General features: G+C 57.5%; 53 protein-coding genes and 5 pseudogenes (2 of these 58 cut by a window edge). 13 read left to right on the top strand and 45 right to left on the bottom strand.

The window, feature by feature from the left end; all coding sequences use genetic code 11:
* The 14 genes and pseudogenes from AC1RO0_RS23985 to traI form a co-directional block, all read right to left on the bottom strand.
* On the bottom strand, positions 1-132 hold the 5' end (the start) of the coding sequence (locus AC1RO0_RS23985) for a LysR family transcriptional regulator (protein WP_047639381.1). Its footprint begins 762 nt before the window's first position; the window shows 132 of its 894 coding nt (coding positions 1-132); the start codon lies at positions 130-132; its stop codon lies off the left edge, out of view.
* Positions 133-374: 242 nt separating this feature from the next.
* Positions 375-689, bottom strand: a pseudogene (locus AC1RO0_RS23980) (transposase); the annotation flags it as partial.
* 276 nt (positions 690-965) lie between these two features.
* Positions 966-2,273, bottom strand: a complete 1,308-nt coding sequence (gene trbI / locus AC1RO0_RS23975; protein WP_047639382.1) for an IncP-type conjugal transfer protein TrbI — start codon at positions 2,271-2,273, stop codon at positions 966-968.
* A gap of 11 nt (positions 2,274-2,284) precedes the next feature.
* Positions 2,285-2,737 (bottom strand): conjugal transfer protein TrbH, encoded by a 453-nt coding sequence (trbH, locus tag AC1RO0_RS23970; RefSeq protein ID WP_047639383.1) that lies wholly within the window; start codon positions 2,735-2,737, stop codon positions 2,285-2,287.
* Positions 2,737-3,582: a P-type conjugative transfer protein TrbG gene (trbG, locus tag AC1RO0_RS23965; protein ID WP_047639480.1), complete on the bottom strand. Its 846-nt coding sequence runs from the start codon at positions 3,580-3,582 to the stop codon at positions 2,737-2,739. Before trbG ends, trbH begins: the two co-directional genes overlap by 1 nt.
* A gap of 17 nt (positions 3,583-3,599) precedes the next feature.
* Entirely contained in the window at positions 3,600-4,265 is a 666-nt protein-coding gene (locus tag AC1RO0_RS23960) for a conjugal transfer protein TrbF (protein WP_047639384.1), read from the bottom strand.
* A gap of 30 nt (positions 4,266-4,295) precedes the next feature.
* Positions 4,296-5,492, bottom strand: coding sequence for a P-type conjugative transfer protein TrbL (trbL, locus tag AC1RO0_RS23955; RefSeq protein ID WP_047639385.1), 1,197 nt, complete (start codon positions 5,490-5,492; stop codon positions 4,296-4,298).
* Entirely contained in the window at positions 5,486-5,686 is a 201-nt protein-coding gene (locus tag AC1RO0_RS23950) for a DUF2749 domain-containing protein (RefSeq protein ID WP_498595110.1), read from the bottom strand. The genes trbL and AC1RO0_RS23950 overlap by 7 nt, the downstream gene beginning before the upstream one ends.
* A 23-nt stretch (positions 5,687-5,709) precedes the next feature.
* Complete coding sequence (gene trbJ / locus AC1RO0_RS23945; protein ID WP_047639386.1) at positions 5,710-6,525, bottom strand: P-type conjugative transfer protein TrbJ; 816 nt, start codon at positions 6,523-6,525, stop codon at positions 5,710-5,712.
* Positions 6,512-8,953, bottom strand: coding sequence for a conjugal transfer protein TrbE (locus tag AC1RO0_RS23940; RefSeq protein ID WP_498595097.1), 2,442 nt, complete (start codon positions 8,951-8,953; stop codon positions 6,512-6,514). The genes trbJ and AC1RO0_RS23940 overlap by 14 nt, the downstream gene beginning before the upstream one ends.
* An 8-nt stretch (positions 8,954-8,961) precedes the next feature.
* Positions 8,962-9,261 carry a conjugal transfer protein TrbD gene (locus AC1RO0_RS23935; RefSeq protein ID WP_047639387.1) on the bottom strand — a complete coding sequence of 100 codons (300 nt, stop codon included), beginning with the start codon at positions 9,259-9,261 and terminating at the stop codon, positions 8,962-8,964.
* Positions 9,254-9,634 carry a TrbC/VirB2 family protein gene (locus AC1RO0_RS23930; protein WP_047639388.1) on the bottom strand — a complete coding sequence of 127 codons (381 nt, stop codon included), beginning with the start codon at positions 9,632-9,634 and terminating at the stop codon, positions 9,254-9,256. The genes AC1RO0_RS23935 and AC1RO0_RS23930 overlap by 8 nt, the downstream gene beginning before the upstream one ends.
* A complete protein-coding gene (gene trbB / locus AC1RO0_RS23925) occupies positions 9,624-10,598 on the bottom strand; it encodes a P-type conjugative transfer ATPase TrbB (protein ID WP_047639389.1) in 975 nt (324 codons plus the stop codon). Before trbB ends, AC1RO0_RS23930 begins: the two co-directional genes overlap by 11 nt.
* A gap of 22 nt (positions 10,599-10,620) precedes the next feature.
* Positions 10,621-11,244, bottom strand: a complete 624-nt coding sequence (gene traI / locus AC1RO0_RS23920; protein ID WP_047639390.1) for an acyl-homoserine-lactone synthase — start codon at positions 11,242-11,244, stop codon at positions 10,621-10,623.
* 393 nt (positions 11,245-11,637) lie between these two features.
* On the opposite strand from traI, the gene repA reads away from it, so the two are divergent.
* The 4 genes from repA (at position 11,638) to AC1RO0_RS23900 (ending at position 16,660) form a co-directional block, all read left to right on the top strand.
* Positions 11,638-12,846 carry a plasmid partitioning protein RepA gene (repA, locus tag AC1RO0_RS23915; RefSeq protein ID WP_047639482.1) on the top strand — a complete coding sequence of 403 codons (1,209 nt, stop codon included), beginning with the start codon at positions 11,638-11,640 and terminating at the stop codon, positions 12,844-12,846.
* Between the two features lie 94 nt (positions 12,847-12,940).
* Positions 12,941-13,948 carry a plasmid partitioning protein RepB gene (gene repB / locus AC1RO0_RS23910; RefSeq protein WP_498595096.1) on the top strand — a complete coding sequence of 336 codons (1,008 nt, stop codon included), beginning with the start codon at positions 12,941-12,943 and terminating at the stop codon, positions 13,946-13,948.
* Between the two features lie 168 nt (positions 13,949-14,116).
* Positions 14,117-15,334: a plasmid replication protein RepC gene (gene repC / locus AC1RO0_RS23905; protein WP_047639483.1), complete on the top strand. Its 1,218-nt coding sequence runs from the start codon at positions 14,117-14,119 to the stop codon at positions 15,332-15,334.
* A 348-nt stretch (positions 15,335-15,682) separates the two neighbouring features.
* Positions 15,683-16,660: a 3'-5' exonuclease gene (locus AC1RO0_RS23900; RefSeq protein ID WP_498595095.1), complete on the top strand. Its 978-nt coding sequence runs from the start codon at positions 15,683-15,685 to the stop codon at positions 16,658-16,660.
* A 1,004-nt stretch (positions 16,661-17,664) separates the two neighbouring features.
* Here AC1RO0_RS23900 and AC1RO0_RS23895 read toward each other — a convergent pair.
* Positions 17,665-18,912: an MFS transporter gene (locus AC1RO0_RS23895; protein WP_498595094.1), complete on the bottom strand. Its 1,248-nt coding sequence runs from the start codon at positions 18,910-18,912 to the stop codon at positions 17,665-17,667.
* A 667-nt stretch (positions 18,913-19,579) separates the two neighbouring features.
* Positions 19,580-21,514, bottom strand: coding sequence for a methyl-accepting chemotaxis protein (locus AC1RO0_RS23890; protein WP_498595093.1), 1,935 nt, complete (start codon positions 21,512-21,514; stop codon positions 19,580-19,582).
* Positions 21,515-22,168: 654 nt separating this feature from the next.
* Between AC1RO0_RS23890 and AC1RO0_RS23885 the strand changes: the two genes are divergently transcribed.
* On the top strand, positions 22,169-22,405 hold the full coding sequence (locus tag AC1RO0_RS23885; RefSeq protein WP_498595092.1) for a hypothetical protein: 237 nt from the start codon (positions 22,169-22,171) through the stop codon (positions 22,403-22,405).
* Positions 22,406-22,539: 134 nt separating this feature from the next.
* Here the strand turns inward: AC1RO0_RS23885 and AC1RO0_RS23880 are convergent.
* Positions 22,540-23,711, bottom strand: a pseudogene (locus AC1RO0_RS23880) (site-specific integrase).
* Between the two features lie 519 nt (positions 23,712-24,230).
* Here AC1RO0_RS23880 and AC1RO0_RS23875 point away from each other — a divergent pair.
* A pseudogene (locus AC1RO0_RS23875) lies at positions 24,231-24,374 on the top strand (helix-turn-helix domain-containing protein); the annotation flags it as partial.
* Between the two features lie 184 nt (positions 24,375-24,558).
* Here AC1RO0_RS23875 and AC1RO0_RS23870 read toward each other — a convergent pair.
* From AC1RO0_RS23870 to AC1RO0_RS23830, 9 genes are all read right to left on the bottom strand, one after another.
* Positions 24,559-25,182, bottom strand: a complete 624-nt coding sequence (locus AC1RO0_RS23870) for a hypothetical protein (RefSeq protein WP_498595091.1) — start codon at positions 25,180-25,182, stop codon at positions 24,559-24,561.
* 4 nt (positions 25,183-25,186) lie between these two features.
* Positions 25,187-25,621, bottom strand: coding sequence for a protein NO VEIN domain-containing protein (locus tag AC1RO0_RS23865; protein WP_498595090.1), 435 nt, complete (start codon positions 25,619-25,621; stop codon positions 25,187-25,189).
* On the bottom strand, positions 25,618-26,169 hold the full coding sequence (locus AC1RO0_RS23860) for a hypothetical protein (RefSeq protein WP_498595089.1): 552 nt from the start codon (positions 26,167-26,169) through the stop codon (positions 25,618-25,620). The genes AC1RO0_RS23865 and AC1RO0_RS23860 overlap by 4 nt, the downstream gene beginning before the upstream one ends.
* Before the next feature lie 138 nt (positions 26,170-26,307).
* A complete protein-coding gene (locus AC1RO0_RS23855) occupies positions 26,308-27,084 on the bottom strand; it encodes a hypothetical protein (protein WP_498595088.1) in 777 nt (258 codons plus the stop codon).
* A 159-nt stretch (positions 27,085-27,243) separates the two neighbouring features.
* On the bottom strand, positions 27,244-27,711 hold the full coding sequence (locus AC1RO0_RS23850; RefSeq protein ID WP_498595087.1) for a TIR domain-containing protein: 468 nt from the start codon (positions 27,709-27,711) through the stop codon (positions 27,244-27,246).
* 1 nt (position 27,712) lies between these two features.
* Positions 27,713-28,303 (bottom strand): 7-cyano-7-deazaguanine synthase, encoded by a 591-nt coding sequence (locus tag AC1RO0_RS23845; RefSeq protein WP_498595086.1) that lies wholly within the window; start codon positions 28,301-28,303, stop codon positions 27,713-27,715.
* The gene (locus AC1RO0_RS23840) at positions 28,300-28,995 is read right to left on the bottom strand and encodes an 8-oxoguanine DNA glycosylase (RefSeq protein WP_498595085.1); all 696 of its coding nucleotides are present in this window, start codon (positions 28,993-28,995) and stop codon (positions 28,300-28,302) included. Before AC1RO0_RS23840 ends, AC1RO0_RS23845 begins: the two co-directional genes overlap by 4 nt.
* A complete protein-coding gene (locus AC1RO0_RS23835; RefSeq protein WP_498595084.1) occupies positions 28,992-30,395 on the bottom strand; it encodes a toll/interleukin-1 receptor domain-containing protein in 1,404 nt (467 codons plus the stop codon). Before AC1RO0_RS23835 ends, AC1RO0_RS23840 begins: the two co-directional genes overlap by 4 nt.
* 70 nt (positions 30,396-30,465) lie before the next feature.
* On the bottom strand, positions 30,466-31,443 hold the full coding sequence (locus AC1RO0_RS23830; protein ID WP_498595083.1) for a carbohydrate kinase family protein: 978 nt from the start codon (positions 31,441-31,443) through the stop codon (positions 30,466-30,468).
* Positions 31,444-31,813: 370 nt separating this feature from the next.
* On the opposite strand from AC1RO0_RS23830, the gene AC1RO0_RS23825 reads away from it, so the two are divergent.
* Both AC1RO0_RS23825 and AC1RO0_RS23820 read left to right on the top strand, forming a co-directional pair.
* Positions 31,814-32,230 carry a TIR domain-containing protein gene (locus AC1RO0_RS23825; RefSeq protein WP_498595082.1) on the top strand — a complete coding sequence of 139 codons (417 nt, stop codon included), beginning with the start codon at positions 31,814-31,816 and terminating at the stop codon, positions 32,228-32,230.
* Between the two features lie 98 nt (positions 32,231-32,328).
* Positions 32,329-33,510: a TRAFs-binding domain-containing protein gene (locus tag AC1RO0_RS23820; protein ID WP_498595081.1), complete on the top strand. Its 1,182-nt coding sequence runs from the start codon at positions 32,329-32,331 to the stop codon at positions 33,508-33,510.
* Here the strand turns inward: AC1RO0_RS23820 and AC1RO0_RS23815 are convergent.
* Both AC1RO0_RS23815 and AC1RO0_RS23810 read right to left on the bottom strand, forming a co-directional pair.
* Entirely contained in the window at positions 33,498-34,355 is an 858-nt protein-coding gene (locus tag AC1RO0_RS23815; RefSeq protein WP_498595080.1) for a DUF4231 domain-containing protein, read from the bottom strand. The two genes, AC1RO0_RS23820 and AC1RO0_RS23815, sit on opposite strands and share 13 nt — an antisense overlap.
* A gap of 142 nt (positions 34,356-34,497) precedes the next feature.
* Positions 34,498-35,103 (bottom strand): hypothetical protein, encoded by a 606-nt coding sequence (locus AC1RO0_RS23810; protein WP_498595079.1) that lies wholly within the window; start codon positions 35,101-35,103, stop codon positions 34,498-34,500.
* Between the two features lie 588 nt (positions 35,104-35,691).
* Here AC1RO0_RS23810 and AC1RO0_RS23805 point away from each other — a divergent pair.
* A complete protein-coding gene (locus AC1RO0_RS23805) occupies positions 35,692-36,660 on the top strand; it encodes a caspase family protein (protein WP_498595078.1) in 969 nt (322 codons plus the stop codon).
* A gap of 323 nt (positions 36,661-36,983) precedes the next feature.
* Here AC1RO0_RS23805 and AC1RO0_RS23800 read toward each other — a convergent pair whose 3' ends face one another.
* Both AC1RO0_RS23800 and AC1RO0_RS23795 read right to left on the bottom strand, forming a co-directional pair.
* Positions 36,984-37,550 (bottom strand): hypothetical protein, encoded by a 567-nt coding sequence (locus AC1RO0_RS23800; RefSeq protein WP_498595077.1) that lies wholly within the window; start codon positions 37,548-37,550, stop codon positions 36,984-36,986.
* Positions 37,543-37,758 (bottom strand): hypothetical protein, encoded by a 216-nt coding sequence (locus AC1RO0_RS23795; protein WP_498595076.1) that lies wholly within the window; start codon positions 37,756-37,758, stop codon positions 37,543-37,545. The genes AC1RO0_RS23800 and AC1RO0_RS23795 overlap by 8 nt, the downstream gene beginning before the upstream one ends.
* A 146-nt stretch (positions 37,759-37,904) precedes the next feature.
* On the opposite strand from AC1RO0_RS23795, the gene AC1RO0_RS23790 reads away from it, so the two are divergent.
* On the top strand, positions 37,905-38,435 hold the full coding sequence (locus tag AC1RO0_RS23790) for a phospholipase D-like domain-containing protein (protein ID WP_498595075.1): 531 nt from the start codon (positions 37,905-37,907) through the stop codon (positions 38,433-38,435).
* 120 nt (positions 38,436-38,555) lie between these two features.
* On the opposite strand, the gene dinB is transcribed toward AC1RO0_RS23790, so the two are convergent.
* The gene (gene dinB, locus AC1RO0_RS23785) at positions 38,556-39,638 is read right to left on the bottom strand and encodes a DNA polymerase IV (RefSeq protein ID WP_498595074.1); all 1,083 of its coding nucleotides are present in this window, start codon (positions 39,636-39,638) and stop codon (positions 38,556-38,558) included.
* 86 nt (positions 39,639-39,724) lie between these two features.
* On the bottom strand, positions 39,725-40,396 hold the full coding sequence (locus AC1RO0_RS23780) for an SOS response-associated peptidase (protein ID WP_498595073.1): 672 nt from the start codon (positions 40,394-40,396) through the stop codon (positions 39,725-39,727).
* Positions 40,397-40,635: 239 nt separating this feature from the next.
* On the opposite strand from AC1RO0_RS23780, the gene AC1RO0_RS23775 reads away from it, so the two are divergent.
* The 3 genes from AC1RO0_RS23775 to AC1RO0_RS23765 are packed head-to-tail and all read left to right on the top strand — an operon-like array spanning position 40,636 to position 46,098.
* Entirely contained in the window at positions 40,636-41,397 is a 762-nt protein-coding gene (locus AC1RO0_RS23775; RefSeq protein ID WP_498595072.1) for an ImuA family protein, read from the top strand.
* Positions 41,312-42,835 (top strand): Y-family DNA polymerase, encoded by a 1,524-nt coding sequence (locus AC1RO0_RS23770; protein WP_498595071.1) that lies wholly within the window; start codon positions 41,312-41,314, stop codon positions 42,833-42,835. Before AC1RO0_RS23775 ends, AC1RO0_RS23770 begins: the two co-directional genes overlap by 86 nt.
* Positions 42,832-46,098, top strand: coding sequence for an error-prone DNA polymerase (locus AC1RO0_RS23765; RefSeq protein ID WP_498595070.1), 3,267 nt, complete (start codon positions 42,832-42,834; stop codon positions 46,096-46,098). Before AC1RO0_RS23770 ends, AC1RO0_RS23765 begins: the two co-directional genes overlap by 4 nt.
* A gap of 447 nt (positions 46,099-46,545) precedes the next feature.
* Here AC1RO0_RS23765 and AC1RO0_RS23760 read toward each other — a convergent pair whose 3' ends face one another.
* From AC1RO0_RS23760 to AC1RO0_RS23700, 13 genes and pseudogenes are all read right to left on the bottom strand, one after another.
* Positions 46,546-46,995: a hypothetical protein gene (locus AC1RO0_RS23760; protein WP_498595069.1), complete on the bottom strand. Its 450-nt coding sequence runs from the start codon at positions 46,993-46,995 to the stop codon at positions 46,546-46,548.
* Between the two features lie 46 nt (positions 46,996-47,041).
* Positions 47,042-48,463, bottom strand: coding sequence for a mannitol dehydrogenase family protein (locus AC1RO0_RS23755; RefSeq protein ID WP_047639406.1), 1,422 nt, complete (start codon positions 48,461-48,463; stop codon positions 47,042-47,044).
* Positions 48,464-48,465: 2 nt separating this feature from the next.
* The gene (gene uxuA, locus AC1RO0_RS23750; RefSeq protein ID WP_047639407.1) at positions 48,466-49,662 is read right to left on the bottom strand and encodes a mannonate dehydratase; all 1,197 of its coding nucleotides are present in this window, start codon (positions 49,660-49,662) and stop codon (positions 48,466-48,468) included.
* A 49-nt stretch (positions 49,663-49,711) separates the two neighbouring features.
* Positions 49,712-50,497: an amino acid ABC transporter ATP-binding protein gene (locus AC1RO0_RS23745; protein ID WP_047639408.1), complete on the bottom strand. Its 786-nt coding sequence runs from the start codon at positions 50,495-50,497 to the stop codon at positions 49,712-49,714.
* Entirely contained in the window at positions 50,494-51,153 is a 660-nt protein-coding gene (locus tag AC1RO0_RS23740; RefSeq protein WP_047639409.1) for an amino acid ABC transporter permease, read from the bottom strand. The genes AC1RO0_RS23745 and AC1RO0_RS23740 overlap by 4 nt, the downstream gene beginning before the upstream one ends.
* On the bottom strand, positions 51,150-51,815 hold the full coding sequence (locus tag AC1RO0_RS23735) for an amino acid ABC transporter permease (RefSeq protein ID WP_047639410.1): 666 nt from the start codon (positions 51,813-51,815) through the stop codon (positions 51,150-51,152). Before AC1RO0_RS23735 ends, AC1RO0_RS23740 begins: the two co-directional genes overlap by 4 nt.
* A gap of 95 nt (positions 51,816-51,910) precedes the next feature.
* Positions 51,911-52,747: a transporter substrate-binding domain-containing protein gene (locus AC1RO0_RS23730; RefSeq protein ID WP_052224258.1), complete on the bottom strand. Its 837-nt coding sequence runs from the start codon at positions 52,745-52,747 to the stop codon at positions 51,911-51,913.
* A gap of 23 nt (positions 52,748-52,770) precedes the next feature.
* Positions 52,771-53,496 (bottom strand): GntR family transcriptional regulator, encoded by a 726-nt coding sequence (locus tag AC1RO0_RS23725; protein WP_498595068.1) that lies wholly within the window; start codon positions 53,494-53,496, stop codon positions 52,771-52,773.
* 91 nt (positions 53,497-53,587) lie between these two features.
* Positions 53,588-53,903, bottom strand: a pseudogene (locus AC1RO0_RS23720) (hypothetical protein); the annotation flags it as partial.
* A gap of 154 nt (positions 53,904-54,057) precedes the next feature.
* Positions 54,058-54,159, bottom strand: a pseudogene (locus tag AC1RO0_RS23715) (IS3 family transposase); the annotation flags it as partial.
* Positions 54,160-54,555: 396 nt separating this feature from the next.
* The gene (locus AC1RO0_RS23710; RefSeq protein ID WP_498595067.1) at positions 54,556-55,359 is read right to left on the bottom strand and encodes a transporter substrate-binding domain-containing protein; all 804 of its coding nucleotides are present in this window, start codon (positions 55,357-55,359) and stop codon (positions 54,556-54,558) included.
* 37 nt (positions 55,360-55,396) lie between these two features.
* Positions 55,397-56,122 carry an amino acid ABC transporter ATP-binding protein gene (locus AC1RO0_RS23705; RefSeq protein ID WP_498595066.1) on the bottom strand — a complete coding sequence of 242 codons (726 nt, stop codon included), beginning with the start codon at positions 56,120-56,122 and terminating at the stop codon, positions 55,397-55,399.
* A gap of 17 nt (positions 56,123-56,139) precedes the next feature.
* Positions 56,140-56,709 carry the 3' portion of an amino acid ABC transporter permease gene (locus tag AC1RO0_RS23700; RefSeq protein WP_498595065.1) on the bottom strand. The gene runs 111 nt beyond the window's last position, so 570 of the gene's 681 nt are visible here — the last part of the coding sequence; its start codon lies beyond the right edge, outside the window — the gene reads right to left on this strand; the stop codon is at positions 56,140-56,142.

The following is a 56,709-nucleotide window of genomic DNA, read 5'->3' as shown; positions in this document are numbered from 1 at the left end:
TTCCTCGAGGGCACGCACTGTCTGACTAAGTGCTGACTGAGAAACCCCAAGCAGCGAGGCAGCCTTCGTGAAGCTGCGTTCACGGGCGACGGTTATGAAGGCGACGAGGTCATTATAGCTTTCCTGCGACATTCATTAGTCCTATTAATAGCTCAATCCGTATTTCCACCTCTAATCAAAAAAAGCCTCGGCTGCTAGATTATGGCGATGACAATGCCTCAGATAACGACTGCATCGGTCGATGACCACACAAACGCGACCCACAGGGAGGACACACATGAAAAACGCCAGATTGGGGGCACTGTCACGTTTACGGCCTAGCTGGCCGCCAACTCATAAACTTTGACGCCAGATTCTCGCGCCGACGAGCTTTACGGCGGGATGTTGGCCAGCGCCTTGCGTTCGGCCACCTTGGCTCGGACGGCGTTACTCTCATAGCCCTTATCGGCAAGCAGGATGTCACCGTCGCCAAGGCCGTCTGTTAGCGCATCGGCTTCAGTGCAATCAGTAATCTCATCGCCGGTCAGGCGGAGCGTGACCGGCCGACCTTCGGCATCGACGAGCGCGTGGATCTTGCTCGCAAGCCTGCCGTGGGAACGCCCCGAGGCTTGTTTGGCAGAAGCGGCGAAATGATCTACCATCCATGGTCCGTGAGTTCGTGGCGCCGGCGTGTCATCATAGCTCCTCATTCGGAAGCCTTGAATCACGCAGTGCGCACAACGCCAAGTAAATTAATCGAGTTTACGGCCTAGCATCGGTGGGCCAAATTCTCCGACTTTGGTGTCATTAGGCGCGCCAGGTCGCGAGCATCGGGACAAAAATATCGGCTCCATTTGTCGGAGCGAACGATCGCGCCTCCGATGCGCTCAAACAAGGACTATTCTATCGTTCCATATTATACCGATGGTGACGTTTGATGCCGAAGGCATGAAATATCGATGGTGATTGTGCATCTCGGGAGTCGGTCAGTTTTGATATGTTCCGGGAAAGACCATATCCTGATCGACAAGAACATTAAACTTGTAGCCTGGCCGGATTTCCAACGTCGGCTGGACGTCAAGGTTTCTGTTGATCGTGCGCTCGGCAACCCGGCCGAACGTTTCGGCGAAGTTGCGACGGGCTGCATCTGACGCGGTGTCCTGCGTCGCGCGCGTCGAACTCTCCGGGACTGCCATATCGATGCCGGTTCCAATGAGAGCGACCAGGATCGCAGAACCGAAAGTTTTGGCGTAGTGGTTGTTCACCTTGTCATTGAAGCCGCCATAACCTTGGGCGTCAGTTCCGGCCATGCCCCCGATTTGGAGTGTGGAGCCGTTCGGAAAGATGATGTCGGTCCAAACCACGAGTACCCTGGACTGACCGAAGGATACTTTGCTGTCGTACCGTCCAAACAGTTTCGTACCCTGCGGGATTAGCAGGCGATGGCCCGTCGCGCTATCAAAGACGTTCTGGCTAATCTGCGCAGTGATGCGGCCGGGAAGATCGGAATTGATACCGGTGATCAGCGTAGCCGGAATGACCGAGCCGCGCTTCAGCTCGTAGAGCGACTGCCGTGGGACGACCCTATTCGGCAGGTAGCCGAGTTCCTTGATGTCCGCGTTGAAGAAGTTCTCCTTGGTGCGCTGGCCATTGGGATCGAGGTTCTGACCGCCGAGCCCGGCTTGTAGAGCTGCCGCATAAAGGTCTGCTCCCGAGCCCGGCTCAGCAGAGTTGGCGGACGGGCTGGTGACCGCTTTATCGGTAGTCGCGTTTGCCTTGGCATCAAGTTTGCCACGATCGATGGCGAGCGGTGCGTCGTAGGCGGCATCGTTGGCTTGAAGACGTGCCATCCGCTCGCGATGGCGTTCACGCAGATATTGCTCTTCCTGCTCTCGCTGTAGACGGGCCTTCCAGACGGCCTCCGGCTCGACGGAAGATTTCACCTCTTGTGGGGTGGGGCGTGGCTCCGTGGTAAATGGATTGGATGTTGCTTCCCTTTTTGTCTCAACGGGCGTCGGCTGAAATGTCGGCGTTTGGACAGGTTCACCTATGATACCGTCGCCAACGCCGCGTTTCAGTTGGTCGGCATAGGTCGAGGCAGGTTTGCCAGATGTTTGGCCAAGGCCAGGCTCGCCCCGGAAATAGAGCCCGCGCGACGTAAGGCCGTAGAAAATGACCGCTAGAAAGGCGATGACGAGAACGATCACGACGATGATTGGCAAACGGTTGATCCGCCGGACCCCGGAATTGCCGCCGTCCTCCGGCACTCCGCCGAGCTTCAGAGATTGAGCCAAGGGTCCCTCCCCTACCCGCGTTGCATGACGGAGAGCGGGCTCGCCGGCGCCGCCCCCGTTGCGCTTGCACTATAGGCACGGCTGATCTCGACGCTCGCCGTCGACAGCCGCGCGAGCATTTGCCCGTCGAACGGCGAGATCATATAGGCAAGTGCGATCGTCTTCGTCTTGTCGTCCGTCTTCTGATCCGTGACGACGGCATAGCCCCAACCCCTGAGCGATGCTTCCAATGCCTCGCCGAAGGGCGAGGCATCCTGCTTCAACGAGATGGTTACCGTTCCAGGTCCGATCTGCTCGGCAAGCCTGCTCACCATGTCGCCGGCGATAGCACTTGCCGCCGGCCCGGCGATTTCCGGCGGCGCGTTGCTCGCGACCAGCGCGTCCGGGCCGACGGCCTGGCAGCCGGCCAGCGCGAGAGCCAGAATGCACGTCGCCGCAAACCAGCGGTATGAAGCCACAGTCATTACCGACCTCCCCGACTGATCTTAATCGTTTGCTGATGCCAGCCGACGCCAGAAACCAGCACGGCCTTATCCACCTGATAGTCGACCACCATCATATTGTTCTTCATGCGATAATTGACGATCCGGTTCTGCCCACCTGAGACGACAAACAGTACAGGTGCGTCCTGCCCAGCAATCGACCGCGGAAACTGGATGTAGGTCTTAGTACCGTCGCTGTAGACGCGCGTTGGCCGCCACCGGGCGCTGCCCGACAGCGAATAGGCGAAGTCTAATTGCTCGGCCGGTACGCCGGCGCCAGGGATGGTACTCGCCTCCAGCCGGGCGTTGATGTCAGCCAGCTTGGCCGAAACATCTTCCGGATATTCGAAGCCGACGCGTGCCATGTACTGCCTCGGGTGCGACTTGAGCTGGATATGGTAGGTTCTTCGCGACGTCGTTACGACCATCGAGGTAACGAGGCCGGCCTCGGCCGGCTTGACGATCAGATGGATCGCCTGCCCGCCGACTGCGCCGGAGGTGGCCGGCTCGACCTTCCATCGAACCATGTCACCAACAAGAACGTCACGGACCACCTCCCCGGCCTGAAGCTCGATGTCGCAGACCTGCAGCGGCGAGCACACGATGGAGGGCTGTACTTCGCCAAACAGAAAGATCACCTTGCCGTCGCTGCCTTTGGTGACGAGACCGCGACTTCCGCGCCATTGGCCGGAGATACCTATTCCTTTCGCTTCATTGGCACTGACGCTTTGTGCCGACACTTGGGCGAGGAAAAGTGGCGATGTGGCGAGCACGAGCGCGGCAGCGATCGGCAGCACGGCCGGAACCGGTCTTGTTCTGATGATCATGTGCGGGGCCATGCCTTTCAAAGTTGGGCTGTCCAGTCAAAATCGCGGAGATAAAGACCGATGGGATTGAGGCGAATGATGCCCTCGTCTTGAGGGGGTGTCAGCGTCACGGTGGCGATGCCACGGAAGCGATGTGGTTGGCCGACTTCGCTGCCCTTGCGGTCGCGCTCGAATTCGGTCCAGTCGATCTGGTAGGACTGGTTCGACAGCGCCACGATATTATTGACCTCAACTGCAACAGTTGCGCCCCTCGCCTTGTCGAAGGGAGAATTCGACCGGAACCAGGCGTTGATCTTCTCGGTCGCCGGATCAGACGTCCTCAGAAGCGCGTAGGTGCGATCGATATATTGTTTCTGGACGACCGCATCCGGGGTGACGCTCCGGAAGTTCGAGACGAAGCTGCCGAGCGTCGCACGCACCACGCGCGGATCCGCGTACTCGATCTGCTGCGGGAAGCCGACATGCGCCAACGTGCCGAGTTTGTCGACCTCGACAATATAAGGAACCAGCTTGACCTGCGTGCTCTGGAAGAGGGCATAGGCGAAGCCGATAACCGCCATCAGCATGCCGACGATGCCGACGACACGCCATGCCGCCGCGGCCTTGACGTAGGAGCCGTAGCGCTCGCTCCACTCCTGGCGGGCGGCGAGATACGGATTGTCCGGACCATCACGCGGAGCCATGCGGACCTCGCTGGTTTATATTACAGATCCTCATTTCCCCGATCCCTTCTTTCCTGGAGAGCCCCTGTGCGCTGAGGCCCGGTTGGCCTCAGCGAGCTTGGCGTTGGCAAGACCAAGTGTTGAGGTTCCATATGTACCGCGGCCGCCCATGGCCTGGTCGCGGGCCGCAGACGCCACCGCGCCGGCGGCGGCAGCACCTCCGCTCGCCATCCCCTTGAGGGCTGCACCCGCCATCGAAGAACCGGTGCTGCGTGCATCCGAATAGGCGGAGGCTCCAGCCTTGGCGCCGCCCCATGCAAGGGTCCCCGTCCCGACCGCCGTGCCGATCGCGAAATTTGCCGCCTGCGATCCATGCCGTATCGTTTCCATTCCGCCTGTCACGGACGCGCCCTGGACGACACCCTGGATGATATTCGGCACATACATGGCAATAACGAACACCACGACTGCGATGCCGGCGATGGCCAGCGCCGTCTGGTACTGTTCGCCCACTGACGGTTCGTTCGCCATGCCGATCAACACCTCGGAGCCGATACGGGCGATCATCACCAGCGCCATCAGCTTAATGCCGACGGAGAACGCGTAGATCAGGTAACGGACGGCGAAATCCTTCGTGAAGCTCGATCCGCCGAGCCCAAGCAAGATCATGCCAGCGAGCAGCCCGACATACATTTCAACGAGCACGGAGACGAAGATCGCGGCGACCAGCGAGAAAGCAATGACACTGACGATCATCGCCAGCGCCGCCGAGAGCGCGAGCGCATTGTCCTGGAACAGGCCGAAGCTGATTTTTTCCGACATTTTCGAGGCGACGGTCAGACCGGCGTTGAAAATATCGGCTGGAGAGGCGGAGCCTCCACCGGCACCGATCTGAAACAGACTATCGACGATGGCCTTCGCCAGCGCCGGGCCACGCTCAAGCACGAAGGCAAAAAAGCCGATGAACATGATCCGGCGGACGAGCTCGGCGAACCAGGCGTCGAGGGAGGCAGCCTGAAGTGCCAGCCAGACCGCGGCAATGCCCACCTCGATGCCTGCAAGGATCCAGAACAGGGAACGGGCGGCCTTGCTGATCGTGTCTTCCCAGCCCTTCGCTGCCGTGACGACCTGGTTCTCCAGCGTGGTCAGCACGCTGCCGTCCTGCGCCAGCGCCGGACTTGCTATGACCACGGCACCAAGCGTCAGCCCGATGGGGAGAAGCAGCGTCACTGATCGATCGACTACCATCGTGGCCTCATCTCCTGCCCGCCCGTCAGGTCGTAATCTTGTCTGCCACGAAAGAACGTCTCGGCGCGCTTGCGAGCTTCATCACCCCCAAGAGGATCCGATTCCGTGCTTCCAGACGCGACATGTCCCAAGCGACCGGATTGACCGAAGAGCCACACACTCCCGCCGGCGCAGGCAGCAACGCCGAGAAGCATGACGATCAGCAGAGGTTTGGAGACTACCATCGCGGCTTCATCTCCTGTCCGCCGGACATCGACGGCGGCCTTGATTTGAAAAATTCCGCACGGCGGGCTTGCGCGAGATCCTTCGCGGCCTGCTCGGACTGATACCAGGTCCCCATCATCGTCATCTGCTGAGAGATGAGACCGCGCAGCTTCTGCATTTGCGCGACCTCCTGCGCAGCGATCTCGTGGCCGACCTGCAGAGCCTTCATCTGGCCGTCGGCGCTTTCCGACATCGACCGGAGGGAGGACATGGTGGATTCCTCGGAGGAGAACTGCTCTGCCGTCAGGTTCGCCGCCTTCAGGGTTCCAGCGATCGTATCCCGGTTGGTGTTCGACCAGTTCTGATAGGTTGACGAGAAGGAAGCTCCGTCCGGCAGGTTCGACTTGAAGTCGGCAAAACTCCGAAATCGTTGCTTCAGGACGTCGTCGATATTGCCCATCGAGAAGGCGACACCCTGCCCTTGGGAAACAACACTCTTGAGCTTGTTCAGATCGCCCTCGACCTGCCCCCAGATGTGGTCCGGCAATTGCGCGGTGTTCTGCAGCATGTTGCTGTAGATGTTGAGCTGGTTCTGGATCTGCTCGGCGAGCTGGCTGATTTGGGTGATCTGGTTGTTGACCTGTTCGGCCGACTTGCCAACGAGGCTGATCAGCTCAGTGTTATTGGCAAGCTGCGTCCACTCGGTCGCCTGTCCGGTCACGCTGCCCGCTTGCACAGGAGACACGGTGCTGGCAAGCAGGAGGGCTGCTGCGAGAGAGGCTAGCCGCAGTGCATCAGACCTCGATAGCGGAAAATTACGCTGCCGCATGGACGATCCCTCTCTGTTCGAGCCAATGGCGAGGCCATTCAGCTCCATATTGCGTTTCAAGAGCGCGGACCTGCGTGAGATCCTCCTTGCCAGATGCGCCGACGAAGGAGAGCGCCACCGGCCCCAGCGTCATGTCGAAGAGCCGCCGCCCCTCGGGCGAAGCGACGTAGTATTCGCGCTTGGGCACGGCAGTCGCGACGATCTCGATTTGCCGTTCATTGAACCCGATGCGTTCGTAGAATTCGCGTGTGCCGGCTTCGCGGGCTGCGCCGTTTGGCAGGCAGATCTTCGTCGGGCAGCTTTCCTTGAGAACGTCCAAAATACCCGAGCGCTCGGCGTCCGAAATTGACTGTGTGGCGAGGACCACAATGCAGTTGGCCTTTCGCAAGACTTTCAGCCATTCACGGATCTTTTCGCGAAACATCGGATGGATGAGCATGAGCCAGGCCTCGTCGAGGATGATCAGGGCCGGCGTGCCGGTCAGGCGCTTCTCGATACAACGAAACAAATAGGTCAGTACGGGCACAAGGTTGCGCTCGCCCATATTCATGAGCTGCTCTATCTCGAAGGTCTGGAAGGAGCCGAGCTGGAGGCCATCTTGCTCCGCGTCAAGCAACTGGCCCATCGGTCCATCGATCGTATAGTGATGAAGCGCGTCTTTGATCTCGCGCATCTGCACGCCGGAGACGAAATCCGAAAGCGATCGGCCTCGCGCCTCCGCCATCAGACCGATCTCGCGGGATATGGCATTGCGGTAGTCAGGCGTCATAGTCACACCCTGCAACGCCACCAGCGTCTCGATCCACTCCGCGGCCCAGGCGCGATCGCTCTCCGTCGACAGGTCGGACAGCGGGCAGAATGAAAGTGGCTCGCGCGCCTCGCCGCCATCGCCTCCGATCTCGTAGTGATCGCCGCAGACCGCCAGCGTCAGAGGCATCATCGATCGGCCCTTATCGAAGGCGAAGATCTGTGCACCCTCATATCGACGAAACTGCGCTGCAATCAGGGACAGCAGCGTGGATTTGCCGGAACCGGTCGGGCCGAAGATCAGGGTATGCCCGACATCATCGACGTGAAGGTTCAGCCGGAAAGGCGTGGAGCCGCTGGCGACCTGCATCAGCGGCGGCGAGCCGGCGGGATAGAAGGGGCAAGGTGCCGTCGGACTGCCGGACCAGACCGAGTTCAGCGGGATCAGGTCGGCGAGATTTCGCGTGTTGATAAGCGGCTCACGGATATTGGCATACCAGTTGCCGGGAAGCGAACCGAGGAATGCGTCTGTCGCATTCAGGGTTTCGATGCGCGCCCCAAATCCTTCCGCCTGAATGAGACGGCGCACGCCCTCGCATTTTTCCTGAAGCCGGATGCTATTTTCATCAAAGAGGATGATCACCGGCGTGTAATAGCCATAGGCCACGAGTTGGGAGGATGCTTCCGCGATGGCGTCCTCCGTCTCTGCCACCATCAGCATCGCATCCTGGTCAACCGACCGGCTTTGCGTCTGGAAGAGCTGGTCGAAGAACGGCCGTACCTTCTGCTGCCATTTCTTTCTCGTGCGTTCGAGCTTCGCTCTCGCCTCTTGCTCATCCAGAAAAATGAAGCGGCTCGACCAGCGATAGGTCAGCGGCATCAGGTCGAGGGAATTGAGAATGCCTGGCCAACTCTCCGCCGGCAGCCCGTCGATCGCGACCACCCCAAGAAAGCGGTTCTCGATCTTTGGGGAGAGGCCATGCTGCAGCTCGGCGGTTACCAGCCAGTCGAGATACATGGGGATATCAGGAAGCCGGATCGGATGGTTCTCGCCGGTGATGCAGAAGCGCACGAACTGGAAGAGTTCGTCATAGCGGGCCGTGCGGAAACCGCCTCGCTCATCGACCTCCTGCGTCACCATCCGGCGGATGGAAATGACGTTGCCGAGATACTGCTCGACTTCGCGGATCGATGTCTCGAAAGTCTTCAGGGCCATGTCGGCATACGAGGCCGAGCGACTTTCGGCGTCCGAATAGATATAGCGGGTTAGCCCGGAACGTCTGCGCTCCGCTGGCCGGTAGGTCAGGATCAGGGCGTGGCGGCTCTCGAAATGTCCGCTTTCCCGCTCGAAATGCGCCCGCCGCTCCGCATCGATCTTTCGCGTGATGGTGTCGGGAAAATGGCAATCCGGTTCAGCCGGATAATCCGTCGTCGGAACCCGCACGGCCTCGACCTGGATCATCCAGCCGGAGCCGAGGCGCGACAGGATCATGTTGATTTGCCGGCTAACCTCGTTTCGCTCGGCATCGGTCGAGCTCTCGGAGTCCGGCCCCGCGAAATACCAGCCGGCCATCAACGAGCCGTCCTTGAGCAGGATTGTGCCATTCGCCACCAGGCCGGCATAGGGAACGAGGTCGGCGAAAGAAGGGCCGGAATGTTGGAAGGAACGCAGAGTGACCATGATTGTCCTCAGTACCGACGCCACGGCGTCGACGTCGCCCGGTAGGCGGACCTGTAATGGATATGGCGGATGTAGACTTTGCGCATCATCGGGTCGGCCCTCGCCATCATCCGGAGTGCTCCGACGACCACCACCCAGATCGCGATCCCGAAGAGCGTCGCGTACCAGGCGAGCACCACGAAGATCAGGATGATCACGGCAAGGCCCGTCAGCAGCACGAGCTCACGATCGGCGCCCATCAGGAGGTTCGGCCGCGACAGCGCGCGGTGTATACGGGTTCGGATGAGGTTTGACCCCGGCTCAGCCATGAGCCCCCTCCCCTTCCGGACGAACGTCACGATCGCGGGCTTCGAGATTGCCGATTGATGCTCCGGTCGCGCCGAACAGAGCGACGATCTGCGTTGCGCCGAGAAGAATGCCGGCGACCAGCACGACATACATCAGTCTGCGCGCGAAATCGTTCAGCTCGCCGCCGAAGATCAGCATGCCGCCGGCCACAGCAACTGCCGCCAAGGCAATGAAGCCGGCTACCGGTCCGGTGATCGATTGCTGGATCTGCTGCAAGGGGCCTTCCCAAGGCAAGCCGCCGCCGCTCGATGCCAGCGCGAGCTCCACCGATGTCAGGGAGAAGCATACGGCCATGGCGACTGCCGCGAGAATTGTGTGACGGTCACGCGACATGGCGGCCCTCCTCCTCGATCTGGGGATAGGTTTCAGTTTCATAATTGTTGCCGATGAACCGCTCGATATGGACCACATCACGCACGCGGCGCCCCCTAGGGGTGCGTTCGATCGAAACGATCAGATCGACAGCATCGCCGATCACCTCGTGCATCGGCTGCTGGCTGACCTCCGCGGTCAGTTGTTCGAGGCGGCGCAGCGCCGACATCGCGGAGTTGGAATGCACCGTCGTCACGCCGCCCGGATGGCCGGTGTTCCACGCCTTCAGGAGCGTCAATGCGGCGCCATCGCGAAGTTCCCCAACGACGATCCGATCCGGACGGAGCCGCATGGTGCTTTTGAGAAGCCTTGCCATATCGACCGTGTCGCTCGTATGCAGTGCCACGGCGTTCTCTGCGATGCACTGAATCTCGGCAGTGTCCTCCAGGATCAGAAGGCGATCGTCGGGAGCTATCTCGACGATTTCGGCGATCACGGCGTTGGCGAGCGTAGTTTTGCCTGAGCCCGTGCCGCCCGATATCACGATATTGAACCGGGAGGATATTGCACTGCGGATCACTGATGCCTGTTTCTCGGTCATCACCTTCGCATCAACATAGTCGTCAAGCGGGATAAGTCGGGAGGCGCGGCGTCGGATCGTGAAAACAGGTCCGGACACGACGGGTGGTAACAGCCCCTCGAACCTGTGCCCGCCGATCGGTAGCTCCCCCGATATGATCGGGCGCTCATCATCGGCTTCCGAACGCAGTGCATGTGCAACGCTGCCGATGACGATCTCAGCGGTTGCGGCATTCATAGTGCCGGCTGGAGCAACGCCGTGACCAAGCCGCTCGATGAACAACCTGCCATCGGGATTGAGCATGATCTCGACCACTGTCGGGTCGTCGAGGGCGACGCAGAGACGGTCGCCAAGCGCGTCCTGCAACTTGCGGATCAGGCGCGGATGAGAGCGAAGTTCAGCCATTGTCTCGATTCTCTTGAACGGCTTAAGCGGCTTTGTGCAGCGGGTTGAAAATGGAGCGGGAGCCGGCTGGGCGGACCCGCTCGAGGCTTGCGCGGTCGGCGGGAAGTGATCCGGCGACTGCGATGGTATTGCCGATCCTCATAGGATCGCCGAGCCGCCTCATCGGCCAGCCGGCTCGCTTCAAGATACGTTCGAAGCGAACGTCGGTTGCGGTGACGATCTCGCTGTAACCATTGATGATCGACCATTCGATGACCCCGGCAAGCATCGTCAGGGTCGCCTCGTGCAGCGCTCCGGCCCCCCTGCCCTCTTGGATTGTCGTATCGACACAGAAACGGGAGCTTTCGACCATTGCTGCGTGGGCCTCGAGCGTGCCCGTGGAAAGAAGCTGCGGAAAAGCTCCTGTCAGCATGGTCACACCGCTCCCCGGAAGAAGGCGAGCGCAGCCGGAGACCTTCGATGACCCGGTGAGCAACAGGATGTAGGTGGCGGGCAGTCGATCGAAGTCGTCGACCTCGCGACCGTCGACCACCTCGACGTCCCATTCCAGGCGTTCCTTGAAAACACTCGCACGAAGCCGATGCATTCCGTCGATGAGATCAGGAAACTGGGCGTGCATATGGGCAGGAATGGCGATTGTCTTCATCAGTTTAGCTCCGATCTTGGTTCGTTCGGACGCCAATGAGCCAGACTCTGCGATAGCCCGCGACTAATGAAAGTATGAGTGCGATTCTCTCATCGATGCGGCACTGAGTCGGAGCCTTCGTTTGTATATGGGCTTTCGCCCTCAGGAATTGCCCGCAAGATGCACTGATAAATGTATGAGCCGGAATCGGGGGCGGGTCGAAGCGGTAGCTCGGTTATGGTATTGTTTTATCGTAGGAAAATTCATTTTCGTCGCGCGTATTCCCTTCGATAGGTCTCGTTGTTAAGACCTTGTTAACCCTATTCCACTTGCTGCGTTCTGAGAATCGTGGCTTATCTTGAGACGGTTATAGCGCGTCTGACGCCAACAAACCGTCTGAAACAAGAGGCCAGTGTGAACGTGATTGACAGGCAAATCGATCGAGCATCGACTTCCGCTCGTATTACGCAGCGCGCAGAGGCGTTGTCTGCGAGACTGAGAGCGGTTGGCGAGCGCGCTTTTCCACCCACTGCCCAAAAATCGCTTCGCTCCTTTACGTCCGGCGAGGTTGCCGAGATTGTGGGAGTATCCGATGGCTACTTGCGCCAGCTCTCGCTTGATGGGCTTGGGCCTTCTCCGGACCTCGGAACCGGTGGTCGGCGTTCTTATACACTTGCGCAGATTAACGAGCTTCGTGCGTATCTTGCAGGCGCGCGGCCGAAGGAGGCCGGTAAGTTCTGGCGCCGTCGGCGCGACGGCGAGAAGCTGCAGATTATAACGGTTGCCAACTTCAAGGGTGGCTCGGCCAAGACGACGACCTCGGTCTATGTCGCCCAAGGTTTGGCGTTGCAAGGCTATCGAGTTTTGGCAATCGACCTCGATCCACAGGCCTCTCTTTCAGCCATGTTCGGCTACCAGCCGGAATTTGACGTGGCGGAAAACACCACGCTCTATGGCGCGATCCGGTATGATGACCAACGGGTCTCGATGAAAGACATTATCCGCCCCACTTATTTCACCGGGATTAGCATCGTGCCGGGCAACCTCGAGCTAATGGAGTTCGAGCATCAGACGCCGCGCTTTATGCTGCAAAATCGCGGGCGACCAGAGGATCTGTTTTTTCGACGTGTCGCCGGCGCGATTAGCCAAATCGAAGACGATTTCGACGTTGTTGTCGTGGACTGCCCTCCCCAGCTCGGCTTTTTGACCATGGGCGCGCTCAACGCTGCAACCGGCATGATAGTGACAGTCCATCCCCAGATGGTCGATGTCGCGTCGATGAGCCAGTTTCTGCTAATGACGTCCGATCTGGTCTCCGTCATCGAGGACGCCGGCGGACGCCTCGACTATGACTTCCTGCGTTTTCTCGTCACCAGGCACGATCCCCGAGATGTGCCCGAGCAGGAAATCGTCGGCTTGCTGCGGGACGTCTTCGCAGGGGACGTGATGGCTGCGGCAGCTTGGAAATCGACCGCGATCGCAAATGCGGGGCTGACGAAGCAATCGCTTTACGAGTTGTCGCGGGGTGTGGTCGGAAGATCGACCTACGAGAGGGCCATGGAATCGATCAACGCAGTGAACCATGAAGTGATCGAGCTGATCAACGAGGTATGGGGCCGATGACGACCGCTGACATGCATAGATTACAATGGCTTGACGTGTTGTCAGCTGACGACTTCGTTGCGCCGGATGGTGCTTTCTGCCGAGGAGGGTAACGATGAGCAAACGTACACAGTCGATCCGCTCCATGTTTGCCGCTGGGAGTGCCGAGCCAACCTCGGAAGACACAAGGCAGCCGGTACAGCGGGTCGCCTCGGGCGCGGTCCGGTCGTTGAAAGATACATTTTCCGAGGTTGAAAGAGACTACGAAGAGCTCAAGAAGCAAGTGGCCGATGGCGCGTTTCCGGTCGATCTTGATCCCGCGCTCATAGACCCCTCCCCCTTTAGCGATCGCTTTCCCGATCAGGATCGTGCGGCTGTCGAAGCGCTCAAGACATCGATAAAGGACCATGGACAGGAGATTCCAATCCTTGTCCGTAAGCATCCATCAGAACCTGGGCGCTATCAGATTGCATATGGCCACCGTCGCGTGCGGGCAGCGTCCGAACTCGGGTCAACCGTCAAGGCATTCGTTCGCGACCTTGATGATAATCGGCTCGTCGTCGCTCAAGGCATCGAGAATTCTGCGCGCGAGGATCTGACATTCATTGAGCGTGCGTCATTTGCGCTCAAGCTCGAAGATGGTGGTTTCCAGCGAGCGCTCATTCAGACGGCGCTATCGGTCGACCGGCAGGAAGTTCATAAGCTGATCAGCGTCGCGCGAGTTGTCCCAAGATGGCTGGTCGATTCGATCGGCCGCGCGCCGAAAGTCGGCCGACCGAGATGGCAGGAATTGGCTGACCTGCTCAAGGTAGGTGGTGCTGAAGACAGGGCCCGCAAAGCAGCCGAGGATTTGTCGTTCATTCACAAGGACACGGATGATCGATTTCTGACAGTGCTTCGGGCGGCAAAAGAAGATGGTGCGAAAGCGTTGGCATCATCGCCCGTTCGACTGGTCGCCACGTCGTCTGAGGGAGTTGAAATTGCAGCACTCGCCATTGCCGGCAAGCACTGCAAGATCGAAATGAACCGAGATCGGGATGAGGCCTTTGCTAAGTTTGTCATGGAGCAACTGCCCGAGCTCTACGCGCACTTCAGGAAGGGAAATCCGTCGTCTGAAGGTTAGGTAGGATAGGAGCAGAGCAAAAGAAAAAAGGCCCCCAAACGTCGCCGTCATGGAAGCCTTTCTCATAGGTCTAAGCAGCCCGAGAATCGCATTTTCATGAATCGCAGTCAAGAGTCTTGGCGCCGTTTTGGTGAGCGGATTTCTTTTGCCTATTGGAAGGTGAAGGAAATGCAGATTGAAAGTGTGACGACGCCCTTCGGGCGGCGGCCGATGACGCTCGCTTTGGTGAGGACACAATTTAGAGCGGCCGACGTCAGGCCGGGCAAATCGGTCGACAAGTGGAAGGTCTACCGTGATGTCTGCGATGCTCGTTCTCTGTTGGGCTTGCGCGATCGGGCGCTCGCGGTGTTGAACGCGCTGCTGTCGTTCTATCCCGAGACGGAGATCAAGGAGGAAGCAAATCTCATCGTGTTTCCGTCCAACGCCCAGCTCATTGCACGGGCAAACGGGATCGCCGGCACGACGCTCCGGGAGAATCTGGTGGTTCTGGTCGAGGCTGGGATCATCCAGCGAAACGACAGTCCCAACGGCAAGCGTTACGCACGCAAGGACTCGGATGGCTCCATCGAGACCGCTTACGGGTTCAGTCTCGCGCCTCTCCTCGCGCGCTCGGAAGAATTTGCGGTCCTGGCTCAGCGTGTTGTTGAAGCCAACCGGCATCTGAAAATAGCTAAGGAGCGGATTACGATTGCCCGTCGAGACGTGCGCAAGCTGATCTCGGCGGCCGCTGAAGACGGCGTACCTGGGCATTGGGGGAAGGTTGAGGACGCTTATATCGCCCTGATGTCACGTCTACAACGAGCCAAGAAGCTGGATGAGTTGACCGAAGTTCTCGAAGAGTTGGAACTGGTCAGGCAAGAGGTCCTCAATTTGTTGGAAAGTCACATCAATCCTGAAGAATCCGACACCAATGCTAGCGGATCCCGTCAGCACATACAGAATTCAAACACCGAATCCATTAATGAACTTGAACCTCGCTCCGAAAAAGAACAGGGGGCAAAATCGAGTGAACACAATGAGCGAAATGCCGAGCCGATAAAGGCGTTTCCGCTTGGTCTGGTGTTGAGGGCCTGCCCAGAGATATCCAGTTACGGTCCGGCAGGGGCAATTGCGAGCTGGCGGGAGTTGATGACCGCCGCGGTCGTGGTGCGGACGATGTTGGGCGTGAGCCCCTCAGCCTACCAGGACGCTTGCGAGGCGATGGGGCCTGAAAACGCTGCAGTTGCGATGGCGGCAATTTTGGAGCGGGCAGGGCACATCACATCGGCTGGGGGATATCTTCGCAATTTGACAACAAGAACGAGCAGAGGTGAATTTTCGCTTGGGCCGATGCTGATGGCGTTGTTGCGAGCCCGGAACGGCGAGGCGGCTCTGGCGGCGGGCTGAGGCAAGGCGTGAATAGCCCTTCGGGAAGCTAGCTGCCTCAGCCTGAGATGCTCGGCGTGCGGCTTGTAGTCAGCTGACTACAAGCTAATGTCTTGAAATAATTGGATGTGTTCACAACGAGGCGATTTCCGAGATGGATGAAGAGCCCCGATGCTCTTACGCAGATCGGCAGTGGCAAGCCGGGAGCGAGCATTCTGACATCTCGCGATGTTCGACTCGACGCTTGCGCGCCTATGTGGGACGTTGAAGGGCGGCGCTTTCGCGACAGTGCAAAAGCTGGTTTGTGTGTTGCCCTGCGTTTAACCGTTTTCTACTCTGCAAACTGATCATCACGATCGGAAAGCTGGCATGGAATCTCAACTCGACATGTTTGCAAAGCCAGTGGTCGATCTTCGTCCGCAACGGCGTGACCCGCCTGCCCGACCGAAGGGTCGGCCGGCCCCGAACTCTCTCACGGACGAAGAGATGGTGAGCAGGTTGGAGAATGGCGGTCAGTACCGCATTCTTCGTAAACTTATGCCAAGAAAGATCACGGTAAGCAGGCGTCCGGAGTTCAAGCAGGTTGGCGTGATCCTCGATACGGAGACGACTGGTCTCAACCACCGCAACGATGAGATCATCGAAATCGGGCTTGTTGTTTTCTCATTTGACGAGCTTGGCAACATTGGAGATATCATCGAAGTTTATGGCGGGCTGCAACAACCAGCTACGCCAATTCCGCCCGAAATCACCAAGCTCACCGGCATTACCGATGAGATGGTTGAGGGTCAGATGATCGACATGCAGCACGTCCGTAGGATGGTTGCGCCGGCGGATCTAGTCATAGCGCACAATGCTGGCTTCGATCGGCCGTTCTGCGAGGCATTTTCAAATATCTTTGCCAACAAGGCTTGGGCCTGCTCGGTTTCGGAGATCGACTGGAGTGCCCGCGGTTTCGAGGGCACCAAGCTTGGCTATCTGATTGGCCAGGCCGGCTATTTTCATGATGGCCATCGCGCCGCCGACGATTGTTTCGCGCTGCTCGAGGTTCTTGATCGCAATGTGGGAGAGGAGGAAACGCCATTCGCGGAGTTGGTCCTTGCGAGCGGACAAACGTGTGTGCGTATTTTTGCCGAGCATAGCCCGTTCGAGATGAAGGATCATCTGAAGGGCAGGGGATATCGTTGGTCCGATGGCAGCGACGGCCGACCGAAGTCCTGGTGGATCGAAATCGATGAGGATGCGCAGCGCGACGAGCTTCACTATCTGCGCTCGGAGATCTACCGCTGGGAGGAGGCCGATCCCCCGATCCAACATCTGACCGCTTTCGACCGTTTCAAAGCTTGAGCAGGATTCAGAATCCCGGATCTGATCGTGGCCAGTGGTTACAGACTGCGCAAAATAGGCCAGACCTATGACCGCACCGTCCGATGGGAATTTGCGCAACAAATGCCTTGCTAGCCGGGCCGGGCGCGCATGAGGAAGGCCCGCTAGATGTGAAGCTTCGTCAGAGTCTTCCTAAAATAGCTGAAGATTGCTGCTGCCAGCCCCTTGCGTTTCTCGAGAACTTCTCAGAGCTTTCTGTCGCGAGAGACAAAGTTTAAATTATGCAAAATCGACACGGGTGAAGCTGTGATCAGCAGTCCTACTACGTCGCGCCAGCGATATCTGTGTCTTGCAACGGGCGTTGAGATGATGAATTTCCGACATCTAGTTACAACCGCTGACCGCACTCTGAAAACATAGAGTCGAAATGCGAAAGATCCATCAGGATTTCGCCTATTGGCCGGTGATCGCTTTGTCGCTGATCTTGGTACGGTCGAGATGGATGGCGCGAGAGGGGAGGCGCAGGGCACGCCCGTCGCGTGCCACCGGACTCTAGGCCGACAGGCAGGCAAGGTCGGAGGACAGCGCCCTGAGTGTATTTTAACCCATGCCCTCGTTGTCCATAGGCAACGGCGTTCCGACGTCCTGGTTGCTCAACAGTTCGGGAAGCTCGTCGCGCTGGTCGACGCGGCAGGACCGCGGCGATCGTGACGAGCTCATCGGCTCGACGGCTGTCATAGATTTCGTTGATTTGGCCACGGGTGCTTCGTACGGGTGGTTTTCGGCGGTCAGTCTTCCTCAATGGTCGCATTCTATCTCATCGCTTTTCAATGAAAGACCATTTCCGGATCGAGCGGATTCTGCTTACATCGGCGGATAGCTTCCCAATATGCCTCCCGATTTCGGACCCGCCAAACTGCTAATTTCACATGTTGGATGTGACTGGCATCGACTGGAAAATTAGCCGTCTAAGGGCGAAATTAACCCTTTAAGGCGGTAAACTGATGCATCCATCCGTCAAAGACTTAGCTACCTGTGTCAGCCGTTTGCGCACGCACTTGGCCTGGTTGCCGGAGAAGGGAAGCCGCAAAAACCATAGACAATGCAATTACGGCGGCACCGACGATGTAAGGTCCACCTGCAGATAGCTGGTACAAAGCCCCGCTCGCGATTGGCCCGAGAATCCTCGCGACCGACTGCTGGGCCTGATTGGCTCCCTGAACACGGCCCTGCTGGTTGCCAGGCACCGAATTGGCAATGACAGCGCTCATTGATGGCTGGTAAAAACCGTCTCCTAGCGTGAAGAGGGCAATCGCCGCGAACAGCATCTCCGATGTTGCTATATGCACGGTCGCTGCGACCATCACTAGCCCCAGCGCGTTAATTGCGAGACCGACGACGGCGGTCAACCCTTCGCCTAGCCGATGCTGCAATTTCGGTGCGAGCACACCCTGGCTAATAATGTCGAGCACGCCCACGGTGCCCAGCAAAAGGCCTATCCCAAAGGGTCCGAATGATAGGATGTCTTTCGCAAACACCGCAATGTTGACCTGAAGCATCGTGCCGGCGAAGTAGAACAGGAAGGAAGTCGCGAAAGCGAGTTTGAGCAATGGCAGGCTCAACGCATGAGTGATGGGGCCAAACGGATTGAGCTGGCGCAGCAACAATGATCCTGTGTCGCTGCATTTGCCGTGGCTTTCCGGCAACGCAACGAAAACCCAGATTAAATTTGAAATTGCCAAGCCGGCTGCCGCGAACGCCGGAGCTGAAAGCGAAATCTGCCCAAGCAGTCCGCCAAATGCTGGTCCCGCCAAAAAGCCGAAGCCACCGGCGGCACGTAGCATACCGAATATCTTTCCGCGGTTTTCCGGTTCCGTTGTGTCGGCGACATAAGCGTAAACGGCTGCTGTGCTGCCCGCTGTCAGTCCATCGATAGCGCGGCTGAAGAACAACATGAGAATCGACCCGGCCAAGCCGAACACGAGGTAGCCGACGGCAGAACCGATGAGCGCTATGGCAAGAATCGGCTTACGCCCCAGTCGATCACTCAAAGCTCCGAGGATTGGCGCGCCGATAAATTGGCATGCGGCATATAGCGTCATGATGGTGCTGACGGACAATGCCACTTGATCTGGCGCCACGAACCGAGCAACCAGAAAAGGCAGGACTGGTATGATCAGGGTGAAGCCCGCGAAATTCAGGAAGACCGACACAGCAAGGATTATCTTCGGAGACCGCCAGATCGGCGGTGTAAACAAGATAGTCTGATCCATTTTCTGCTCCTCAGTTGCCGACCGGAGCAGAATGTCGCAGAGACAACCACACGGACGGATGGAGACGCGATTGCGTCTGTCCGTCGGGGTTTCTCATGCTGTAAACAGTAAGGAAGAGATCTTCCGTTTCCGGAAGTGCCTGGGCCTACCGAGACCGAGCTTGCCTTTTTCGACTTCGGCGGTTTAGCCAATCCGCATTTACTCGTCAATTGGGGAGCTTTGCGGCTGGGTCCGCATTGTTCGCTGATGTGGCAACACTGGTTTGACACGACGGCCTAGCGCGCCCTCAGTGCCAATGTTGCGCCGGTAAATAATCCGTGAGAAAAGGATCCTTTGCAAGCGCATTATAGGACAAAACGCAGAGGGCCAGACAGGGCATTTCTTGGTCGAGGACGCAGCCGATCGATCTTAGATGCAAGAGACGCGTCAGCAGCCCTCCATCGCGGACAAAATCGCAAAATATGCAGTTTCGAAGGGGATTCGGAAAGGCGCTGTGGATTTAGCCAGCCGTTGAGCGCGAGAACGGTGCGGGGAGTGGCGCCGACCCATGGGGCTGGCCTGTGCCAGCCCGCTGGGTCGAATAGAACAGTCAGACGAACTGAGAGGAGAACCGTCTAAAATACCCGGATTTTTGGGACGCTCTCTCCGCCACAACTCCCTACTTCCCTTAGAATTCTTCCCACTCAGCACTTGTCGCGGCAGCACTGCTTGAGCTTCCGAAGGCACCGGCAATCTTGGCGCGCAGCGATCGCGCCGGCGAGGCTGCAGGGGCGGACTGTTGAGTGGCAGATATTGGTCGCTGCTGGCGTTGGCTGCCTTGGAGGGTGAACTGGTCGAGCAGGTTGTTCAACGAAGCCACTTCCTTGGCGAGACTGTGGCTGGCTGCGGTGGATTGTTCGACCATGGCCGCATTCTGCTGGGTTCCTTGGTCGATGCTGTTGACCGCCGTATTGATTTCTTGCAGGCCGGTTGCCTGTTCTCGAGCAGCCTCGACAATTGCCCGTACATTGCGGTCGATCTCCTCCACCTCGCCGACAATCTGCTGAAGCGAACCTCCGGTTTTCGTGACGAGGTCGACACCACTGTGAACCTGCTGGCCGGATGTCGATATCAGCGCTTTGATCTCCTTGGCCGCCTTGGCGGAACGCTGCGCCAGTTCCCGTACTTCCTGCGCAACGACCGCAAAGCCCTTGCCGGCGTCGCCGGCACGCGCCGCTTCGACGCCTGCGTTGAGCGCCAAAAGATTCGTCTGGAATGCAATCTCATCAATGACACTGATGATGTTGCTGATCTCGCCCGACGACTTCGCAATCGCCTCCATGGCGGCGACCGCCTCGCGCATCACGTCGCCCGACTTCTGTGCTCCAACGCGGGCACGGCCGACAAGTGCGCCTGCTTCCTCGGCCCGCCGGGTAGAATCCTTGACGGTGGTGGTGATCTCCTCCAACGCTGCGGCGGTCTCCTCGACCGAAGCTGCCTGCTGTTCGGTGCGCTTGGAAAGGTCGTCGGAGGCTGAGCGGATCTGGTTTGCTCCAGCCGCGATGCCTTGGGCATTATCGCCGACGGCGCACAGCGTATCCTGAAGCTTTGCCATCGAGGAATTGAAGTCCGCCCGGAGCTGATCGAGATGCGCAACGAAAGGTTTGTCGATGCGATAAGTCACATTGCCGTTCGAAAGTTCGGCAAGGCCCGCAGCCAGTCCATCGACGGCAAGCTGGGTATCGGCCGCATCCCTGGCTTTCTGCGCCTCACGTTCGAGCCTGTCCTTCTCCGAGAGACTGCGGCCGGCATCAGCCTCCCGCTCCAGGCGGATGCGCTCGATAGCGCTGTCGCGGAAGACTGAAACGGCGCCGGCCATCTGACCGACCTCATCCTTGCGGTCGATGCCCGACACGGCTTCTTCCGTCTCACCCTTAGCTAGCGATGCCATGCGGGCGCGCAGTCGTTCGATCGGCGACGTGATGCCGCGGGCAGAGACCAGGATGGCAATCAGGATTGCTGCGGCAAAGATGATGCCGAGCGCAATCAAGGTATAGGTAATGGTATCGATGGTTTTCGCGCCAAGCGCGTTGCTTTCGGCATCAATGTTCTTGTTGAAGGCGTCGAGCCAGTTGCGAACCGCCAACACCTCTACATCTATCAGCGGATCTGCTTGCTTCAGCAGGCGGGTGGCTGTCTCATTATCATCAGCGATTCCTGCCTTCACTGCTGGATCGGTCAGGGCAATGATATTGTTGGCTTGGGCCGTGAGCGCATCTATCGCTGTCGCTTCAGCCGGGATGAGCCGCTTGGCAGTCGCGAAGCGCTCAAGGAGGACCGTCTTGTTCTCTTCGTAGTCCTTGGTAAACTTGGCCATCTCCGGGTCTTTTGAGCTGTACACCAGGATTTGATAGGCGCTGTAGCTGAGCGCCGTCACCCGCTGGCTCGCGCGTGACATCTCCACGGCCGCCGTTTCGTCATTCGTTATAAAATCAGAGTAAGTCGCGACGGTGTCTTTGTATTGGCTCGAAACAATGAGGACGCCTGCGATGCCGATCAGACAGATCGGTATGATGATGGAGAGGATTTTGGTTCTGATCTTGGCGTTCTGCAAAAAGGACATGGTTTGGCTCGCGCGTGATGAAGATCAGGCAACGTGCTGCGATTGGGGGTGATCGCACGCGTCAGCGGCTGCCTGCTTCGAGGTCGGGGGGACATTACAGAGAGGGAGCGTCCTGCTCATCGCCGTTGGCGCTGTGTCAATAGAAGATCACATGAGCCTAACAAAACTGTTAAGGTTAAATAGTGACGTCTAAATTCCGTTTAATCCCTGATTATTTAATAATAAAAGCATTCCATTGGGATCACCTGTGGTTTTATACGTATACTATGCTCAACCAGAAAACTATGGCGTCTAGAACACGCAAATACAACTTAAGATATTCTTTCGTGATGAAGAGAAATATTTCGTAAGCTATTGAACTCATTTGTCGAGTGGGTGGATTTCGCGGCCTCGGGTTGATACGGGATCAACTACCAGGCGCGTCACGTGTCTTTACACATCTCCTCCTGTAAGGAAGCCCACGATTGCCCGACTGATGACGCGCGAAGCGCCCCTGGCCTCTGGATGTGAGTCTAACGTGCAACAGCCTTCGGACATCTCGCGGTCTAGTCAATTCGGCGCTGGATCTTCTTGATTCGCCCGAGCTATTCACGGAGTAGCGGAATGATTTGAACGCGCGCGGTCGCCGTCTTCATGTCTGCTATGGGATAGGTCATGACGGCGAAGACTATTGCTGCATGGGCAACACAGAACGGGTTCAATTCGCTCGATTCGGGGAAGTATCGTCGAAGTGACGGTGCGCGCACCATCACCATCGAGATAAAAAAGCTCTCGGTAGTGCTAATCGACGAGAGCGTTGGTTCGCGCCCTCGTGTTGTTTCGAAATTGTTCGAAGATTTATTTTTCGAAAGTCAAAATGGCGGATTCGAGCGGCTTTTGTTTGATCGTTGAACGTTACTATCAAATGCCATGCCTTCCGACCATTCTGATGACGTACCGGTCGTGGAGAAAATTGGGGTGCTCGACCTTCACGAAGGATGCTACATCATCAAATCGGGTTCGCCTTTTGGACGGAGGCAATTGCGTTAAATGATCAGTCGCGCCGCCTGTCCGTTCTTTCGTTCGGCATTGTTGTAGTAGCTAGCCGCCTGCGTCAGCGACTTATGCAGCGATTGCTGCATGGCCTCCTGCAACGGTATACCCCGATTGGCTGCTTCCGTCAGATAGCCGGATCTCAGCCCATGTGCCGAAAATGCCTCCGGGTCCAGACCAGCCTGTTTGCAACGACCCTTCAGGATCAGATTGACCGACTGCGGCGTCAGCGCCCGCCGGTCGACATTGCCCCACTGGTCGATCCGTCGAAATATTGGCCCCGTCTCGATCGAGGCTTCCTCAATCCATCGTTTTAGGGCTTCGACCGGCCGACCGATCAGAATAGCATGGGCCTTGTCTTCATCTGTCGTTGTCTTGGTGCGTCCGAGATTGATGGTCAGACACGGCAGGAGAGGGGAGGTGGTGTTGCGTGGATCGGCGTGCACCGGTTCCTCGTCGACCAGATCCTCAATCCGAAGGTTAGCGATTTCGGAGCGCCGGCGACCGCCTGAGGCAAAGGCAGTCAGTAGCAGCGCCCGGTCGCGAATGTCGACCAGGCGACCGCCGGCACAGGTGGCCAGCAGTTTTACCAAAATATCGCCGGTGACGGCCTTGGCGCTCTTGCTCTGCCTGGGCCGTGCACCGGCCCGCACAGCGAGCCTGACGCAGATTTCAGGGATGGAGCTGTGAAGGAACCTGTCAGACCCCGCCAGCGCGTCAGGATCGACCAGGAGGTCAGGCGCTGGCGCACCGTGTCGGGTGCATGCGGGCCGATGGCACGCAGCAGACCCTTCGAGCGCAAACCCGCCTCGACGGCGACCGGCATCCCGTGATTGGGATCGTCGGCGCGCTCGGCTGGGTCCCAAAGATGGTGGGCAACGAATTTCAGCAGTAGGCTTTCCGGGGCCGGCCATGACAGGGTAGCGCCGATGGCAAGCGCGCACCAGGCCTCGAGATAGCCGAGGTCCGAGGCCAGCGCCCGCAAGGTGTTGTCGCCCATGCCTTGCTGCGCCAAATGCTTGAGGGTGGCGACGTCATCGTCGGTCAGCAGAGTGGCCAACTGGTCGCGGCGATCGAAGGGCAGGATCGCGTCGAGCGCATCAAGCTCTTCGGCGCGGCGATGCTTCGGATCGATAGGCGAGGGGAGGGCTTTTGACTTCGGCATGGCGGTCTCTAGGGCTGTGATTTGCCCCGACTTTATCGTGTCGGTTTTCCTTAATGACCGGATTCTATCCCATTGAACTTCAATGGAAAGCCATTTCCTGATTGAGCGGATTCTGCCTGGATCGGCGGACAGTTTGCCCATATGCCTATCGGCTTTCGGATCCGCCAAACGGCTGATTTCATATGTGGAATGCGATGGGCGCCGCTTGGAGATCCGGCTTTTGAGGGAGAAATTCACCCTCAAAAGCCGGAGAAGTGGTGCATCCGCTGATCCAGGACGGCCGACAGGAGGGGAGGGCTTTTGGCTTTGGCATGGACGGCTCGCGGGCTGTGAATTCCCCGACTTTACAGGTTTTGCGACTCCAAAACCATCACTATCGATACTTGATACTTATCGATGGTTAGACGCACAGCCGAACGCTATATGGAGAACGGAAACTAGAGCTTCTTTCGATTCATTATAGCTAAAGAATAGTGTTAATTCATATGGTTAATGAAATGGAAAAGAGAGAATATCGACCTGATGGCTCGGCCGCTCGTGTCGGCCGGGATGGTGGCGAAAATGCTCGAGGTGACGCCGCAGGCGGCGCGGCGGATTGTTTTGGAGCTGGGCTTGCGTGAGATGACGGGCAGGGGAAGGTTTCGGGCGTGGGGGATATTATGAAGTAAATGTTGCACGCACAGCACTACCCTTGTCCGACGGTTACTCATTTTTCCAAAAAGCAGCCCTAGGCCTCTGAGGAAGCCGTCAGAGGAAAAGGAGTGAATGGCGTATGAGGATGCTGCCACGATAGTGGCATGAACTTCCAAAAGTGTCAGGTGCAACCGGGGGGAGGCCGTCGTCGCTATCACAGGCCACATATAGGGTTCATTTTTAGGAGAAATTTCTTTCGGACATCTACAGACTGCGGGTCGGCCAAGGTTGCCAGGTATCGGTCGAACTCCGCCTCCAATTCTGTGTGGAACAGCGTGCGGTTCACGGTAATCTGATCAAGATCGAAGCGCATCATCGGGCCGCTAACCCAGACAGTCATTTTTTCAGTGGCCCCGCTGTGATGGAGTGCGCATCGTCCTTGGCCATAGAACTCGTCAGCCTTCTTCGTCGCCACCATGCCAACGCCGAGGCAATCGATAAATGGTTGCCAGCCGCCCAGGAACTCTCTGAACAGCCGACCGCTTTGACGGGTGTGGTTGGTCACGCCCTCACGAAAACCCTGAATTGTTTCGAGAACGAGGCAATCCAGGGCGAGGATCGCGAAGCCATATGTCTGCTGCTTGTTAGCTTTATCGACATCGATCAGGGTCTGCGCCGGCTTGATGAAGCGGCCCTGTATCCGATCCCGCAGGACATCGACTGCCTTCAGCCAGTCCTCCTGTTTCGGATTGTCGGGATCCAGTTCAAGGCCGCGCCAGAACGCGACCGTATACTTCGGGCTGATCTGCAGGCTACGGCTCTGTGTCGTGTCGCTCATCGGCTTAGCTTTCGAGAACCGCGATACCTGACCCCAACACGGAGAAGTCGTTGGGCCGGATCTGCTTTCGAACCTCTGGCGGATAGCAATTTCCTCCGCCCTCATAGTTCCTATGGACTGCGCGAGCCTGCTCGTTCGTCAGTACGTAGAACGTCGGTGCCATCGTCCTCAGATCGAGTTCGATGAAGATGAAGAAGTCCGCGTCGCCCTTCTTGTTCATCTCAACAGGCCAACGCGTGATCTCGGTTGGCCGACGCAGGAACTGTCGCGTCTTCACCTCGATCGATTTCGGCTGTCCATCAACGACAACGATGACATCGTGACCAGGTGCGCCTTCCGGACTCATATAGGCCGCTAGTCCGAGTGTGTTGAGCTTTGCCACGGTCAGCAGCTCGCCCAGCGTACCGGATTGTGGGGATGACAGTTTTTCCAGCGTCATTGCTCTTCGTAATCTCCGAGAATTTCAACAAGCGGCCCAAGTCCGGTCGTTTCATCGTCGGCCGGGTGGCGGATCCGGTTTGCGGTCAGATGGACGGCCATGAGTGCCATGGCCGGTGTCTTTCCCTGCACCCTGTAGCGAACGCCATCGAGAGCGAATGTCGCCCGGGCTGGGCCGAATTGGATGATAATCGTCCGATAGATTTGCGGATAGGAGACCATGATGAGTTTCGATATACCCGGCACGGATGTCGTCCACGCATTGTCCTGACCGCTCTCTCGAACCTTGTCGAAGGTCTCAGTCATCGACTGCGGCGGCCACATGTCGAAGGCCATGAGAGACTGGATCTTCCGATCAAGGAAAGTTCCCGGTTCCCCGGTCGCGAGATCGTCCATGATCTCGTGGTACGAGGCTTTGCGTGGTCGTTTGTTCTCCGGCTTTCGCCGTTCTGCTGCCAGCAGCCTACGCTCCTCGCCCGCGGCCTCCGCCTCATTGGCGCTGCGGTGCAGCCCGAATGACCGGAGGATGTTCCCCTTGATTGTCCCCATGCTTTCCCCGACCGCGAAAAATCCCCAAGGACTGGGCTTTCCTATAATTGCGACCTTACATCGCCTTCGCTACAAATCGACATACCGCATCTTCTGAAGCCTGGTTTCCCGCATACATCCTTATTGGAACATAGGAATCTACTCCGCCAGATAGTCATCTATGCGCTTCAAAATGGTATCAAGGCCGAGATAGCGGACGTAACCCCCTCCGCCTCGCTGGATGATGCCATCCAAGAATATCTCGAAGGAATGACCATCAACCGCTAGTCGTGTGACGAAGACAGCTCCACCACTCATGCCGTCCAAAGGCTGTCCGTCCTCAGGATACCTCAACACACCGCAGATATTGCGAGACTCGAGGTCTCCCGACTTACAGATTGGATGGATCCGCATACCGCCATTCTCCATGACCATTCGCTGGAGATGGCTTGGCAAGCCTGAAGCTAAGGCTACATCACCAGTGCGACCAGTGTGGCGACGTTCTACGTGGAAGAATTGCTCTCGCGAGTATGCTGGTAGCATCTCGTACTCGACCATACCGATCACATAGTCACTTTCGTCCTCGTTGGATTCAGGCGAGAAAAGGTATGTGTTGAACGGAATGCTGGTGCTGTCGGTGCCATCGTCCATCAGCACTACCAGATAGTCCATGCGGTTCTTGAAAGCCGTTACTGTCTCGCCCGAGATTGTTGCTATCTGGTGGCGCGTGAAGACGGCAAAATGTCGCGCTCGGTACTGGAAGAGAACAGCGCTACCCTGAAGACCGAACTGAAAGCGGCGAGCAACCGCACCATCTTGCAGCGTGAGCTCAACCCCATTCAGACCGTAGTGTTCGTCACCAGGAGCGGCAAAACAAAGTGGGCGGATACATCGATCAGCGATCGTTGGCTCCTGCGGGTCCGTGAATCTCAGCATAGGAGAATCAATCCTTACGACGGCGAGCGCGGATTTCGTCAATCTGACGATCGATTTCAGCTTCGGCCGCCGCGCAACTCTCCGCGAGATCGTCGCGGAACTGCGAGGTGTCTCCCAGGAAGTCGACGTAGGTAGCGACAGCCAGAAGGGTGATATGGCCTACTTCAGCTCTTTCGGGAGGTCTGCCCACTTTACCAGTTTGATGCCATGATCGGATACCCATTTCGGGGTAATTTTGGGTGCTTTCCCCTGTGGATGCACGCCAACCACTTTTTTGCCCTGACGTATGCTCTCTTGAACTTCCCACTTCACCCAGTCGCTTTGGCGCGTGCTATCCGACACGTAAACCACACACACCGATGACCGTGCGATACGTTCGCCTATTTTCTCTTTTATGTAAGCAGCGCGGTCGCTGTTGTAGGGTTCTCGAACCGAATGATCGTTGAACTCTATATCGCTGTTTTCATTCTTCGCATGGGCTCGGAGAAGGTTCACCTCGTCCATGTCCTCCGTTGCAAAGCTAATGAATACATTCCTTTTGCCGCCTTGCAGCGCCTGCTTCGCCTTCTCCTCAAGGCTACGGATGTCGCCGAGCCGGCTCCAGCTTCCACCGCTACCTCCTCCCACTTCACCTCTCCTCCAGTTTGAATTCGTTGCATGCGATGCAATTGCCACATGGCTCTTCTTCGCCCATGTGGCACGAATAGGTGCCTTGAATTCCCTTTATCTTCGCCAGCGCAATAACCTCGTCCTTATGGAAGGCGGCCAAAGGTGCCAGGACCCTGAGCTCCCGTCCCATTATTCGAGAAATCAGGCTTTCTGCTTCGCGCAGAAAGCCTGATGTTTGGTCCGGAAACAATGCGGTCTCTTCATGCAGGAGGCCGATGGAAACCGCGTCGGCGCCAACCTTATATGCATGTGCAGAGGCGACTAACAGAAAGAGCATGTTGCGACCTGGTGTGAAGGCGTCCTCAACGATCCTTTGGCTGGGATCGGTAAGACCCGAGCGTATCAGCGCCCCGAACCCCGACAGGTCCGCCACTTCGAGATTATCGAGTTCGAGTTTGACCATTGCCCGCTTGCAAGCGGCTAACTCACGCTCAAGCGCGCGCTGTCCGTAGTTTACGAACAGCGGGTGGATGCGCAAACCCTCTTCCTTGGCGAGATGAGCAACTAGCGTGGAGTCGAGGCCTCCAGAAACCAAAGTGACAATGCTCATGAGTACGCTACCTTATGCTCGCCGGCCTTGAACACCCGCATGACAATCCAGATCGCCCAATCCATAAGACCGACAGCCATTCCCAAGTCGCGAGCGTAAGATTTCAGTACCGTCTCTCGGTTCGAATAACCCTTTAAGGTAGACAAATTGCTCGGATGCTCCGCGTTAGAGATGCCGAGTTCATGCATGTAGTCAATAACGTGCCGGTCGAGAACCGCTAGGTCGTACGTCATGCCCGTGTTACGAAGGAACATGCTCGCTTGCTTTGGGCCTACGCCTGATGCATTTGCCACAAGCCAAACCCGCGCTTCCTCCGCGCATGTAAAGTCCTCAAGTAGAGGTAAAAGCCCGTCTGCTGACGAGCGGACAGCAGCATGTGTCGCCGCGAGTTGAACGGCCTTCGACTTTGGGAAGCGATAGTGATGGATACGGCTGTCAACCAACAACGGACCTCGAAGAATTATTTCGAGCGCATCTGCCGAAGTCGTTGGGTGATGCAGGACCGCTTCGCGTTCTAGGGCTTCTGCCGCAGCGACGGCAACTCCATATCTGACTTGGCTGCTCAGGACGCAGCATGAGAGCTCCTTCCATAGCAACCGTTCATCTGCGTCGTTCTCCAAGGACGTGGCGCGGCGGTGAATCTCGGGGTAGATTGACACAACGGCGTGTTCTAGGCGCGAAACATCTATCATCGATCGAAAATTCCTGGCAACTCGTTGGTGATCTGGTTGGTAGCGCCATCCCCCATGATCTTTATCATAAATGCTTCCATTCGTTGCGTATGAGCATGGTCGTAAAGCTTCTTGGTGTAAGATCTGTAGTATTCGAGATTATGAAACGCAACTTTACCTGCATATCCGATGTCCTTGTTTTCCAATGCCTCCAATGTGACTTTCGAATCTGAGTATTCCGTCTGAAAAGTAAAGAAGTCAAAATGTTGATAGTGGTTTAACCGGTTGCTCTGGTGATCAATCGCCATCCTACACCATTCGAGGCCATCGAAGCTATCGGCGCCCGCAGCAGCCAACAGCGCGATGCTCCAGGGATTACCTGTTCCTAGAATGTGCAGCGCTTGATAAAATGGAAGTTCGTTAAGCGCCCGTCGAATTTTTCTTACCGTGGCCGCCCTTTCTATTAAACCCCGCCCCAACTCTCGCTCGGCAACAGCGATGATTGGGCGGCGTAGCGCGTCGGCCACGGCCTTAACGACCCCTGGTAACTGCTGGGTTTCATAACCGGTTTGTCGCCGATGGGTGTGCACGATAGGCAAAACGACTGATCCACTGGAGCGTGCGTCGCGTTCCACGGCAGCGACCACCTCAGCCACCGCCTCAACGGGGTCTTTCGATGGATGCATCACATCAAAGCAATACGACCAGTCGTGCGGAACACCTTGGAGCGCCTGATGGAAACGCTCAGCCGTCCACCTCTTATCGCCGCGCCGCGTTGCCTCATAATTTCCAGAATCGACAAGGACGATGCCGCCGGCATTGCGAATCTTTTCCAACTCGGACACCATTGTCGCAGGGCGGCGCTTGTTCCACAGGTCGTAAGCCGAGATCAGAATGGTAGGCGAGCCAAACACACGCAACGCCTCGACTGCTTCGAGCGGGACGAGCTGGGTCTCATGGGATGATACTGACAGGAAAATGGCGGGCAGCGCGAGCGATGTATCGGGTATGATGGTGGGCCGTGTCGGGGGAACGCGACGGGGTACGACGGATGCAATTTTGCGAATTAGCTTCTGGAAATGAGTATGCGCCTCGGTATCATCCCATTCTTTCATGCTCACGCGGCTTAGTCCGCCGTAAGGGTAGGGGAGCTTGGCGTCGTCGAGCATTATCGGAAGTATTTCTAGCCCGAACTCTTTCGCAAGCCGCATCTCGTCGACAACTGTCTCTTTCGCTACCGAGCTTGCCGAAAGGATGGCCACCACGCATTTTGTCCCAGCCATCTCCTGTTGGATAACCTTTGCAAAGTTGCCGACCATCTCGTCGTCCCACCAGACATTCCAGTGTTTCTTAAGATGTTCGACAATTTTTGATGTCGTGACGTTGTCCTCGCTCGAATGGACAACATAGACGTCTGACATGCGGCGGTTCCCTCCCCAAGGACGCTACGAATCGTAGTGATAAATATCGGATTATCAACCGTCGCGTGCTCTATTTTTCAACTTGCGGGCGTTTCATACAGACTTGGTAGATTGCCGACGAAAAATCATCAGTGATGGAATCTCGGTCGATGTCAGATGGCATGGGCCGATGCTCCTCGTCGAGGATCGTAATATCGTCGAGGACTGCGTTCAGAGCACTTAAGCTCTCGTCGGAGAAGCCATCCGCGATGACGAGACCGGTGGTATTAGCCCCGCTTTGGCTGACTAGGGACACTTCCTTGATCGATGCGTTTACCCCAAGTTTTCGTAGGCAGAATAATGCTTCCTGCAACACATACCTGCGACCTAGAGTATTGCCAGCGCCATAAACCGAGATCGCCGACGGTGGCCGCCCCTGGAAGGGTTCCCGGCGTCGAAAGCTAGCCGCATCTATAGGGGAAATAGGATCGTCGCAATAAATAGACACCGCGCGGGATGCGAAGTCAGCCGCTTCGACTGGATTTCGTCGCTCCTGCGCCCAATAGTGCGCGAACACACCCGAAAAGATATCGCCGGTTCCAATTTTGAAGACTCGAGACGAACGGTACAGAGGGACATGGGCCGGATCGCCAGCGCACGAATAAACAAGCGCCCCAAAGATGCCACGCTTGATCACAATGGCGGTCGCGACGCCTGAGCTTATAAAGTCGCGCGCGTTGGCATCAAAGTCGTCTGATCTCGTGTACGCCTTAAATTCTTGCTCATTCATCACCAGGGCAAGTTCGTTTGCCGCCGACCCGTTTACAACAAACGGCTCTGGATCCCAAGGAGACTGGGGATCGTACACAACACGCGAGCCCGTCACTCGCGCTGAGCCTTCGAGTAAACCGAAGCGAAGAATATTTTCAGCCGCAACCGTGAGCGTTCTCTCAGGCCGGAGTGTTCGCGCTGCAGGTTCGACATACGGATTTGATAGAGGATGGAAGTACGCAAAAGCAATGTCGCGCGCTCTCAGATTGCATAGCAGTTTTACCCCTAGAAAACGCAATCGGCGAGTAAGCTCGTCTGGTGGGTCACAATAGTAACCGTGTAGGGTAATGTCAGAGTTTAGACGGCTTATGCACACTGCCGCGCGTAAGCCCGATCCCCAGATCCCGTCCCAGTGCGGGGATTCGCAAATTTCTTTGTATATACCCCCGGCAATATGCATCGTAGGACCCTTTTGGCAGCGGGGGTAACTGAACCACATTTTGGTTTAACAAAGTAGCGCAGCGGCGGAAATGGTGGTGACCCTCGAAGTGTGAACAAGATGCGCTTTTCTACGCTCAATTTTAGGCTGTATGTCCGTGATGTTTCTCTTTCCTTTCTTCAAGTCTCATTTATTGTTTCGGCCAGTGCGCGAAATTGGGGGCGAATAGATGGCTAAGAAAAAAGTGTTCGTGAGCTACGATCATTCTGAAGATGCGAACTACAAACGTCTATTGCAAGCATGGGATGCGAACCCAGAATTCGATTTCGAATTCGATAGCAGGGGCCCACATGTCGCTATCAACAGTACTGATGCGGCTGTAGTTAAAGCATCTTTGACCAAAATGATGAAAACCGCGACACATCTCCTTGTGCTAGTTGGCAGCAAGAGCAGCACCAGCAGCTGGATGACATGGGAAATCGCAAAAGCGAAGGACAGCGAGGTACAGCTGAAAATCGCTGCGGTGAAGCTGGCCAAAGACAACATCACTCCGCCCGGCCTCCTTAACATTGGAACATCTTGGGCGACGAGTTTCACCCGCGACAGGATAGCAGAAGCGTTGGAATCTGCGAAGGTCGGCTATTGAGCTCCCCAGCTTCAACCGCCCCTGATACCAGGCGCGTCTGCTTCGTTATAATGGGTTTCGGGAAGAAAACAGATCACGAGTCCGGCCGTACGCTAGACTTGGACGCGACCTACGAAGTAATAATCAAACCCGCCGCGGAAAGTTTGGGTCTACGACCGATCCGAGCCGATGAGATTACAAAAAGCGGCGTCATTGACGTGTACATGTACGAGATGCTGCTGCGCGCAGATGTTGTTGTCGCCGATATTTCAACGGGCAACGTCAACGCCATTTATGAATTGGGGGTGAGGCACGCACTTCGTCCCAATACCACGGTAATAATAAAAGAGGACGTTGGGCGTCTCTACTTTGATCTCAACCATGTGAATACGTTTGAGTATCGACATTTGGGGGAAGACATCGGGGCAAGGGAGGCCTCACGCGCCACAAAAGCGCTCGCAGCGCTGATTGAGGGGGCGCTGCAATCCTCCTCGCCGGACAGCCCTGTCTATACGTTTCTACCACGGCTCCAGCAGCCCAAACTATCGGAGGAAGAATATGCAGAGTTATTGGACGAAGCCGAAGCAGCTCATATTTACCTGAGCGGCATTCTACGAGACGGGCAGAAGGCCTTCGATGACAGTGACATGCCAGGCGCCATCAAGGCCTACCGTCTTGCTTGCGCCATTAAGCCCGGTGAGCCGTTTTTCATCCAGCAACTTGCATTGGCTACGTATAAATCTAAGCAGCCGTCAGAACTAGCTGCCCTGCTTAGTGGCCTCCAAATTATTGCCGCGCTCGAACCAGACTCTTCCAATGACCCAGAAACGTTGGGAATAACGGGGGCAATCTACAAATCCCTTTGGCTTCTTACCTCGGATCGAGTTCAGCTTGATCTTGCTATTCGTTATTACGGCCGAGGGTTTGAGATTAGGCGGGATTATTACAACGGCGAGAACCTCGCAACATGCTTTGATATGAGATCGCTAACGCAGGCAGAAGCAGCTGAAGTAACTTTTGATCGTATGAGCGCTTTCAAAGTCCGAGAGCAATTGATTTCTATCCTCGGGAAAATCGTAGCTGATGGGAGCTTCGACGAGCGGTCTGACCGGAAATGGGTCTATGCGACATTGTCGAATTGTATGTACGCGCTGGGGCGAGTCACAGAGGCTGCGGTTTATGAAAGCGACTTCTTGGCCCAACAGCCGGCAGATTGGGAGATCGCGAGCTTTGAAACGAGCAAAGCAGCAGTGTTGGAGATTGCGGCAGTTCGTGACGCTGCCAAGAGTCACCCTGCTTGACGAGCGATCCATTGTGTATGTTCACGTGAGAAAGCCATCTCCGCATCGTTGACGTGTTCTGAAAACTTTTCCTCGCTCTGCAGGTCAGCTCCCGAGGCTTTGATCAAACCGATTTCATGTGCCGTAAGTCCATAAGCCGCCGAGAGCTCACTAAACTTCTTTATTTGAATCCAGCCAATCAAGGCCCCCGCGATCGCGATCATCACGTCAGTGGGGTAGAACTGGAAATCTGGATATCCTATTTTTATCAAGCTTGAACAGGCGGCTGCTAAATAGATCAAGCCTAATAGAATGATAAACCATCTAAAGTTTTTCTTATTTGCGCGGGCCTTATTAATATACCAAGTGCGCTGCTCGTCGACGCGGCTTTGTTGGTAGAAAGCAATCCGGCTTTGAAGATCCATTGCACGGACGCTGCGCATGAACGGGGTTATCTCATCATCGTTGACAACGTGGCCAGCTATGATCGCACCATATTCCTTATTGGAGTCGATCAACGCCCGAAGCAAGTTGGCAAATTCTTCGTCGGCCCCTTCTTCAAAGGGCTTGGCACGCATCATATATCGCCAAGTCAATGTCTTTATAGATTCAGCAACTGCTCGGCCATGATACCAAGTCCGGTCGATTGATTTCAACGCCCGGAAGAGCACAAAGCCCAGTAGTACAAAAAATATTAAAGCTGTAAGCACAGTATAAGCGACATGATTGCTCAGATTCATCGATAACAGAGCTGCTAAAATCAGAAGGCAGTATTCGGCTCTAATGCTATTGAGGAACGTATTTTGCGACGCAGCAGACGCAGCATCTGCGGCTTTATATAGCGCGGGATAGTCATTTCGCTGCATAATGAACTCCATTCGCAATAAGTCTATTAAGTCGAGTAGTATTTCTTGAACAAGCGTCCAGCACTTCTCGCACGTTGGAACATATACAGGGAGAATATGTCGCCAACGTCGATGTGGACTAGCCTTGGCCTTTCTGCCGCACTTAAGCTGTAAGATATTGCACAACCACTGCACTGAAGTCACCGAAGGTCACCTCAGCCGCGTCTAACTGGCGCGCAGCATAGATTGCGGGAAGTGTTTGATTGAAAACAGCAAACTCTGCGCTGATCGCTACGCCGCCCGGTACGTGCGCATCGCCGCTCTGCGCTCGTAGCCAGGTTGCGAGCTCTACGATCAATCGGTCAATATCGCCTTGATGCGAATGGATGTCTTGACCTGCGATATCCGACATATAACGCTGAAACCGATACTGTTCTCGGTCGAAAATGATGCAGGATTTGTTTCGGTGCTTTGCTCCGCCGTACTTCTTGGCGCCGAGGAACACGCCGAGTTCCAACGGCATGTTGAAGCGGGGGAGTGGAGGATCTCCGCCAAGCTCAGTGCGGGAAATATCGTGTATGCCGTAACGGCATTCTCCGATTATCCGGCAGATCTTGTCAAACCGGTTGTCTGCGGCATTGTCCGTCTCAAGCGCGCAACGCGCGACGAAGCCCGACCGGATAACAGTGAATACCATTGCATAGAAGAGCTGACGATATTCAGTGTCGAAGGGGCAATTGACGAAGACGTCCCGATTTTCGCCGGCCATTTATTTCTTGGCGTCCGAGGCATCCAGAAACCGCCCGGTTAAAGCATCACGGCGCACCTTCTCGATCGTAGTCTTGATCTCCCGGGACGTAAAATGCTTGGGCTTGCTTTTTTGGGACAGGATAACGACGCCGTCAGAAAGCGTTCCAACGCCCTTGTAAGGACCCGATGGAAGCTTTTCGCCCCTACCTGAAACTCTTTGTGTCGTCTGCTTCGTCATGCAGCCAATATGAACATTCTCCCGCCCGAAATCAAGGCATAGATACCGCGGGCAAGCCGGGTATGTGGCTTATCAGCATGAGTGTCATTCGACCAAAATCAACTGTTGGCAAGGTTTTAGATCCCGTCTGTGATGCACTGAGCGCCTTCGTTTGGGTCGTGGGTCAGGTCCCGGATGAGGTCTGTAAAACTTAAAACCTAATTTCATATTTTTCAGCTTGGTTGCAATACCCCACACTTGCTCTTTTCGTGGCGCCTTTGATAGCAACAGGCATAGTTGCATGACCGTGGGCATAGGCTAAGGATGTATTAAATAGGCGCATCAGAGATCCGCCATCATGGACTGGCGAAGCTGGAATAGGGTGTAGAAGTGGCTAAAAGGGCTCTTATTGTAGGGATTAACCACTACGACAATTCCGGCTTGAGTGATCTGTCCGGCTGCATCGGCGATGCCTACGCGATACATGAGGTCCTCAGCCGCCACGGGGATAACCGGCCGAACTACGACTGCCTCATGCTGACTTCCGATACCTCGCGTATGACGAGGGTCAATCTCCGCTCGGCTTTGTTAGAGTTGTTCGCTTTCGACGGTGATGTCCTGTTCTACTTTTCCGGGCATGGATCATTGGAGGAGACGGGGGGGTATCTTGTCAGTCAGGATGGCGAGCCCGGTGATCCGGGCATCCACATGGACGAAATCATTCGTCTTGCCAATGGATCACGAGCACGATCTGTTTTGGTTATCATAGATTGCTGTTTTTCAGGCAACATGGGCAACGTGTCTGCTAATCAGGGTGGCCAGTATGCGCAGGCGCAGCTTCGTGAAGGAATGACCATCCTTGCGGCATCAAGAGCTTCAGAACCCTCATTGGAGGTTGGAGGCCAAGGTGTTTTCACTGAGCTTGTGGTTGGGGCATTAAAGGGAGGGGCTGCAAATGTTCGAGGGCGCGTGTCGGCAGCGTCGATCTACGGATATGTAGAGGCAGCTCTGGGTGGTTGGGATCAGCGGCCCATCTACAAATCACACGCTAAGCAATTTGATTCCGTGCGCGAATGCGAGCCCTTGATCGCTGACGATCTTCTTCGCAGGATCCCAGAATTTTTCCCAGCATCCGACCACGTCTATATGCTCGATCCCACATTTGAAGAAAACAATGTACAGTGTGCAAAGGCGCATAATGTGTCTATCTTCAAAATACTGAAGAAGTATCAAATCGCTGGCTTGCTTGAAAATCATTCCGGCCGAGACTTCTATTGGACGGCCGAGCAATCAGGAGGCGTCTATCTCACGCAGCTTGGGCAATTTTACTGGCGTTTGGCCTCGACTGGAAGGATTTGATCATCGTTTCTCTCCAAATTCCGGAATAAATGCGCAGTATAGTGTTGCGGGCCAAAGCTTGTTTGTGGAACGCGCTACGGACCGCTGTTATTATCAATGCCTTGAATGAGCGACCGTGCACCTGATATTCATTGGAAATTTGACAGCAAGGTCAGCGGTTCGTATCCTTTCATGACCGCCGTTTGTGACTTTCGTCGGAAAGCTTGTCGGTTAACCCGAGAGAGCGCACAGTCAATTTTGACGCAGTAAGAGCCATTCGCGTAGTAGGACAGCGTGGGCGCTGACAGGACGTCAGTTCGGCTTGCAGGCTTCTCGGGCATCTATTACGCGCTGGGCTCAACGCCATCCTCGGCGTCGATCGATATCGCGTCGACGAACATCTTGATTGTATCGTCCAGGCTCACCCCAGCTTTCGTCCAGGCAGCAGCGCTCGTCATACCCCTCATATTTACTATGCCGCATGCTTCGCCGGTTTCGTCGTCAACGGCGATTTCCAAAGTCCCAACGGGGATGCTGTCAGGAGCGAGGTAAATGCCAACTGAGTGGAATTGAACTTCCGATCGGTCCGCGACTGCCGATATTAATTCCGGCTCCGCCTGATCCGGGGGCATATCGCTGGGAGGGGACCAATAATAAAACGGCTCGAAATGGGGATAATCCAGCAAGCCATCGAGGATCTCGCGCATACGATCGAGCTGATCGCGCAAGACCGGCGACTTCATCATCCCCCTGTCCTTGAACCGTTCGTCATAACAGCGAATACTCACGTGGCGCACGAATTCATCGAGCGCCATCGCATCGGCGCCGCTGATGGTCATAACGTCTGCCTTCGGCCTGGGCTCGTCGCGGTCCTGATCAGCATCGGCTTCCAAATAGATCACGTCACCCATTGTGGTTCTCCTTCAGGTTCGCTCCGTCGTAGGCACCGATGCCCTTGAGCACGCTTCGGGCTTCGCTAATTCGCCGCTGAAACGCGTCCGATTTGGCGATAGCACCGTCTCCTCGACGCTGGTCAAAGACGTCCTCACCGAGGAAAGTGACGAGATCCCTAAACACCTCCGCGTCGTGGGGCGTGATCGTATAACCGGTCGTTTGCATGGCGCACGTCTCCGTTCCGCCGATCAATGGCGGTCCTAACCATGAGAATTTTGGAAAACTCAGGCTTGCTAAGCCTCGTTTGTTCTTATTATGTTCACGTTGAGAGATTGAGTCAAGTCGGCTCTCGAAATGCTATGGAAGACGATATGAGAATCGCCGTTGCCACCATTGCTGTTATGATCCTTGCCAGTCCGCTCGATGCCGCTCAGGCGGTAACGGCTCAGGTTGGCGTCTGCTTCACGCCGGCAGAACAGTGCGAGGGCCGGATTGTCGCGGAGATCGATCGCGCCAGATCCGCTATCCGCGTTCAGGCCTATGGTTTCACGTCGCTGCCCATCATCCACGCGCTCCAGCGAGCTGCGGTGAGGGGCGTTGAGGTCCTGGCAATCCTCGACAAGGTGAATGAGCGGAAATACTCGGGCGCGACGCTGCTCGAAGCAGGCGGCATACCGGTTTGGATCGATTTCGAGCCGACCATTGCCCATAACAAGATCATCGTCATCGACGGGCACCTGGTGATCGGAGGCTCCTATAATTTCACGGCGGCAGCCCAGAAACGGAATGCCGAGAATGTCACGTTTACCGATAGCCGGGAGGTTGCAAAGCAGTTCTCCGACAATTGGGATAGCCGGTTAAAGGCGTCCAGGGCGGTTGAGGGCATCGCGCCTGAGAACTGATCGATCTCGGTGCAAGGCCAACCGAGCGATGACCCTCTCCAAGGCGCTGATCGGGCTTTTAGAAAATCCTATCGCACGTCATTCGGCGGCCGGGTTTTCGTTTAAGCTCAGGTGGATTGCTCAAAGGGCAAGGGCGAGCTGGGGTTCGCTTCCTTCGTCGGCAGCATCGAGAGACGAAAGCGTTACGCCAAGCAACCGAATTCCCTTCGCAACAGGAAAGATCGGCGACAACAATAGCCCCACGATCTCTGCGATTTCGACGCCACTGGCCACCGGCGCAACGACAGTCTTGCTCCGGGTCATCTGGGTAAAATCATCCCATTTCACCTTCAGCGTCACGGTCTTGCCGCGGATGCCATTGGCCTCGCAATAACGCCAGACCTTGTCGATCAGCGGCTGCAAGCCGGCGCGAGCGGTCTCGAGATCATGAATGTCCTCGCGGAACGTGTCCTCGGCGCCGATCGATTTGCGGACGCGGTCGGGGTCGACTTCGCGCTCGTCGACACCGCGGGCGATCCAGTAGAAATACGGTCCCGACTTGCCAAAATGCTGCTGCAGGAAGGCGAGATCGCGCTCCTTCAGATCGGCGCCCGTCTCGATCCCGAGTTTTTGCATCTTCTCCGCCGTCGCCGGTCCGACGCCATGAAATTTCTTGACGGGCAGCGCCTCGACGAAGGCGGGTCCGTTCTTCGGGGTGATGACGAAGAGCCCGTCCGGCTTGCGCTGGTCGGAGGCCATCTTGGCGAGGAACTTGTTGTAGGAAACGCCGGCCGACGCCGTCAGTCCGGTCTCGGCCCTGATCCTTTCGCGGATCTGCTCGGCGACCTCAGTCGCGATCTCCATGCCTTTCAGGTTTTCGGTCACATCAAGATAGGCTTCATCCAGGGATAGCGGTTCGATCAGCGGCGTGTATTCAGCGAAGATCGCATGGATCTGCTGCGATACTGCGCGATAGGCATCAAAGCGCGGCTTGACGAAGATCAGCTCTGGGCATTTTCGCTTGGCTGTCACCGATGGCATGGCCGAATGAACACCGAATTTCCGCGCTTCATAGCTGGCAGCCGCCACCACACCGCGCGCCTCGCCATGGCCGACGGCGAGCGGTCGCCCGCGAAGCTCAGGATTGTCGCGTTGCTCGACCGAGGCATAGAAGGCATCCATATCCAGATGCAGAATCTTGCGTGGGGTGCCGGAGGTGCCCATGACGATCGCTCACCCTGCCGACGGCCGCGGCCGCCTGACATCCCGCGCGGCAGTTTTGTAGGGCGGCCTTTGAACCGAACTGTATGTCACAACAGCAGTCCTTCCTCCGGAGACGGAGCAGGGGGTTCGACGATGACAAGCATGTTGCCGGGAAGGGGACGCTGCAGGTGCTTGACCTCGTCCCAGGAACCCGTGAGCCAAAGGTCAACCTCTTCCGGCGTCGTCAGGATCGCCGGCATCGCCTTGAAATGAACAGGAGCGACGATCTCATTGGGCGATGTCGTCAGAAACCCGAACAGCTCATATTCCCGCTCGCCATCCCTGACTTTCCGTACGCCCTTCCAAGGCGTCCAGAAGCCCGCGAAGAACATCAAAGGCCGGTCCTCGTTACCGGCAAACCAGGCGTTCGGGATCCTGCCACCTGGAACCTTGCTCGCGGGATTGGGCTCCGCGAAGGAGGTGAACGGCACCACGCAGCGGCTTGTCGGCCCGAGCCAGCGGCGCCAGTGCGGCGAGCCGACATTGCGGATATTGGTAACGCCCGGATCGTAATTCTTCACATAGGCCGGCGGTGATGGCATGCCCCAGGTGACGCGCGCGATTTCGCGCTGTCCGTCGTCTCCGACGCGGACGATCGGCGCCTGGTAGCCGGGATAGACATCGAGTGAGGGCTCGTTCCAGCCGGCCTTGTCGCTGAACGCCTTGGTGAACTGCATCACGGCATCGCGCGTCGTTGTGACGTTATAGAGATTGCACAAACCCCAATCCTCCTGCCTCTCCATCCCAGCCTATTCATACCAGCTTCGGGATGGACGTGTCGCCGCCTTCGGAATTCTCCGTCGATCTGCGCAAACATACCGATCTTGCCCGCTCCCAGATCGCGATCACCGCCGCCTCTTTTACTCACCCGATTGACTCATGACCCAAGAAGGAACAAATAGAGAACATATCAGCCAAGAGCAATATTGCAAACCCCTGAGGAGCCTGTCTGTTCAAAATGCCCGAACCTGCCGTCAGTTCCGTCGTCGCCGAGCTTCGAGACCGCATCCAGCGGCTGGAAGGCCCGAGTGGCCGTGTGCGAGAGGTCTTGCCATTCGGGGTGACGGAGATCGACAGCCGATTGCCGGGAGGAGGGCTGGCGCTCGCAGCCCTTCATGAGGTTGCCGGCGGCGGCAACGGCGCCATCGACGGCGCAGCAGCAGCCCTGTTCGCCGCTGCAATCGCCGCCCGCTCGAAGGGCCAGGTGCTCTGGTGCGTCACACGGCCGGACCTGTTCGCGCCGGCGCTGGCCCAGGTGGGTCTGCTGCCGGGCCGTGTCATCTATGTCGAGGCCGGCGACGAGAAATCATTGCTCTCCTGCATGGAAGAGGGCCTGCGCCACGGTGGCCTCGGTGTCGTCGTCGGTGAGCTGGCGCGACTGTCGATGACCGCCTCGCGCCGGTTGCAGCTTGCCGCCGAAAGCTCCGGCACCATCGGCATTGCCGTTCGCCGCTGGCGCCGACAGACCGAGGCATCGGATTTCGGGCAGCCGACGGCCTCCGTCACGCGCTGGCGGGTTTCTGTCTTGCCATCCTCCCCCTTGCCCGTCCCAGGCGTTGGTCGGCCGCGCTGGTTGCTAGAACTCATCCGATGTCGTGCCGGAGACAGTGCCGATTTTGAAGTGGAGGCCCCCGATGCCAAGGGTCGTATCGCTCTTCCTTCCGAGCTGGTCCACGGATCGCCTCAGACGGAAACTGGGCGACGCAGCGCCTCCGCCTGAGACGCCGCTCGTCCTGATCGGCCGCGAGCAGCGCCGGCGCGTCGTCCTGGCGGCGAACGCGGCTGCGATTTCAGCCGGCTTGCGCATTGGCATGCCGGCGACCAAGGCGCAGGCACTCGTCGCGGACCTCGTCGTGATGGATGCCGATCCGGCCGCCGACGCCGAGGCGCTTGAGCGCCTGGCGCTCTGGGCCTTGCAGCGCTATGCGCCGATCGTTGCCTCCGATCCGCCCGACGGTCTGGTGATCGACACCACAGGCGCGGATCATCTGCATGGCGGCGAGGCGCTGATGCTGTCGGGCATGGTCAACCGCTTCTTCGCCTCCGGCATTTTCGCGCGGGCGGCGGTTGCCGACAGCTGGGGTGCTGCCCATGCCTGCGCCCGGTTTTTGGGCGACCCGACACTTGTCATTCCCACGGGTGTTCAGGCCGACGCTGTCAAAAATCTGCCGATCGCAGCACTTCGTCTCGATCCGGCCATCGTCGCCGGTCTTCGTGTCCTCGGGTTCAACACGATCGGCGAGCTGGCAAGCCAGCCGCGTGCGCCGCTCACCCTGCGCTTCGGGCCGGAGCTCGGCCGCCGGCTTGACCAAGTGACGGGGCGCATTGCCGAGCCGATCGATCCGGTGCGCACGCCGGAACTGGTCGAAGTCCGCCGTTCCTTCGGCGAGCCGATCGCCGCACCTGAGACGATTGCGCGCTATACGGCCAAGCTGGTGGACCAGCTCTGTCGGGCGCTGGAAGAAAAAGGTCTCGGCGCCCGTCGCGTCGACCTGCTGTTTCACCGGGTCGACAGCTCCTATCAGGCGATCCGTGCCGGAACTGCCACACCGGTTCGTGACCTCAAGCGACTGACGCGACTGCTCACCGACCGGATCGAAACCATCGATCCCGGCTTCGGTATCGAGATCATGTCGCTGACCGCAACCCATGCCGAGCAACTCATCGAACGCCAGGTAATCTCCTCGCTGGTTGAAGAACCGCAAGCCGACGTCTCCGGGCTGATCGACATCCTCGGCAACCGCATCGGCGAGCGTCGGCTCTACCGCCTTGCACCTGTTGCGAGCGACGTGCCCGAGCGCTCCGTTGCCCGCGTGGCGCCGATGACCCCCGACAATGGTGAGACCTGGCCCGATCACTGGCCGCGGCCGACGCGGTTGCTGCCGCATCCCGAATTGATCGAGACGATGGCGCTCTTGCCAGATCATCCCCCGGTCAGCTTCACCTGGCGCGGCATCCGCCGGCGGGTCAAACGCGCCGATGGGCCGGAGCGGGTGTTCGGCGAGTGGTGGAAGCGCGATGCAGAACTCTCGGCCGTGCGGGATTATTTCCAGGTCGAGGATGATGCCGGCGAGCGCTACTGGATTTTCCGGTCCGGCGACGGCGAACACGGCGAGACCGGCAGTCACCAATGGTTCCTGCACGGGATATTCGGATGACAACACCAAGATATACCGAACTGCAGGTGACCTCGCATTTTTCCTTCCTGCGCGGTGCCTCCTCCTGTGAGGAACTGTTTGCGCAGGCGGCCGAGCTTGGCATCGAGGCCCTGGCGATCGTCGATCGCAACAGTCTCGCCGGCATTGTCCGCGCCCATCAGGCGGCCAAGGACACCGGCGTCCGGCTGGTCGTCGGCTGCCGCCTTGATCTCGACGGCGGCATCTCGGTGCTGGTCTATCCCACGGACCGGCCCGCCTATGCCAGGCTTTGCCGGCTGCTGTCGCTTGGCAAGAAGCGCGGTGGCAAGGCGAAATGCCGGCTCGACTGGGCTGACCTCGTCGCCTATGGCGAAGGGCTGATTGCGGTCTTTCTCCCAGATCAGGCTGATGAGACCTGCGCGCTCAACCTGCGTCGCCTGCGCGAAGCCTTTGGCGACCGCGCCTATCTGGCGCTGACACTGCGCCGCCGGCCGAATGACCAGATGCGCCTGCACGAGCTGTCGAACATGGCAGCAGCCATGGGTGTTGCGACCGTCGTCAGCAATGACGTGCTGTTTCACATTCCGGAGCGGCGCATCCTGCAGGATGTCGTCACCTGCATTCGCCACACCGTCACCATCGACGATGCCGGCTTTCGGCGGGAACGGCATGCCGACCGCTATCTAAAACCGCCGGAAGAAATGGCGCGGCTGTTCTCCCGCTACCCGGAAGCGCTTGCCCGCAGCACAGAGATCATGGAGCGTTGTCGGTTTTCGCTCGACGAACTCGCTTATCAGTATCCGGAGGAGCGCGCCCATCCGGACCTGACGCCGCAGCAGACATTGGAGCAGCTGACATGGGAGGGTGCCACCTGGCGGTATCCGGAGGGATTGCCGGACAAGGTGCGCAAGAACCTCGAACATGAGCTGCGGCTGATCGAGAAACTCGAATATGCGCCATACTTCCTGACGGTGAACTCGATCGTCCGCTTTGCCCGCTCAAAAGACATTCTCTGCCAGGGCAGGGGATCGGCTGCCAACTCCTCCGTCTGCTACGTGCTCGGCATCACCTCGATCGATCCTGATATCAACGACCTGCTCTTCGAGCGCTTCGTCTCCGAGGAGCGTCGAGAGCCGCCGGATATCGATGTCGACTTCGAGCACGAGCGCCGCGAGATCGTCATGCAATGGGTGTTCGAGACCTATGGTCGCGACCACGCCGCCCTCTGCTCGACCGTCATTCGATACCGCTCGAAAGGAGCGGTGCGCGACGTCGGCAAGGCGCTCGGCCTGCCGGAGGACATGACAAAGATGCTCTCCTCCAATGTCTGGGGCTGGGGCGAGGACGTTGGCGAACAGCATGCCAAGGAGCTCAATCTCAATCTTGGCGACCGCCGCCTGCGCCTGACGCTAGAACTTGCCCGGCAGCTGATGGGTGCCCCGCGGCATCTGTCTCAGCATCCGGGTGGCTTCGTTCTGACCCGTGACCGCCTCGACGAGCTTGTGCCGATCGAGCCGGCGGCCATGACTGAGCGGCAGGTGATCGAATGGGACAAGGACGATATCGACATCCTAAAGTTCATGAAGGTCGATTGCCTGGCGCTCGGCATGCTCTCCTGCATGAAGCGGGGGTTTGATCTTCTTAGCCAGCACAAGGGCATTGCTCTCGATCTTGCTACCATCCCGCCCGAGGATCCGCGCACCTATACGATGATCAGGAAGGCCGACACGCTCGGCACCTTCCAGATCGAAAGCCGGGCGCAGATGTCGATGCTGCCACGGATCAAGCCGCGCACCTTCTATGATCTCGTCATCGAGGTGGCGATCGTCCGCCCCGGGCCGATCCAGGGTGACATGGTGCATCCCTATCTCCGCCGCCGGGAGGGAAAGGAGAAAGTCGTCTATCCCAAGCCCGAACTGGAAAAGGTGCTCGGCAAGACGCTCGGCGTGCCGCTGTTCCAGGAGCAGGCCATGCGGGTGGCGATCGAATGCGCCGGCTTCACGCCGGGCGAAGCCGATCAGCTGCGCCGCGCCATGGCGACCTTCAAGCATACTGGCGGTGTTAGCAAGTTCGGCCAGAAACTCATCTCCGGCATGGTGGCGAACGGCTATGAGCAGGAGTTCGCGGAAAAGACCTTCAAGCAGCTCGAAGGCTTTGGCAGCTACGGTTTTCCGGAAAGCCACGCCGCCTCCTTCGCCCTGATCGCCTATGCCTCCTCCTGGCTGAAATGCTGGCATCCCGACGTCTTCTGCGCCGCTCTCCTCAATGCCCAGCCGATGGGCTTTTACGCGCCGGCCCAGATTGTTCGTGATGCACGCGATCACGGCGTCGAGGTGCGGCCCGTCTGCGTCAATGCCAGCCGCTGGGATTGCACGCTTGAGCCAACGGGTGACGAAGAGCGGTTTGCGGTGCGGCTTGGGCTGCGCATGGTCAAGGGGCTTGCCAATGCCGATGCTGCGGCCATTGTTGCGGCGCGTGCTGACCAGCCCTTTGCCTCGGTCGGCGATCTCTGGCGCCGCGCCGGCGTGCCGGCCGCCTCGCTGGTCGAGCTCACTGAGGCCGATGCCTTCCAGCCATCTATGAAACTTGCCCGGCGTGAGGCGCTCTGGGCGATCAAGGCGTTGCGTGACGAACCGCTACCGCTGTTTGCGGCCGCGTCCGCTCGGGAATGCCAGACCGTGGCGGAGTTGAACGAACCCTTAGTGGCGTTGCGACCGATGACATCGGGGGGCGAGGTGGTCGAGGATTACGGCCATGTCGGACTGACCCTGCGCAGCCATCCCCTCTCATTCCTGCGCGCCGATCTCACCAAGCGCCGTATCGTCACCTGCGGCGCGGCGATGCAGGCCCGTGATGGCACATGGCTTGAGGCAGCCGGGCTCGTGCTTGTTCGCCAGCGGCCGGGGTCCGCCAAAGGCGTGATGTTCATCACCATCGAGGATGAGACCGGTATCGCCAACCTCGTCGTCTGGCTAAAGACCTTTGAGAAGTATCGTCGTGTTGTGCTCGGCGCCGGCATGATCGGCGTCTATGGCCGCATCCAGCGGGAAGGGGAGGTTGTGCATCTGGTGGCACATCGGCTGACGGATCTGTCAGGGGAGCTGGCGAATGTCGGGGATCGTGATGCCGACTTTCCATTGCCGCATGGGCGAGGGGATGAGTTTCATCATGGGTCGCCGGTGCCGGATCCGCGTGGGTTTCCGAAGGGGCCGCGGGCGCGGGACGTCGTGGATGCTTATCTGCATTTGGATGCGATCAATGTGAAGACGCGGGATTTTAGGTAGTTGGCAACGGATTGGTTACAGGTTCTATGGCGCTCACGAGCGTCACGTGGCTTGGTGGGAAAGCGAATAGGTTCAACGAAACAGCGGGATCGGCAATTCACATTCGCTCCCGACTGGAAATTGGCTTGGCTGTGAATCGGCTCCGAAGGCTGACCCTTGAGGATGGAACCCAACATATTGATCCTATTACGCAATTGCGCGCCGAAGCGGGATTTCGGCCGGCTCGGGTATAACCCCGCTTAATTTCTTAATTTTCACTGCGTTTCCAAATGGTTGTAACGGATGTCAACGGGGTGAACGTTCGGAGCCGATTCACAGTTCGCCCCTGCTCGAAATACGCACGCCTGATATCACCAATTTTTTCCACGCAAATCATCCCCGTAAGCCTTTCCAGGCCAATCGGGGGCCAAAGGAAAGGACGCTGACACAAATCGTCAGAGGGGGTGGTTATTGGGCGCGAAAAGGGGTGGCCCTTGGAGGCGATTTGACAGCTTCAGCGGCCAAAATGGCGAGTGCCTCTGCTGCGACCTTGCGGTTCTCATCGGTAGCTGCGTGTTCCGCCTTGCCGAAGCGGCCGTAAATGATGCCTCCCATATGATAAGCACCCATGTCGCGAGCGAGCCTCAGTGACGCGCGGTGGCGATCCATGCCACGGTTACGAGTGTCGAGATCGATGCTGGAGATATCGGCGCCCGGAATCTGGGTCGCGGTGACCACTGGCGTCACACCGTACGATCCGAAGATCCGAACGATGTCTGCCGGATGAATCGTCATGTGATCTCGCATCGGAATGACGACGTGGTTGAATCCCTTTACCGCTGCTCTGGGTGCTACGTGCTCAGTTGCCTCGGGAGTCCAGACTTCGATCCAGGCATAGGAATGAATGCTTTTCTTCATGGAAAATCCTATTGGCCTGTCGATCGCCCGCCGCGTCGCTAAGGTGTTAGTGGGTCAGCTCAGTTTCGATTAATGCCATTTGATCGCGCACGGCAATTTGCCACGACTGATCGTCCGTGAGCGCTGCGGGAAAGAGTTTCGGCAGATCGAGGAAGGGCAGAAGCGGATCATCCGTCTGTCTGGCCACTTTGGCAGCATCGAGAAGTTCGGTTGCCCGCGGGTCGTTCAGACTTTCCTGGTGCAAGACGAAGATCAGCCAGAGGGCTGTGGCGTAGGCGAAGCTGCTGATGTCACCGCCTGCCGAAAGCGTATCAATGGTCGGTGCGAAGATCCGCTGAGGCAATTTTTGCGTGCCGTCCATTGCAATCTGCGCCGTGCGATGGGCGATGGCGGGGCTCGCGAAGCGCGTGAGCAGTTGTTCGATATAGCAATCGATTTCGATGCCTGGAACCGGATCGAGGGTTTTTGCGGCCGCCTGCATGTGTCGTCGCACGCGCGCTGCATGAGCGGGCACGGCTATCACTTCCCGCACATATTCGAGGCCATGCAACTGGCCGAGATAGGCAATTAGAGAATGGGCGCCGTTGAGAAGACGAAGCTTCATCTTTTCATAAGGCATGACGTCTTCGACGAATAGTGCGCCGGCAGCTTCCCAGTCAGGTCTTCCGGAGGCGAAGCTATCCTCGATTACCCACTGGATGAAGTCTTCCGTCTCCAATGCCAGCCGATCCTCGACGCCGAGCAGGGCTGTAGCGCGATTTCGGGTTTCCTCGGTTGCCGACGGCACGATCCGGTCCACCATCGAATTGGGGAAGGCTCCCTCCCGGTTGATCCATTCTGCAAGGTCGGCGTCACGGGCCCCGGCCATCTCCAAAACAAGTCGCTTCACGACATCGCCGTTTGACGGAAGGTTGTCGCAGCAAAGCACCGTGAACGGCTTTTCCCCGGCGCTACGGCGGCGGGAGAGACCTTCGACGACATAGCCAATCGCACCGACGGGATTCTCCGGCGATTGAAGGTCGTGCGCGATTGCGGGATGATTGGTGTCTAAACCACCGCTGGCGGCGTCAAGACCATAAGCTTTTTCGGTCACCGTCAGGCCGACGATACGGATCGCAGGATCAGAAAGATGGTTGAGGACGGCTTGGGGATCGATGGCCGCCGCACAGGCGCCGACGATCGATCGGACGACACGGATGCTGTCGCCTTCGGCCCGACGCGTCGTCAACGAATAGAGCATATCCTGCGCTAGAAGATCATCGACGATCTCGCGCGAACGCAGGCTCACGCCGACGATGCCCCAATTGCCACCGGATTTCGCCATCGCGTCTTCTGTATAGATCGCCTGATGGGCCCGATGAAAGGCACCGATGCCGATATGCAGGATGCCGGGCTTTATGTCTGCCTGGTGCGATACGAGTGTTTTCACGGAGCCGGAAAGTGCTACGTGTTTTGAAAGTCTCTGCACGGCTACCTCATTCCGTAATGTGTGTGGGTGAGGGCATATTCGATGCCGCGAAGCTCGGCGAGCCCTTTCAGTCGGCCGATTGCGGGATATCCTGGTTGGGCACCGCGGGTGAGGTCGTCGAGAATCTCCTGGCCGTGATCCGGCCGCATCGGGATCTGATGATCCACCCGGCCTTCCGCCTTGCGGCGCTTTTCTTCCTCGAGAACGGTTGCGACCACCGCAACCATGTCCGTATCGCCTTCGAGATGTTCGTCCTCGAAGAAGGAGCATGGCGCGCTCGTCTCTTCGCGATGGACATTGCGCAGATGGAGGAAATGAATACGCGGCGCGAGCGTGCGGATCATTGCCGGCAAATCATTGGCCGACCGGGCGCCGAGCGAGCCGGTACAGAAGGTGACGCCGTTTGCCTTCAGATCGACCGCCGAAAGCATGGTCTCGTAGTCTTTCAACCTGGAGAGAATGCGCGGCAGGCCAAGCAGCGGCCAGGGAGGATCATCGCCGTGGGCGCAAAGTCGCATTCCGAGTTCGTCGGCCACGGGAGCCACGTCCGAGAGGAAGTCGACGAGCCGCGTCTGTAGCGTCGCTGCGTCTGAGCCGGCATAGCGCTTCAGATGGGCGCGAAGTTCGTCGAGCGAATAGACATCGGTGGACCCAGGCAGGCCGGCGCCGACATTCTTCGATATGGCGCGCTTCTCGTCATCGGTCATGGTCATGAAGCGTTGCGTCGCCTTTTCCACCAGGGCAGGCTCGTAATCATGCGCGGCGTCGGGTCGCTCCAGCATATGCAGATCGAAGGCGATAAAGTCGATTAAGTCGAAGCGCATCGTCCTCGCGCCATGGCGGGTCGGCCAACGCAGATCTGTGCGGGTCCAGTCGAGCACCGGCATGAAATTGTAGCAGACCGTTTCGATGCCGGCCTTTTGTAAACGCCGGAGGGTTTCCTGCCAGGCGGCGATATGGGCCTTGAACTCTCCAGTCCCGCTCTTGATGTCTTCGGAGATCGGAATGCTTTCGACGATTTCCCAGGTGAGGCCGCCGGCTTCGACTTCCTTCTGTCGCTTGGCGATCTCGTCCTCGGGCCAGGCCGTGCCGGTGGGCACGTGATGCAGGGAACTGACTATGCCCTGTGCACCGGCTTGCGCGGCGTCTCTGACACTGACCTTGTCAACAGGTCCAAACCATCGCCACGTATGTCTCATTTCACTATCTCCAAACCTCAAAAATTCCTGTTCGAATGGTGTTCTCCGGTCACCCGTTCCAGCCGAGGTGGCTGAGGAAATCACGCGTCCGGTCAGCTTGCGGATTATCGAATATCTGGGCGGGCGGGCCTTGTTCGACGATGCTGCCACGGTCAAAGACGACAACCCAGTCGGCCACGCGCCTCGCAAACGTCATCTCATGGGTGACGACGATCATCGTCATACCTTCCTCGGCGAGCCGCTTCATAACGTTCAACACTTCGCCGATGGTCTCTGGATCGAGCGCTGAAGTCGGTTCGTCGAACAACATGACCTCCGGCTCCATGGCAAGTGCACGGGCGATTGCGACACGCTGTTGCTGCCCGCCGGAAAGATTGGCCGGATACTTGTCGGCCTTGTCAGAAAGACCGACTTTTTCAAGAAGCGCGGCAGCGCGCTTGCGAGCCTCTTGCTTGGAAATCTTCAGCACCGTCAGCGGACCTACGGTGATATTTTCCAGCACCGTCTTATGCGGGAACAGCTCGAAACTCTGGAACACCATGCCCATCCGCTGACGAACTTTGCGGATGTCGGCCTTGGATGTCGGGAGCAGCTTGCCATCAAAATGGAGTTCGCCGCCATTGATGCGTTCCAGCGCGTTCGTCGTCCGTAGCAGGGTGGATTTACCGGAACCGGAAGGGCCGATCAGGCAAACGACTTCGCCCTTGTTGACGCGCGCCGATACCGAACCGATCGCGACGAATTCACCGTAGAGCTTGCGGACTTGCCGATACTCGACGACCGGCGTTGCGGTTGCATTTTTGCGGTTCTGGAGTTCCGTGCCAAGGCCAGTCATTCCTTCACTCCCCATTTCTTATAGATGCGGTCGACCAGCTTTGCTTGCGGGTAACCAAGGACCCAATAGATCACCGCCATCGCGGTCAGAATTTCGAGCACTCGATAGGTCTGCGATCGAATTTCCAGGGCGGTATGAGCCAGGTCGCCGACCGCGATAACGGATACCAGCGACGTATCCTTGAAAAGCGATACCCAGGTGCTGGCGAGCACCGGCAGGACGCGCCGTGCTGCCTGCGGCAGGACAATCTTCAACATCGCTTCCGTATGGCTCATGCCGAGCGCAAGTGCCGCCTCGGTCTGTCCCTTGCGGATAGAATTGATGCCCGCCCGGAACGTCTCGGAATTGTAGGCGGAGACATTCAGCGCCAGGGCCAGCAAGCCTGTCCCGAACGGCGATAAAGTCAGATCCGTGAGTACAGGCAGAATGTAGAACATCCAGTAGATGAGCAGGATGATCGGCACATTCCGGAAGAATTCGACGAAGCAAGCGCTTACGCCGCTTACGATCGGATTCCCCGAGAGGCGCATCAGCGCGAGAACGATGCCCCCGGGAATGGCGAGCAGCATAGTGAAGACGGTGAGTAGCACTGTGATTGCGGCGCCATTCGCCAGCGCTCCAGAATATTGCCAGACGACGCTCCAGTCGAGGTTCATGACCGCCCCCTATACGAAACTTTATGGTAAAGCCGATCGATCAGCCGCGTCGTTGGGAACAGGATCAGGAAGTAGACGCCTATCACGACCGTGAAGACTTCCATGGGACGAAAGCTCTGGCCGGAAACCGTTTCGGCGCGCTTCATCAATTCAGGCACAGCGATCACAGCGGCAATCGCTGTATCCTTTATGGTGATCGAGACGAGGGAGCCGATCGACGGCAACATGCGGATCAGCGCTTGTGGCAGGATGATCTTGCGGACGACCTGCGCCTCGGACATGCCGAGCACAAGTCCCGCCTGCGTCTGTCCGGCACGCACCGAACCTATGCCTGCACGGACGATCTCGGCCATATAGGCCGAGATATGAAAGGTGAGAGCCACCAAGGCTGCCCAAAACGGCGGAAGATTGAGGCCTGTGAGGAGAGGCAGCGCGAAATAAATCCATATCAGCACCACCAAAACCGGAACGGCACGCATGGAGTCGATATAAAAGACGATCGGGACTGACAGCCAACGGGGGCCGTAGATGCGCCCGAAACCGACTGCTGTACCGCAAACGAAGCTCAGAGCTACCGTCAGCACGCTGAGCAGGATCGTTACTCCGAGTCCGCCGAGCAGATATTGCCAACTATCCAGAACAGCCGTGAAATCAAAATCCATGACGCAGGTCTCCGTGCCCGCATCGTCGATGCGGGGACATGATTGCGGAATAGGGAAAAAGCGTCAGCGACAGCGGATCGCTGACGCAGTTTGAGTTACTTCATGGTCTCGACGATGCGGGCTTCATCGGCCATCAACTTCGGTTGCACATCCTTTTCGACGGCACGCAGCCAGTTGAGGAAAACCGTCTGGCCCTTGTCGATCGCAAGGCCGACAGGTGCAGCTTTCTCAGACGAATCCTGGCAGTTGTTTTCCTTCGGCAAAGCAGTCAGGCCCGGAACCTTCTTGTTGAGAAGGACCCATTGAATGCGGTTGATTGCCGCGACATCGGCGCGCTTTGCCATGATTTCTTCGATTGGCGCGGGAGCGCTGGAGGACGTCACACCACGCAGCTTTGCGTTGGGAAAGCGTTCTTTCACCCAGTCTTCCTCAGCGCCGCCGATGAAGTAGGCGAGCGTGAAGTCGGGGTTATTGATTGCTTCCACCGAACCGGCAGCCGCAAATTTCTTGTTGTCTTTGCGGCCGAAAATGCAGACGCTCGTCTTCGAATAGAGAACGAAGTCGACGACCTTCAGCCGTTCGGGCGTTTCTGCCAGAGGCGTGATGCTGAGATCCACTTGGTTGGAGGCGAGAACCGGCACTTTCGTTTCGTGGCTGACCGGCACGGGCTGGAGCTTTACACCCAACTCCGTTGCATATTCCTGGGCGAGCAGCCATGCAGGCCCCTCCCAAGGCTCGCCGGAGCCGGTCGTGTTCTCGACGAGCCAAGGCGTGTTGGCGAGCACGCCGACGCGAAGGACGCCGGCTTTCTTGATGGCGTCGATGCGAGGGCTGGCGCCCGGAGCCGGCACGTCGGCTGAGAAAGCCATTGTACCGAAGGCAAATATCGACGCGGTGAGCGCCAGTGTGGATATCACTTTCGAACCAAACATGATCTGTCCTCCCAATTCCAAAGTTATGATGTTGTTTTGATTGCTGACTGCTGGTTGGCGTGGCCTTCAAAGAGCTCGGGCTTGTTGACTGCCAGGCGCTCTATGGTCAGGAAGACGGATTGCAGATGCTCCCGCATCGCCGCCTCTGCACCCGCCGCGTCTGCCTCAATCACGCGGGCTGCGATAACTTCGTGCTGCTCGAAGATCCTGCTGAGCCACTCCCCACTTTCCAATGAAAGATAACGAACGCGGTCGAGCTGAGCTTTCACGCCTTGGATTAGATCCCAGATTGCCGGATAACCACCAAGACCAATCAGGTAAGTATGCATTCTATCGTCGGCGTCGAAGAACTGCTCAAGGTCGCTGTCGCGTATGGCGCGCTTCTGGAGCGTCAAAAGATCGTGGAGTTCGTCGGCTGCGCGGATGTTCATGTTGACGGTCGCCAGAACGATTGTCCGGCATTCCAGTGTCTCGCGAACGAACTGACTATCATAGACAGCGCGAAGCTGAATGGGGGCAACAAAAGTTCCGACCTGCGGCACGATCCGTAGCAAGCCTTCGTCGGCAAGGCGGCGGAAAACTTCACGCACCGGTGTGCGGCTAACGCCTAACTGCTCGGAGAACTGGACCTCGGAGATGGCAGTGCCGGGCAAGAGCTCGGCCAGCATGATGCGCTGACGTAGTGCGGCATAAATCTCGCGCACGGCCGGGCCGGATCTCGGCAACGTCATGTCGGTGATCTTTGGCATCAATCTCGTCTCCTCTTGTATACTAGTAACCAAGTCACCTTTTGCTGTCAAGCGATAGAGAGGGTGTGCCCGATAAGACAAATGGGCTCTGTCAGGTTAACGGCCGCAGCTCGAGCGCTGGCATAAGTAGCCGGTTTACGTCATGCGGGGAGTGAATGGCGGCCACATCGGACCAAACGTCCATCGCTTCCGCGCGGAGCGTTCGATAAATCTGCTGAGGTCAGGTCGCGGCGGGGAAAATGGAACAGGTTGGCGATCGGATCATGAATCGGGACGAAGCGCTGCAGATGGAGGCCCGATTTGAACCGGGTCGTACCCGGCTCCCGTCGTCGTACTGCTAGATGCGAATTCTCTGCCCGATTGTTGCCGCCCTTGTGCGAACGGTGCTCGATACCGGGCATCAACTGGGTATTGAATTCCATATGAAACTCATCCAGTTAGCCATCTCACCATAACCCACAATTAGTTCAAAATAGGGAAGCTGTTCATAAACCTGTTTCCGCCCAGCAGGGCCGGTGCCAAGCTGAAATACCGGGGTGCGGATAAAAACTTGGACTGGTTTTATATCGTTAGTCCAAGACTCTCTCGGTATTCGATGGGGCTAGGAGAACCAAGGGAGATCTTGATCCGCTTTTCGGTGTACCAGCGGATGTAGGAATCAACGACGTCAACGAGAGCGAATATCGCGGACCGACCTAGGCCCAGAACATGCATCGGCGTATTGATCGTTCCTACAATCAACGGCCGCCCGCCATCAGTCGCCCAGCGCCGAACTGCTTGATCGGCGTGTCAGCCTCGTCGAACGAAGGCTGGCCTGTGTCCGCGGAAGGTGCGGGCCGCGAAGCTGGGACCCGGTTGTTATAGACTAGCTGATCGCGTGTCTCGCAGGCAGGTACCCACAGTCGCTTACATTTCCGCACACTTCTCAAGGCGGCCTACCGCGTATGCGTACTCCACCGCGGTCGGTACGCGCGAAGAAGATCGGAACCCATTGTTGCCCAACCTTTGAAGAGTGGACGAAAGCCGAACAGCTTTCATCCACCTGACCCTGTGGGCACCTTACTTTGGATTGACGATCTCCGGCGGAAGCGGCGTTCCGTGATACTTCTCATAGATGGTATTGAGGCTGCCATTCTTCAAATTGGCAGCGACCCATTCATTGACCTTCGCAAGGAGCTCGGGTTCGTCTTTCCGCACGCCGATCGCCAGATTGAACACGCGGATGGTGAACTTCGGCTCGAAGGCAATATCCTTGTTTTTCTCATGGATCTGTTTAACGAGCGTAGCGGATGTCGCAACGATCTTCGCCTGGCCGGAGACGGCGGCGGTCACCATCGTGGCATCGTCGTCATACCGAGCGACGCTGAAGCCTTTTTCTGCAGCCAGTTTCGTGAGTTCAGAATCCTGCGTCGTGCCGCGCGTTACGGTAACCGTCTTGCCGCGCAGGCTATCCCAATCCTTGATGTCAGATGCTGCTGGTGCCCCAATCACGGACAGGAGACCTGCATATGCGGTCGAGAAATCGATCACCTTAGCGCGCTCGGGTGTCACCGAGAGCGTCGATATAATGATATCGGCTTTGTTGGTCTGCAGGTTGGGAATGCGGGTTGCTCCGGTCGTCGGAACGAACTCGAGCTCCAAGCCCCAATCCTTTGCGAGAAGCTGTGCCGTTTCGACGTCCGATCCGATAGGTTTCAGTTGTGCATCCAGCATGCCAGACGGCGGAATTGCAAGGTCCGTGGCGACGCGCAATTTCTTCGATGCAATAATATCCGTATAGCTGTCGGCATGCGCCGGAAGCGTTGTCAGCATGGAAGCGGCGCTAAGAACGCCGGCGAATGTGATGTGTTTCCAAGAAAGCATTGTGGTTTCTCCTCCTTTTGGTCGTGCTTGCTGGCTGTTAGAGATCGTGGCTGATGAACTCCTTCAGTTCCGCAGTGTGCGGATCTTTGAGTATCGCGGACGTTCCGTGTTCGTGGACGCGTCCGCGGTGCATGAAGACAACCTGATTGGCGACCCGACGGGCGAAGTTCATTTCATGGGTCACCATGATCATCGTCATGCCGCTGGTTGCCAGCTTTTCAATCACCTTCAACACCTCGCCCGTCAGCTGCGGATCCAGTGCCGATGTCACTTCATCGAAGAGCATCACCTTCGGCTGCATGGCCAGCGAGCGGGCAATAGCCGCACGCTGTTGCTGACCACCGGAAAGTTGCTCGGGGTAGCTGTCGGCTTTATCACTCAGGCCGACCCGTTCGAGCACATCACGGGCGATATCCTTAGCCTCGGGCTTGGCAATCTTCTTCACCGAGCAAGGCGCAAGCATCACGTTCTGCTCGATGGTGAGATGGGGAAAGAGGTTGTAACTTTGGAATACGATGCCGACATCGAGGCGCAACTGACGCAGATCTAGATTGGGATCATGAACCTTATGGCCAGCGACATCGATTTCGCCGCTTTCGATGACTTCCAGTCGGTCTATACAGCGCAAGGCAGTGCTCTTTCCGGAGCCGCTTGCTCCGATGAGGGCGGCAACTTCGCCTTTGGCGACAGAGAACGAAACACCGTGCAGCACTTTAAGCGCACCGAAGCTCTTTTTGACGTCGTTCAGAACAACAATAGACAATGAACTCTCTCCCGAATTTAAGCCACACCTGGTGCGGTGGTACTCGTTGCGCGCATCCTTGCCCCCCGTTGCTCAAGCTTTTGGCTGAGGGCGGAAACAGGAAAGCAGAGGCAGAAGTACAGAAAGGCTACGATCAGATAGATGAGGAATGGCTCGAAGATCGAGTTGTTGATCAACTGTCCGGCGCGCGTCAGTTCAACGAAGCCAACCACCGAGGCCAACGACGTGTTCTTGATGATCTGGACGCTGAAACCAACCGTGGGCGGCGTGGCAATTCGGATGGCTTGGGGAATGATAACCTTGAAGAGCCTCTGACTGCGTGTCAGTGCCAGGCATTCCGCCGCTTCCCATTGTGCCTTTGGAACCGACTCCAGACATCCTCGCCATATCTCACCGAGATACGCACTGACATAGATCGTCAAAGAGAGGCCGGCCGCAAACAGCGGCGACACGGTCATGCCGAGTGTCGGCAGTCCGAAGAATGTTAGAAAGAGGACGACGAGCAGCGGTGTTCCCTGGACCAGGTTCACATAGATGGAAGTGGCAAGTCGAAGCCACTTCATCGGCGCGGTGCGTCCAAGCGCGAC

This window comes from Rhizobium sp. GW821-FHT14E12 (assembly GCF_058803745.1).
This window is presented reverse-complemented; position numbering and strand designations above follow the sequence as displayed.

What these genes read in the sequence shown, in the direction of transcription:
- trbH (WP_047639383.1), bottom strand. Translation starts at nt 2,737, where the DNA reads ATGACTGTGGCTTCATACCGCTGGTTTGCGGCGACGTGCATTCTGGCT.
- trbG (WP_047639480.1), bottom strand. Translation starts at nt 3,582, where the DNA reads ATGATCATCAGAACAAGACCGGTTCCGGCCGTGCTGCCGATCGCTGCC.
- AC1RO0_RS23960 (WP_047639384.1), bottom strand. Translation starts at nt 4,265, where the DNA reads ATGGCTCCGCGTGATGGTCCGGACAATCCGTATCTCGCCGCCCGCCAG.
- trbL (WP_047639385.1), bottom strand. Translation starts at nt 5,492, where the DNA reads ATGGTAGTCGATCGATCAGTGACGCTGCTTCTCCCCATCGGGCTGACG.
- AC1RO0_RS23950 (WP_498595110.1), bottom strand. Translation starts at nt 5,686, where the DNA reads ATGCTTCTCGGCGTTGCTGCCTGCGCCGGCGGGAGTGTGTGGCTCTTC.
- trbJ (WP_047639386.1), bottom strand. Translation starts at nt 6,525, where the DNA reads ATGCGGCAGCGTAATTTTCCGCTATCGAGGTCTGATGCACTGCGGCTA.
- AC1RO0_RS23940 (WP_498595097.1), bottom strand. Translation starts at nt 8,953, where the DNA reads ATGGTCACTCTGCGTTCCTTCCAACATTCCGGCCCTTCTTTCGCCGAC.
- AC1RO0_RS23935 (WP_047639387.1), bottom strand. Translation starts at nt 9,261, where the DNA reads ATGGCTGAGCCGGGGTCAAACCTCATCCGAACCCGTATACACCGCGCG.
- AC1RO0_RS23930 (WP_047639388.1), bottom strand. Translation starts at nt 9,634, where the DNA reads ATGTCGCGTGACCGTCACACAATTCTCGCGGCAGTCGCCATGGCCGTA.
- trbB (WP_047639389.1), bottom strand. Translation starts at nt 10,598, where the DNA reads ATGGCTGAACTTCGCTCTCATCCGCGCCTGATCCGCAAGTTGCAGGAC.
- traI (WP_047639390.1), bottom strand. Translation starts at nt 11,244, where the DNA reads ATGAAGACAATCGCCATTCCTGCCCATATGCACGCCCAGTTTCCTGAT.
- repB (WP_498595096.1), top strand. Translation starts at nt 12,941, where the DNA reads ATGAGCAAACGTACACAGTCGATCCGCTCCATGTTTGCCGCTGGGAGT.
- repC (WP_047639483.1), top strand. Translation starts at nt 14,117, where the DNA reads ATGCAGATTGAAAGTGTGACGACGCCCTTCGGGCGGCGGCCGATGACG.
- AC1RO0_RS23900 (WP_498595095.1), top strand. Translation starts at nt 15,683, where the DNA reads ATGGAATCTCAACTCGACATGTTTGCAAAGCCAGTGGTCGATCTTCGT.
- AC1RO0_RS23895 (WP_498595094.1), bottom strand. Translation starts at nt 18,912, where the DNA reads ATGGATCAGACTATCTTGTTTACACCGCCGATCTGGCGGTCTCCGAAG.
- AC1RO0_RS23890 (WP_498595093.1), bottom strand. Translation starts at nt 21,514, where the DNA reads ATGTCCTTTTTGCAGAACGCCAAGATCAGAACCAAAATCCTCTCCATC.
- AC1RO0_RS23885 (WP_498595092.1), top strand. Translation starts at nt 22,169, where the DNA reads ATGACGGCGAAGACTATTGCTGCATGGGCAACACAGAACGGGTTCAAT.
- AC1RO0_RS23870 (WP_498595091.1), bottom strand. Translation starts at nt 25,182, where the DNA reads ATGAGCGACACGACACAGAGCCGTAGCCTGCAGATCAGCCCGAAGTAT.
- AC1RO0_RS23865 (WP_498595090.1), bottom strand. Translation starts at nt 25,621, where the DNA reads ATGACGCTGGAAAAACTGTCATCCCCACAATCCGGTACGCTGGGCGAG.
- AC1RO0_RS23860 (WP_498595089.1), bottom strand. Translation starts at nt 26,169, where the DNA reads ATGGGGACAATCAAGGGGAACATCCTCCGGTCATTCGGGCTGCACCGC.
- AC1RO0_RS23855 (WP_498595088.1), bottom strand. Translation starts at nt 27,084, where the DNA reads ATGCTGAGATTCACGGACCCGCAGGAGCCAACGATCGCTGATCGATGT.
- AC1RO0_RS23845 (WP_498595086.1), bottom strand. Translation starts at nt 28,303, where the DNA reads ATGAGCATTGTCACTTTGGTTTCTGGAGGCCTCGACTCCACGCTAGTT.
- AC1RO0_RS23840 (WP_498595085.1), bottom strand. Translation starts at nt 28,995, where the DNA reads ATGATAGATGTTTCGCGCCTAGAACACGCCGTTGTGTCAATCTACCCC.
- AC1RO0_RS23835 (WP_498595084.1), bottom strand. Translation starts at nt 30,395, where the DNA reads ATGTCAGACGTCTATGTTGTCCATTCGAGCGAGGACAACGTCACGACA.
- AC1RO0_RS23825 (WP_498595082.1), top strand. Translation starts at nt 31,814, where the DNA reads ATGGCTAAGAAAAAAGTGTTCGTGAGCTACGATCATTCTGAAGATGCG.
- AC1RO0_RS23815 (WP_498595080.1), bottom strand. Translation starts at nt 34,355, where the DNA reads ATGCAGCGAAATGACTATCCCGCGCTATATAAAGCCGCAGATGCTGCG.
- AC1RO0_RS23810 (WP_498595079.1), bottom strand. Translation starts at nt 35,103, where the DNA reads ATGGCCGGCGAAAATCGGGACGTCTTCGTCAATTGCCCCTTCGACACT.
- AC1RO0_RS23800 (WP_498595077.1), bottom strand. Translation starts at nt 37,550, where the DNA reads ATGGGTGACGTGATCTATTTGGAAGCCGATGCTGATCAGGACCGCGAC.
- AC1RO0_RS23795 (WP_498595076.1), bottom strand. Translation starts at nt 37,758, where the DNA reads ATGCAAACGACCGGTTATACGATCACGCCCCACGACGCGGAGGTGTTT.
- AC1RO0_RS23790 (WP_498595075.1), top strand. Translation starts at nt 37,905, where the DNA reads ATGAGAATCGCCGTTGCCACCATTGCTGTTATGATCCTTGCCAGTCCG.
- dinB (WP_498595074.1), bottom strand. Translation starts at nt 39,638, where the DNA reads ATGGGCACCTCCGGCACCCCACGCAAGATTCTGCATCTGGATATGGAT.
- AC1RO0_RS23775 (WP_498595072.1), top strand. Translation starts at nt 40,636, where the DNA reads ATGCCCGAACCTGCCGTCAGTTCCGTCGTCGCCGAGCTTCGAGACCGC.
- AC1RO0_RS23770 (WP_498595071.1), top strand. Translation starts at nt 41,312, where the DNA reads ATGCCAAGGGTCGTATCGCTCTTCCTTCCGAGCTGGTCCACGGATCGC.
- AC1RO0_RS23765 (WP_498595070.1), top strand. Translation starts at nt 42,832, where the DNA reads ATGACAACACCAAGATATACCGAACTGCAGGTGACCTCGCATTTTTCC.
- AC1RO0_RS23760 (WP_498595069.1), bottom strand. Translation starts at nt 46,995, where the DNA reads ATGAAGAAAAGCATTCATTCCTATGCCTGGATCGAAGTCTGGACTCCC.
- uxuA (WP_047639407.1), bottom strand. Translation starts at nt 49,662, where the DNA reads ATGAGACATACGTGGCGATGGTTTGGACCTGTTGACAAGGTCAGTGTC.
- AC1RO0_RS23745 (WP_047639408.1), bottom strand. Translation starts at nt 50,497, where the DNA reads ATGACTGGCCTTGGCACGGAACTCCAGAACCGCAAAAATGCAACCGCA.
- AC1RO0_RS23740 (WP_047639409.1), bottom strand. Translation starts at nt 51,153, where the DNA reads ATGAACCTCGACTGGAGCGTCGTCTGGCAATATTCTGGAGCGCTGGCG.
- AC1RO0_RS23735 (WP_047639410.1), bottom strand. Translation starts at nt 51,815, where the DNA reads ATGGATTTTGATTTCACGGCTGTTCTGGATAGTTGGCAATATCTGCTC.
- AC1RO0_RS23730 (WP_052224258.1), bottom strand. Translation starts at nt 52,747, where the DNA reads ATGTTTGGTTCGAAAGTGATATCCACACTGGCGCTCACCGCGTCGATA.
- AC1RO0_RS23725 (WP_498595068.1), bottom strand. Translation starts at nt 53,496, where the DNA reads ATGCCAAAGATCACCGACATGACGTTGCCGAGATCCGGCCCGGCCGTG.
- AC1RO0_RS23710 (WP_498595067.1), bottom strand. Translation starts at nt 55,359, where the DNA reads ATGCTTTCTTGGAAACACATCACATTCGCCGGCGTTCTTAGCGCCGCT.